Origin of the sequence: Bradyrhizobium sp. TM102, from assembly GCF_009176685.1 — a bacterium.
GTDB classification, from domain to species: Bacteria; Pseudomonadota; Alphaproteobacteria; order Rhizobiales; family Xanthobacteraceae; genus Bradyrhizobium; species Bradyrhizobium ottawaense.
In genome coordinates, this window is sequence record NZ_AP021855.1 from 847,202 (window position 1) to 904,505 (window position 57,304).

The 57,304-nt window shown below is 65.0% G+C and carries 53 protein-coding genes (2 of these 53 cut by a window edge); 13 read left to right on the plus strand and 40 right to left on the minus strand.

Features of this window, described 5'->3' with window-relative positions; translation table 11 throughout:
* Positions 1-492, plus strand: partial view of a DUF2336 domain-containing protein gene (locus GDN70_RS04005; protein WP_038949440.1) — the 3' end only. The gene continues 591 nt to the left of window position 1, outside the view; 492 of the gene's 1,083 nt are visible here — the last part of the coding sequence; its start codon lies beyond the left edge, outside the window; it ends in the stop codon at positions 490-492.
* Here GDN70_RS04005 and trmB read toward each other — a convergent pair.
* The 16 genes from trmB to murJ all read right to left on the minus strand — a co-directional run bounded on the left by trmB (position 489) and on the right by murJ (position 15,628).
* The gene (gene trmB, locus GDN70_RS04010) at positions 489-1,199 is read right to left on the minus strand and encodes a tRNA (guanosine(46)-N7)-methyltransferase TrmB (RefSeq protein WP_152102179.1); all 711 of its coding nucleotides are present in this window, start codon (positions 1,197-1,199) and stop codon (positions 489-491) included. The two genes, GDN70_RS04005 and trmB, sit on opposite strands and share 4 nt — an antisense overlap.
* The gene (locus GDN70_RS04015; protein ID WP_038949437.1) at positions 1,196-2,353 is read right to left on the minus strand and encodes a M20 family metallopeptidase; all 1,158 of its coding nucleotides are present in this window, start codon (positions 2,351-2,353) and stop codon (positions 1,196-1,198) included. The genes trmB and GDN70_RS04015 overlap by 4 nt, the downstream gene beginning before the upstream one ends.
* 85 nt (positions 2,354-2,438) lie before the next feature.
* Positions 2,439-2,852, minus strand: coding sequence for a helix-turn-helix domain-containing protein (locus tag GDN70_RS04020; protein WP_028139513.1), 414 nt, complete (start codon positions 2,850-2,852; stop codon positions 2,439-2,441).
* Between the two features lie 221 nt (positions 2,853-3,073).
* The gene (gene lnt, locus GDN70_RS04025) at positions 3,074-4,687 is read right to left on the minus strand and encodes an apolipoprotein N-acyltransferase (protein ID WP_038970625.1); all 1,614 of its coding nucleotides are present in this window, start codon (positions 4,685-4,687) and stop codon (positions 3,074-3,076) included.
* Positions 4,684-5,802: a hemolysin family protein gene (locus tag GDN70_RS04030; protein WP_038970628.1), complete on the minus strand. Its 1,119-nt coding sequence runs from the start codon at positions 5,800-5,802 to the stop codon at positions 4,684-4,686. Before GDN70_RS04030 ends, lnt begins: the two co-directional genes overlap by 4 nt.
* A gap of 1 nt (position 5,803) precedes the next feature.
* Complete coding sequence (gene ybeY / locus GDN70_RS04035; RefSeq protein ID WP_028139516.1) at positions 5,804-6,313, minus strand: rRNA maturation RNase YbeY; 510 nt, start codon at positions 6,311-6,313, stop codon at positions 5,804-5,806.
* Between the two features lie 60 nt (positions 6,314-6,373).
* Positions 6,374-7,372, minus strand: coding sequence for a PhoH family protein (locus GDN70_RS04040; protein ID WP_028139517.1), 999 nt, complete (start codon positions 7,370-7,372; stop codon positions 6,374-6,376).
* A gap of 64 nt (positions 7,373-7,436) precedes the next feature.
* Positions 7,437-8,831, minus strand: coding sequence for a tRNA (N6-isopentenyl adenosine(37)-C2)-methylthiotransferase MiaB (gene miaB / locus GDN70_RS04045; RefSeq protein WP_152102180.1), 1,395 nt, complete (start codon positions 8,829-8,831; stop codon positions 7,437-7,439).
* A 183-nt stretch (positions 8,832-9,014) separates the two neighbouring features.
* The gene (locus tag GDN70_RS04050) at positions 9,015-9,695 is read right to left on the minus strand and encodes an HAD family hydrolase (protein WP_095425328.1); all 681 of its coding nucleotides are present in this window, start codon (positions 9,693-9,695) and stop codon (positions 9,015-9,017) included.
* Positions 9,696-9,699: 4 nt separating this feature from the next.
* Positions 9,700-10,155, minus strand: coding sequence for a Fur family transcriptional regulator (locus GDN70_RS04055; protein ID WP_018319430.1), 456 nt, complete (start codon positions 10,153-10,155; stop codon positions 9,700-9,702).
* Positions 10,156-10,193: 38 nt separating this feature from the next.
* On the minus strand, positions 10,194-10,679 hold the full coding sequence (gene rimI, locus GDN70_RS04060) for a ribosomal protein S18-alanine N-acetyltransferase (protein WP_028139520.1): 486 nt from the start codon (positions 10,677-10,679) through the stop codon (positions 10,194-10,196).
* A complete protein-coding gene (tsaB, locus tag GDN70_RS04065) occupies positions 10,676-11,371 on the minus strand; it encodes a tRNA (adenosine(37)-N6)-threonylcarbamoyltransferase complex dimerization subunit type 1 TsaB (protein WP_028139521.1) in 696 nt (231 codons plus the stop codon). The genes rimI and tsaB overlap by 4 nt, the downstream gene beginning before the upstream one ends.
* 154 nt (positions 11,372-11,525) lie before the next feature.
* Positions 11,526-12,095: a NifU family protein gene (locus GDN70_RS04070; RefSeq protein ID WP_028139522.1), complete on the minus strand. Its 570-nt coding sequence runs from the start codon at positions 12,093-12,095 to the stop codon at positions 11,526-11,528.
* 269 nt (positions 12,096-12,364) lie between these two features.
* Positions 12,365-12,859: a universal stress protein gene (locus GDN70_RS04075; RefSeq protein WP_028139523.1), complete on the minus strand. Its 495-nt coding sequence runs from the start codon at positions 12,857-12,859 to the stop codon at positions 12,365-12,367.
* A 92-nt stretch (positions 12,860-12,951) separates the two neighbouring features.
* Complete coding sequence (gene trpS, locus GDN70_RS04080; RefSeq protein ID WP_018319435.1) at positions 12,952-14,004, minus strand: tryptophan--tRNA ligase; 1,053 nt, start codon at positions 14,002-14,004, stop codon at positions 12,952-12,954.
* Between the two features lie 91 nt (positions 14,005-14,095).
* Positions 14,096-15,628: a murein biosynthesis integral membrane protein MurJ gene (murJ, locus tag GDN70_RS04085; RefSeq protein ID WP_152103663.1), complete on the minus strand. Its 1,533-nt coding sequence runs from the start codon at positions 15,626-15,628 to the stop codon at positions 14,096-14,098.
* A gap of 126 nt (positions 15,629-15,754) precedes the next feature.
* On the opposite strand from murJ, the gene GDN70_RS04090 reads away from it, so the two are divergent.
* Positions 15,755-16,756, plus strand: a complete 1,002-nt coding sequence (locus tag GDN70_RS04090; protein ID WP_028139526.1) for an adenosine kinase — start codon at positions 15,755-15,757, stop codon at positions 16,754-16,756.
* 163 nt (positions 16,757-16,919) lie between these two features.
* On the opposite strand, the gene GDN70_RS04095 is transcribed toward GDN70_RS04090, so the two are convergent.
* Both GDN70_RS04095 and GDN70_RS04100 read right to left on the minus strand, forming a co-directional pair.
* Complete coding sequence (locus GDN70_RS04095) at positions 16,920-18,614, minus strand: AMP-binding protein (protein ID WP_095425335.1); 1,695 nt, start codon at positions 18,612-18,614, stop codon at positions 16,920-16,922.
* A gap of 119 nt (positions 18,615-18,733) precedes the next feature.
* The gene (locus GDN70_RS04100; protein ID WP_028139528.1) at positions 18,734-19,927 is read right to left on the minus strand and encodes a serine hydrolase; all 1,194 of its coding nucleotides are present in this window, start codon (positions 19,925-19,927) and stop codon (positions 18,734-18,736) included.
* Positions 19,928-20,273: 346 nt separating this feature from the next.
* Between GDN70_RS04100 and GDN70_RS04105 the strand changes: the two genes are divergently transcribed.
* Positions 20,274-20,594 carry a hypothetical protein gene (locus tag GDN70_RS04105; RefSeq protein WP_028139529.1) on the plus strand — a complete coding sequence of 107 codons (321 nt, stop codon included), beginning with the start codon at positions 20,274-20,276 and terminating at the stop codon, positions 20,592-20,594.
* Between the two features lie 119 nt (positions 20,595-20,713).
* Positions 20,714-22,207, plus strand: a complete 1,494-nt coding sequence (locus GDN70_RS04110) for an NAD-dependent succinate-semialdehyde dehydrogenase (protein WP_028139530.1) — start codon at positions 20,714-20,716, stop codon at positions 22,205-22,207.
* A 51-nt stretch (positions 22,208-22,258) separates the two neighbouring features.
* On the opposite strand, the gene GDN70_RS35425 is transcribed toward GDN70_RS04110, so the two are convergent.
* The 4 genes from GDN70_RS35425 to GDN70_RS04130 form a co-directional block, all read right to left on the minus strand.
* A complete protein-coding gene (locus GDN70_RS35425) occupies positions 22,259-22,534 on the minus strand; it encodes a hypothetical protein (RefSeq protein WP_080670069.1) in 276 nt (91 codons plus the stop codon).
* A 257-nt stretch (positions 22,535-22,791) separates the two neighbouring features.
* Positions 22,792-23,706 (minus strand): phosphoribosylaminoimidazolesuccinocarboxamide synthase, encoded by a 915-nt coding sequence (locus tag GDN70_RS04120; RefSeq protein WP_028139531.1) that lies wholly within the window; start codon positions 23,704-23,706, stop codon positions 22,792-22,794.
* Positions 23,707-23,783: 77 nt separating this feature from the next.
* Positions 23,784-24,701: a pirin family protein gene (locus GDN70_RS04125; RefSeq protein WP_028139532.1), complete on the minus strand. Its 918-nt coding sequence runs from the start codon at positions 24,699-24,701 to the stop codon at positions 23,784-23,786.
* A gap of 319 nt (positions 24,702-25,020) precedes the next feature.
* Positions 25,021-25,992 (minus strand): IS110 family transposase, encoded by a 972-nt coding sequence (locus GDN70_RS04130; RefSeq protein ID WP_173015748.1) that lies wholly within the window; start codon positions 25,990-25,992, stop codon positions 25,021-25,023.
* A gap of 405 nt (positions 25,993-26,397) precedes the next feature.
* On the opposite strand from GDN70_RS04130, the gene GDN70_RS04135 reads away from it, so the two are divergent.
* Entirely contained in the window at positions 26,398-27,459 is a 1,062-nt protein-coding gene (locus tag GDN70_RS04135) for a helix-turn-helix domain-containing protein (protein ID WP_028139533.1), read from the plus strand.
* 146 nt (positions 27,460-27,605) lie between these two features.
* A complete protein-coding gene (locus GDN70_RS04140; RefSeq protein ID WP_152102182.1) occupies positions 27,606-29,033 on the plus strand; it encodes a serine hydrolase in 1,428 nt (475 codons plus the stop codon).
* 7 nt (positions 29,034-29,040) lie between these two features.
* On the opposite strand, the gene GDN70_RS04145 is transcribed toward GDN70_RS04140, so the two are convergent.
* Positions 29,041-30,408, minus strand: coding sequence for an MmgE/PrpD family protein (locus tag GDN70_RS04145; protein ID WP_152102183.1), 1,368 nt, complete (start codon positions 30,406-30,408; stop codon positions 29,041-29,043).
* Positions 30,409-30,526: 118 nt separating this feature from the next.
* Between GDN70_RS04145 and GDN70_RS04150 the strand changes: the two genes are divergently transcribed.
* Positions 30,527-31,642, plus strand: coding sequence for an aromatic acid exporter family protein (locus tag GDN70_RS04150; protein WP_152102184.1), 1,116 nt, complete (start codon positions 30,527-30,529; stop codon positions 31,640-31,642).
* A gap of 306 nt (positions 31,643-31,948) precedes the next feature.
* Positions 31,949-32,443, plus strand: a complete 495-nt coding sequence (locus GDN70_RS04155) for a septal ring lytic transglycosylase RlpA family protein (RefSeq protein ID WP_018319450.1) — start codon at positions 31,949-31,951, stop codon at positions 32,441-32,443.
* 36 nt (positions 32,444-32,479) lie between these two features.
* Here GDN70_RS04155 and GDN70_RS04160 read toward each other — a convergent pair whose 3' ends face one another.
* The 13 genes from GDN70_RS04160 to rpsT all read right to left on the minus strand — a co-directional run bounded on the left by GDN70_RS04160 (position 32,480) and on the right by rpsT (position 49,459).
* Positions 32,480-32,968, minus strand: a complete 489-nt coding sequence (locus tag GDN70_RS04160; protein ID WP_152102185.1) for a DUF2867 domain-containing protein — start codon at positions 32,966-32,968, stop codon at positions 32,480-32,482.
* Positions 32,965-34,359 carry an MATE family efflux transporter gene (locus GDN70_RS04165; protein WP_152102186.1) on the minus strand — a complete coding sequence of 465 codons (1,395 nt, stop codon included), beginning with the start codon at positions 34,357-34,359 and terminating at the stop codon, positions 32,965-32,967. The genes GDN70_RS04160 and GDN70_RS04165 overlap by 4 nt, the downstream gene beginning before the upstream one ends.
* Before the next feature lie 230 nt (positions 34,360-34,589).
* On the minus strand, positions 34,590-35,885 hold the full coding sequence (murA, locus tag GDN70_RS04170) for a UDP-N-acetylglucosamine 1-carboxyvinyltransferase (protein WP_152102187.1): 1,296 nt from the start codon (positions 35,883-35,885) through the stop codon (positions 34,590-34,592).
* A gap of 140 nt (positions 35,886-36,025) precedes the next feature.
* A complete protein-coding gene (locus GDN70_RS04175; RefSeq protein ID WP_028139541.1) occupies positions 36,026-36,493 on the minus strand; it encodes a hypothetical protein in 468 nt (155 codons plus the stop codon).
* Positions 36,494-36,689: 196 nt separating this feature from the next.
* On the minus strand, positions 36,690-39,125 hold the full coding sequence (gyrB, locus tag GDN70_RS04180; protein WP_028139542.1) for a DNA topoisomerase (ATP-hydrolyzing) subunit B: 2,436 nt from the start codon (positions 39,123-39,125) through the stop codon (positions 36,690-36,692).
* A 283-nt stretch (positions 39,126-39,408) separates the two neighbouring features.
* Entirely contained in the window at positions 39,409-40,110 is a 702-nt protein-coding gene (locus GDN70_RS04185; RefSeq protein WP_244625863.1) for a hypothetical protein, read from the minus strand.
* Positions 40,111-40,182: 72 nt separating this feature from the next.
* The gene (locus tag GDN70_RS04190; protein WP_028139544.1) at positions 40,183-42,339 is read right to left on the minus strand and encodes a hypothetical protein; all 2,157 of its coding nucleotides are present in this window, start codon (positions 42,337-42,339) and stop codon (positions 40,183-40,185) included.
* 157 nt (positions 42,340-42,496) lie between these two features.
* Positions 42,497-43,240 (minus strand): hypothetical protein, encoded by a 744-nt coding sequence (locus GDN70_RS04195; protein WP_152102188.1) that lies wholly within the window; start codon positions 43,238-43,240, stop codon positions 42,497-42,499.
* A 119-nt stretch (positions 43,241-43,359) separates the two neighbouring features.
* On the minus strand, positions 43,360-44,496 hold the full coding sequence (recF, locus tag GDN70_RS04200; protein ID WP_028139546.1) for a DNA replication/repair protein RecF: 1,137 nt from the start codon (positions 44,494-44,496) through the stop codon (positions 43,360-43,362).
* An 88-nt stretch (positions 44,497-44,584) separates the two neighbouring features.
* Positions 44,585-44,950, minus strand: a complete 366-nt coding sequence (locus GDN70_RS04205; protein WP_028139547.1) for an endonuclease domain-containing protein — start codon at positions 44,948-44,950, stop codon at positions 44,585-44,587.
* A gap of 210 nt (positions 44,951-45,160) precedes the next feature.
* Positions 45,161-46,279, minus strand: coding sequence for a DNA polymerase III subunit beta (gene dnaN / locus GDN70_RS04210; protein ID WP_018319464.1), 1,119 nt, complete (start codon positions 46,277-46,279; stop codon positions 45,161-45,163).
* Positions 46,280-46,539: 260 nt separating this feature from the next.
* Positions 46,540-47,949 (minus strand): chromosomal replication initiator protein DnaA, encoded by a 1,410-nt coding sequence (gene dnaA, locus GDN70_RS04215; RefSeq protein ID WP_028139548.1) that lies wholly within the window; start codon positions 47,947-47,949, stop codon positions 46,540-46,542.
* A gap of 1,243 nt (positions 47,950-49,192) precedes the next feature.
* The gene (rpsT, locus tag GDN70_RS04225; RefSeq protein WP_018319466.1) at positions 49,193-49,459 is read right to left on the minus strand and encodes a 30S ribosomal protein S20; all 267 of its coding nucleotides are present in this window, start codon (positions 49,457-49,459) and stop codon (positions 49,193-49,195) included.
* Between the two features lie 378 nt (positions 49,460-49,837).
* On the opposite strand from rpsT, the gene GDN70_RS04230 reads away from it, so the two are divergent.
* The 3 genes from GDN70_RS04230 (at position 49,838) to GDN70_RS04240 (ending at position 51,851) form a co-directional block, all read left to right on the plus strand.
* A complete protein-coding gene (locus tag GDN70_RS04230) occupies positions 49,838-50,155 on the plus strand; it encodes a hypothetical protein (RefSeq protein WP_028139549.1) in 318 nt (105 codons plus the stop codon).
* 151 nt (positions 50,156-50,306) lie between these two features.
* Positions 50,307-50,963 (plus strand): peptide-methionine (S)-S-oxide reductase MsrA, encoded by a 657-nt coding sequence (gene msrA / locus GDN70_RS04235; protein WP_028139550.1) that lies wholly within the window; start codon positions 50,307-50,309, stop codon positions 50,961-50,963.
* A 153-nt stretch (positions 50,964-51,116) separates the two neighbouring features.
* The gene (locus GDN70_RS04240) at positions 51,117-51,851 is read left to right on the plus strand and encodes a polysaccharide biosynthesis/export family protein (RefSeq protein ID WP_028139551.1); all 735 of its coding nucleotides are present in this window, start codon (positions 51,117-51,119) and stop codon (positions 51,849-51,851) included.
* 1 nt (position 51,852) lies between these two features.
* Here the strand turns inward: GDN70_RS04240 and GDN70_RS04245 are convergent, their stop codons facing one another.
* The 4 genes from GDN70_RS04245 to GDN70_RS04260 all read right to left on the minus strand — a co-directional run bounded on the left by GDN70_RS04245 (position 51,853) and on the right by GDN70_RS04260 (position 54,608).
* A complete protein-coding gene (locus tag GDN70_RS04245; protein ID WP_152102189.1) occupies positions 51,853-52,335 on the minus strand; it encodes a hypothetical protein in 483 nt (160 codons plus the stop codon).
* 227 nt (positions 52,336-52,562) lie between these two features.
* Positions 52,563-53,234, minus strand: coding sequence for a dienelactone hydrolase family protein (locus GDN70_RS04250; protein WP_095424957.1), 672 nt, complete (start codon positions 53,232-53,234; stop codon positions 52,563-52,565).
* 245 nt (positions 53,235-53,479) lie between these two features.
* Positions 53,480-53,818 carry a hypothetical protein gene (locus tag GDN70_RS04255; RefSeq protein ID WP_028139554.1) on the minus strand — a complete coding sequence of 113 codons (339 nt, stop codon included), beginning with the start codon at positions 53,816-53,818 and terminating at the stop codon, positions 53,480-53,482.
* A 25-nt stretch (positions 53,819-53,843) separates the two neighbouring features.
* Positions 53,844-54,608: an alpha/beta fold hydrolase gene (locus GDN70_RS04260; RefSeq protein ID WP_095424955.1), complete on the minus strand. Its 765-nt coding sequence runs from the start codon at positions 54,606-54,608 to the stop codon at positions 53,844-53,846.
* A gap of 365 nt (positions 54,609-54,973) precedes the next feature.
* Here GDN70_RS04260 and GDN70_RS04265 point away from each other — a divergent pair, with 365 nt between their 5' ends.
* Positions 54,974-55,465: a (2Fe-2S)-binding protein gene (locus GDN70_RS04265; RefSeq protein ID WP_028139556.1), complete on the plus strand. Its 492-nt coding sequence runs from the start codon at positions 54,974-54,976 to the stop codon at positions 55,463-55,465.
* Positions 55,462-57,304 carry the 5' portion of a molybdopterin cofactor-binding domain-containing protein gene (locus GDN70_RS04270; RefSeq protein ID WP_152102190.1) on the plus strand. Its footprint extends 452 nt past the window's final position, so the window shows 1,843 of its 2,295 coding nt (coding positions 1-1,843); its start codon is at positions 55,462-55,464; the stop codon falls past the right edge of the window. The genes GDN70_RS04265 and GDN70_RS04270 overlap by 4 nt, the downstream gene beginning before the upstream one ends.

Consider the following 57,304-nt stretch of genomic DNA (forward strand, 5'->3'; position numbering starts at 1 on the left):
GGCACGCTCGACGTCATCCGCCGCCGGCTCTCCAGCGTGGTCAATCCCGCGCGCCAGGTCGAGATCAAGCGCGCGATGGTGGCCATCGAGGAGGCCACGCTGCCGCCGGGACCGCGGCGCGATTTCTCCGCGGCCCAGCGCACTGTGCTGGCGTTGCATCGCGAGGGTCATCTCGGCGAGAGCGCGCTGCTCGGCTTCGCCAAGGCGAACAAATACGAGGAATCGATCGCCTCGCTTTCGGCGATGTCCGGCGTCCGCCTCTCGGTCCTCGACCGCCTGATCGCAGGCGACCGCTACGACCCGATCCTCATTCTCGGCCGCGTGCTGAATCTCGGCTGGCCCACGGTGCGCGCGCTCATCCTGCTCTGGTACGGTCCGCACCGCACGCCGGCCGATGCCGATATCGAGGCCGCGCGCGTCAACTTCACGCGCCTGATGCCGACGACCGCCGAGCGCGTCGTCAATTTCTGGCGCAACCGGCAGACGATCTAGAGTCGTCTGAATCGCAAATACGCCGCCTTCCGTCCTTCGCGCGCGGCCTTTCGGCCGTAGCGCGTCATGGTGTAGCCCGCCCACGGCTGTCTGAAGTCGTCGGCGCGTTCGGCAAGCCAGACGAAATCCTGCGAACGCGCAAGATGCGACAGCGTCCAGGCGCAGTAATCGTCGATGTCGCAGACGAAGCGGAATTCGCCGTTCGGCTTCAGCACGCGCGCCATCGCGGCGATGGTCCTGTCCTGGACGAAGCGCCGTTTCCAGTGCCGCCGCTTCGGCCAGGGATCGGGATGGATCAGGTCGATCCGCGACAGCGATGCCTTGGGCAGCCAGGCCAGCAGCTCGGCGGCATCGCCTGCGAACAGGCGGATGTTGCCGATGTTGGCGGCCTCGATCTGCGCGAGGATCTTGGCCATGCCGTTGACATAGGGCTCGCAGCCGATGAAGCCTGTCCTGGCGAAGCTTTGTGCCTCGGCCGTCAGATGCTCGCCGCCGCCGAAGCCGATCTCGAGCCGCACATCGTCGGCGGCGGGATCGAAGATCTCGCTTGCATCCGCCGGCGTCTCACCGTCGATGTCGAGCGCCAGATGCGGCAGCAGTTGACCAATCAGCTCGGCCTGGTGCTGCCTGAGCTTGTGACCCTTGCGGCGCCCGAAGAACGCGCGCTCGCTGTCATCGCGATCGGGGTCTGATTTGCGCTCGCTCATCGCAGCGTCTGGTACAGGCGATGGAGCAGCCGCGCGCGCGGCGCGAGCGAGGAGACATAGAGCTGCTCATAATGAGTGTGCGCGCCCTTGCCGTCGACGCCGAGTCCGTCAAGCGTCGCGGTGTGGGCCGCGGTGAAATTGCCGTCCGAGCCGCCGCCGGTGTGGGTGTCCACCAGCTCGAAGCCGATCTCGCCGGCGAGCGTCTTCGCGTGTTCGTACAGCGAGGCGCCCGCGTTGCTCTTCTCGTAGGGCGGACGATTGAGCTCGCCGGTGACCGTGACGGTGACGCCGTCGGTCTTCGACGTCAGCCCAAGGATCTTGCCGACGAACTCCTCTGCGTCCTTGAGGCTCGGCACGCGCAGATCGACTTCGGCATAGGCCTCTTCCGGCGTGACGTTGGGGCGCGTGCCGCCACGCACCACGCCGACATTGACGCTGACGCCGCGTGTCAGGTCGTTCATCCCTTCCAGAGCGAGGATGACGTTACCGAGCTCGCGCACGGCGCTGCGGCCGTCTTCCGGCCGCGAGCCGGCATGCGCGGGCACGCCCTTGATGAATACCTTGAAGCGTCCGACGCCCTTGCGCCCGGTGACGATCTTGCCGCCATCGCGCGCCGGCTCCGTCACCAGCACGTATTTGGCCTTGCGCCCTTCCGTCTCGATGAGTGCGCGCGAGGTGGGACTGCCGATCTCCTCGTCGGAGGTGAACAAATGCGTGATGCCGAGCGGCGAGCGATCGACTGTGGCACACAGTGCGCGAAACGCGTGATGGGCGATGTAGGCGCCGCCCTTCATGTCGTAGATGCCGGGACCGTACGCGACGTCGCCTTCAACCTTGAACGGCAGGCGCTCGATGAATCCCATGGGATGGACGGTGTCGAGGTGGCTCAGCACCAGGATGCCCGGCCGGTCCTGCCCCCAATTCGAGCGCGCCATGAGATGATCGCCGCAGCCATCGACGCCGGCGACGCGTTCGAGCGTGACAGGCAGATCGCGGTATTGCTCCGCGACCATCGAGATCAGCCTGTTGACTTGTTCGGGCGCTTCCGTCGGCGTCTCGACCTCCACCCAGCGGCGGATGCCATCGAGAATAGTTTGGGTATCGAACCAATTGGAGCTGGCCATGGACGCATCTGTGCCTTTGAATCGCATCATCGAAGCGGACGCGCATCAAAGCGCGGCCACAAATGACGACATAGGCCAGATTTGACGCGGTCTCAAATCGCCATTCTGATGGCGATCAGCGCTTGTCGGGACCTTCGCGAGCCGCAATCTGCTCGACGAGATCGACGATCGAGCGGCGCATCTTCGAATCGGTGATTCGCGTGAACGCCTTGGTCAGGGCAAGTCCTTCCGACGTCGCGAGAAAGTCCGACACATAGGAAGGCGAGGCGCCTTCTGCGAAGCCGTCCGGACCCGGCACGCCGCTCGGGCCGCCCTCGAACAGGAACGACACCGGCACCTGGAGGATTTCGGCGATCTGCTGGATACGGCTCGCGCCGACCCGGTTCGTACCCTTCTCGTATTTCTGGATCTGCTGGAAAGTCAGGCCCAAAGCTTCACCGAGCTTTTCCTGGCTCATGCCCAACATGATGCGGCGCATACGCACGCGACTGCCGACATATTTGTCAACAGGGTTGGGCGCTTTCGACATTTCCTCAGCCCTCCAAACACCACCTTCAGCGCAATCAACTGGAGTGCCTCAGGTGCAAGCATCGTCAAATCAGACCCTCTTATTGGGAAACATTGCGGAGAAATTTAGCAATGCCCACTGTCTTTTGCAGCCGGTGCAGAATGGGGAGCCCATGTGCAGTCTGTCAACCGTGGGACTACGGTTGTCAAAAGCTTCCGGCCGCCTCCGCGGCGACGGTGCGATCAGGCCTTCCGCTTGGTGACACGTCGGCGGACCGCCAGAATCACGGCCAGCGCGACGAGCATGGCAGCCGGCACATCGCCCACCCGCGCATAGACCGTCGGTGATATCGCGGCAGGCAGGCTTGCATCCAAAATGCCTTCGATGCCGAGACCGAGGCTGGCGACGGTGCGGCCCACCGGATCGATCACCGCGGAGATACCGGTATTGGCGGAGCGGACCAGCGGCAATCCGAGCTCGATCGCGCGCATGCGCGACTGCTCGAGATGCTGATAGGGGCCGGTCGAAATGCCGAACCAACCGTCATTGGTGAGGTTCACGATCCAGCCCGGACGTTCGTTGCGTCCAGCCACCTCGCCGGGAAAAATTGCCTCGTAACAGATCAGCGGTAGCGCGGGCGGCGCGCCGGGCACCTGCAGCGCATGCCGCACCGTGCCGGGAATGAAGCCGCCGCGCACACGCGTCAGTTGCTCGAAACCGAGCTTCTCCATCAGTGCCTGGTAGGGAAGAAATTCTCCGAACGGCACCAAATGCAACTTGTCGTACACTGCGAGCACGCTGCCATCGTGATCGATCACGTAGATCGAATTATAGGCACGCGTGATCGGCGTGCCCCGCGGCAGGTCGGGCGCGCGGACCGAACCCGTGATCAGCACCGTGCCCTTGGGCAGTAGATCGGCGATCTGCGCCATCGCATCGGCTTCGCGGGTCAGGAAGAACGGAAAGGCCGATTCCGGCCAGATCAGGATGGTGGCATCGCGCACGCCGGTCGATTGCGGGCCGGAGGCGCGGTCCGACAGCGCCAAATATTTTTTCATCACCTCCGACTTGGCGGCGTAATTGAATTTGGCGTCCTGCTGCAGGTTCGGTTGCATCAGGCGCAGCTTGGCGCCTGAGACCATCGTGGTTGGATGCAGCGACAGGCGGATCGCGCCGAAGATGCTCATGACAACCAGGAGCGCAATTGCGGCCGCCGGCACGCGCCACGCCAGGCGGCGATCGGGCGTGCGGTCGATCAGCGTCGCGGGGCTCGCGAAGATCGCAACCGTCAGGAACGTCATGCCCCACAGGCCGACCAGCGAGGCCGTCTGCGCCAGCGGCAGCGGCTCGGACAGCGCATAGCCGAACGCGTTCCAGGGAAAGCCGGTCAGGAGGTGACCGCGCAGCCATTCGCTGATTGTGAGGCTTGCCGCAAGCGCAAGCACGCGCGTGGCGTTCTTGGTCCAGAGCAGGCGTGCCAGCGCAAAGCCGATGGCCGTGAAGATGGACAGATAAGCAGGCAGGCCGAGCACGGCGAACGGCGTCAGCCAGGCGAATACATCGGCCTCGACGAAGAAGGCGTAGCCGATCCAGTAGAGGCCGGGGACGAAATAGCCGAGCCCGAACCAGTAGCCGGTCAGCGCCGCGGCGGGGACGCCGCCATAGCGTCCGGCGCCGGCGCCGTCGATCAGCCAGACCAGTACCGGGAAGGTGATGAACAGCACCGGGAAGAGGTTGAACGGCGCCAACGCCAGCACCGACAGCGCTCCGCACCCAATGGCAATGACGGCGCGCTTCCATCCCCAGGCGAGGATGATGGCAAGCGCAATCTGTCGAAGTCGCTGGAACGGACTCACTGTTGGCCGGTCCCGTCGCTTGGCGGCGGGGTGGGCGTGTCGTTGGCCGGCGATTGACCGCTGTCCGGCGTAGCCTCGCGGCGCCGGCTCTCGCGCTGAGTGCGCGGCGCGGGACGCTCCTTCCGCGTCGAGATGCGCAGCCGCTTGACGCGGCGCGGATCGGCATCGAGCACCTCGATCTCGTAATTGCCGGGACCCGAGATCACCTCGCCGCGCACCGGCAGGCGCCCGACGAAGCTGACGAGATAGCCGCCGAGCGTCTCCACTTCCTCACCGGCCTCGCCGGTGACGAAATCCCCACCGATCACCGAGCGGACGTCGTCGAGGCTGGCGCGGGCGTCGGCGATGAAGGCATTGTCGGGCAGGCGCACGATCGAGGGCGGCTCGTCGCTGTCGTGCTCGTCGTCGATCTCGCCGACGATCTGCTCGACGATGTCCTCGAGCGAAACCAGCCCGTCGCTGCCGCCATATTCGTCGACCACCAGCGCGAGGTGAATGCGCGTGGCCTGCATCTGCGCGAGCAGGTCGATCGCCCGCATCGACGGCGGCACATAGAGCAGCTTGCGGATGATGCGCGCTTCCTCGAGCGGCAGCGCCAGATCGACGGCGCGGAGGTCGAGCCCGGCTGGCAGCGGCTTCTTGCGCTTGGTCTTGGTGGCTTCCGACACGCGCGCACGCGCGGTCATGAACGCGAGCAGGTCGCGGATATGGACGATGCCGACGGGATCATCGAGCGTCTCGTTGTAGACCACGAGGCGCGAATGGCCGGCGCTCTCGAAGCGGTCCATCAATTCGCCGAGCGGGATGTCGCGCTTCACCGCGATGACGTCGGCGCGATGGACCATGACGTCGGCGATGCGGCGCTCGTGCAGACCGAGGATGTTGCGCAGCATGGTGCGCTCGACCGCCGAGAAGCCGGTGTCGTCGGGCGTCGTCGCGTCGAGCACGACCTGGAGGTCGTCGCGCACCGATCCCGCCTTCCAGCCGAACAGCGTGCGGATGGCGCGCAAGAGCCAGCCATCGGCGGTCGGGCGCATCACCTCGCCCTGAGTCACCACGGCCGGCAGATTGGCCGTGTGGCGCGGGTTATCTTGAATCGGGTCGGAGTCCGGCATCTCAGTGTGTCCCTGCGCGGTCTGCATAGGGATCGGGAATTCCAAGGTGAGCCAGGATCTGCGTCTCCAGGGCCTCCATCTCCTCGGCGTCGCCGTCGTTCTCGTGGTCGTAGCCGATCAGATGCAGGAAGCCGTGCACGGCGAGATGGCTCAAATGGTGGTCGAACGGCTTGTGTTCCTCGTCCGCCTCGCGCCGCATGGTCTCGTAGGCGATCGCGATATCGCCGAGCATGCGCGGCGCATCGCCCGGCTTCCATTCGCCCTCCGGCTGGAGCGCGGGAAACGACAGCACGTTGGTCGGCTTGTCGATGCCGCGCCAGTTGCTGTTGAGGGTGCGGATGCCGGCATCATCGGTCAGCATCACCGCCACTTCCGCCTCGGCGACGTCTTCGTCGACACTCTCAGCGGCGGCCGCAACCGCGCGCTGGATCACGGCTTCGGAATCGGGCTCGCGCTGCCAGCAATCGGCGACGACGAGGACCTCGGTCATGGGAAGGTTGGGATGGGACATTGTGTTGTCTGGGACGAGAGGGCGCCGTGTCCGCGCCCTCTGGGTCCGGCTGTTGCCTCGTCAGGATTTGCCGGCGGCCGGCCGCTGCGGCGAGCCTTCGTAGGCGGCGACGATCCGCGCCACGAGTTCGTGGCGGATCACGTCCTCGGCTTTGAAATGAACCTGGGCGATGCCCTCGACGCCGCCCAGGAGGCGGGTCGCTTCGGCCAGGCCCGAGGTCTGGCCGTTCGGCAGGTCGATCTGCGAGGGATCGCCGGTCACGATCATGCGGCTGTTCTCGCCGAGGCGCGTCAAAAACATCTTCATCTGCATCGACGTGGTGTTCTGCGCCTCGTCCAGGATGATGGCGGCGTTGGTGAGGGTGCGGCCGCGCATGAAGGCGAGCGGTGCGATCTCGATCTCGCCGGTCTGGAGCGCGCGCTCGACGATGCGCGCATCCATGAGATCGTAGAGGGCGTCGTAGATCGGGCGAAGATAAGGATCGACCTTCTCGCGGAGATCGCCGGGCAGGAAGCCGAGCCGCTCGCCGGCTTCCACCGCCGGACGCGACAGGATGATCTTGTCGACCTCCTTGCGCTCGAACAGTTGCGCGGCATGCGCGACCGCGAGCCAGGTCTTGCCGGTGCCGGCCGGGCCGATGCCGAACACCAGCTCGTGGCGCTTCAGCGCCCGGATATAGGAGTCCTGCGCGGCGGTGCGTGCGCGCACCGGACGCTTGCGCAGATTGATGCTGTCGAAGGTGGCCGATTTGGCCGATTTGGCGTCGAACTCGAACAGTGAGCCCTGGGCGATGACCGCGCGAATCGCGCCCTCAACCTCGCCCTGGTCGAGATCCTGCCCCTTCACGGCCTGCGCGTAGAGCATCTCCAGCACGCGGCGTGCGGCGTCGCAGCCGTCGCGCGTGCCGCCGATCGTGATGTGGTTGCCCTTGGAATCGACGACGACGCCGAGCCGCCGCTCGATCTGCGCCAGATGCTGGCCGTAGGGGCCGACCAGCGCGGAAGCGGCGCGGTTGTCGTCGAAGTCGATGACGACCTGGGTCTCGGGCGGAACTTGCATGTCGCGGTCAAATTTGCGGCTGGGAGCGAGAGAAGACGAATCCGATGCGCTTTTTGGCAAGGGTTCAGGCTCCGATGGCTGGCGATAAAGCGGGCTCGCGCGCCCCACGCGGCGTCACGAGCTCACCGAGAAAGCTGTAGCGTTCGAGGCTGTCGATCCTGACAGGCAGGATTTGTCCGATGATGTCGGGCGAGGCCATCACGTGGGCGGGCTGCAGGAATGCGGTGCGGCCGACGATCTGGCCGTCCCTCCGGGCCGGACGCTCGAACAGCACGTCGACCGTTGAGCCAATCGCAGCCTTGTTGAAGGCCGATTGCTGGCTGTCGATCAGTTCCTGGAGCCGCTCCAATCGCTGGTCCATCTCGGCGGGGGACACCGTCTCCTGCATGTCCGCGGCCGGCGTTCCCGGCCGGGCGGAGTATTTGAACGAATAAGCCGCAGCGTAGCCGATTTGCGTGACAAGCGCGAGGGTGGCGAGAAAATCTTGCTCGCCCTCGCCGGGGAAGCCCACGATAAAATCTGATGAAAAAGCAATGTCTTGGCGCGCGGCGCGGAAACGGTTGATGACCCGCCGGTAATCATCGGCGGTATGTTTCCGGTTCATGGCGGCCAGAATGCGGTCCGAGCCCGACTGCACCGGCAGGTGCACGAACGGCATCAGGGCACCGAGATCGCGATGGGCTGCAATCAGGCTGTCGTCGACGTCGCGCGGGTGGCTGGTCGAATAGCGCAGCCGCGCGATGCCGGGAATTGTCGCCAGATGCTCGAGCAGCCTGCCGAGCGGCCAGGTTTTTCCGTCCGGTCCGTCGCCATGATAGGCGTTGACGTTCTGTCCGATCAGCGTCAGCTCGCGCACGCCGTTGTCGGCAAGCCGCTTCACGTCGTCGACGATCTTGGCGACAGGGCGCGAGACTTCCGAACCGCGCGTATAGGGTACGACGCAGAAGGTGCAGAACTTGTCGCAGCCTTCCTGCACCGTGACGAAAGCGGAAATGCCGCGCGCGCGGATCGCGTCGGGCTTGGGCTGAGCCAGGAAGCCGAACTTGTCCTGGGCGGGAAACTCGGTCTCGATCGCGCGGCCTTCATTGCCGGCGCGCTTCAGCAGCTCCGGCAGGTGATGATAGCTCTGCGGTCCCACCACGACGTCCACGACAGGCGCTCGGCGCACGATCTCCTCGCCCTCGGCCTGCGCGACGCAGCCCGCGACCGCGATTTGCATCGCGCGGCCCGCGCGCGCGGCCTCGTCCTTGGCGACACGCAATCGGCCCAGCTCGGAGTAGACCTTTTCGGAGGCCTTCTCGCGGATGTGGCAGGTGTTGAGGATGACGAGATCGGCGTCTTCAGCGCTGGCCGTCTCCACGAATCCTTCCGGAGCCAGCGTGTCCACCATGCGCTGCGCATCGTAGACGTTCATCTGGCAGCCATATGATTTGATGTGCAGCTTGCGCGGCGGCGTCATGGAACCCGGAATTGTGGTGGAGAACGGCCCTCAGATATAGGTTGGAGGGACGAAAATCCAGCGAATGGAGCCTCCTGGGCCGTCATTCCGGGGTGCGATGCAGTCGTGCCCCGGAATCCGGAGGTTTTGGGCGAGATTCCGGCTTCACGCGCTCTGCACGTGCCCTGGAATGACGGTCAAAGGCTACCTCACGGGGCGGGCCGGTTCGATCCGTCGGACCAGCTCCGGCAATTGCCGCATATCATCGAATGTCGATCCGGCGCCGGCGGCGCGCAGCCTTTCGGCGTGACCCGGCGGGCAGTGGCTGCCGCCGTGAAAGCCCAGCACGGTCATCCCGGCTGCGGACGCGCCTGTTACCCCGGGGACGCTGTCCTCGATCACGAGGCAGCGTTCCGGCGGGACTTTCATCTGCTTGGCCGCGAACAGAAACAGATCGGGCGCGGGCTTGCCGCGTGCGACCTGGCTCGCTGAGAAGATGTGCGGAGCGAGCAGGTCGTAGAGGCCGGCACAGGTCAGGCCGTGAGTGATCTTCTCCGGCGTGCCGCTCGATGCGACGCATTTGGGCAGATCGATTGCGCCGATCGCCGCAGCCACATGGGTGATCGGCTGCAGATCGCTGGCGTAGAATTGCAGCGTGGCCGCACTGATCTGCTGCTCCAGATCACCCGGGAGGCTGCGGCCGATTTCCTGTTCGACCATCCGCCGCGCGTCTTTCTCGGACACGCCGAGGAAGCGGACCAGCACCTGCTCCGAGGTGATCGGATAGCCGTGCCTCGTCAGCACATCCGCATGCGCGCGACAGGAGATCACCTCGCTGTCCACGAGCACACCGTCGCAGTCGAAGATGATGAGGTCTATCGGCACTAAATCAAGACGTCGGCTTGTCGTCGTCGAGCGGGACGCAATAGAGCTCGAGCCGGTGGTCGACCAGCCGATAGCCGAGCTTGCGGGCGATCTCCGCCTGCAGCTTCTCGATCTCCTCGGAGGTGAACTCGATCACCTTGCCGTCGCGCAGATTGATGAGGTGATCGTGATGGCTGTCACGCATCTGCTCGTAGCGCGCGCGGCCCTCGCGGAAATCATGGCGCTCGATGATGCCGGCATCCTCGAACAGCTTGACGGTGCGATACACGGTCGAGATCGAGATCTTGTCGTCGACGGCAACGCAGCGCCGGTACAGTTCCTCGACATCGGGATGATCGATCGCCTCCGCGAGCACGCGGGCGATGACACGGCGCTGCTCGGTCATGCGCATGCCGGTGGCGGCACAGCGCGCTTCGATGCCGGACGCCTTGGATGCGGAAGAAGGTTTCAGTGCGGTCATAGTTTGTCTGCCTGGCGGGGCGCTTTCTGCCACCAATGTTACGACAAGTCACGTCGCATCAGAAGGGCGTTCAATTGTTCCCCGTTCGGCTGCTTATAGTAGCGTTCGCGGCGCCCGACCACCATGAATCCGGCACCGTCGTAGAGCCGCCGCGCCGGCTGGTTATTTTCCTCAACTTCGAGAAATATTGTGCGCACGCCGCGCCCCGCGAGATGGCCGAGATGGGTCATCAGCAGCGTGCGGGAGAGGCCGCGGCCGCGATAGGCCCCGTCCACCGCGATCGAGAGGATTTCCGCTTCATCCGCCCCGATCCGCGATACCGCGAATCCGACGGTCCTGCGGCCGAGGCGCAGCCGATGCACGAGCGTGTTGCGCTCGCTGACCATGCTCTCGAATTCGCCCTCGCCCCAGCCGCGCGCGAAGGAGGCGCCGTGAAGCTGCGCCAGTTGCGCAGCGTCACGCACGGATGCGGGCTCGACGGCGGCGGTGCCGCCGCGCCACCATTCCGACAGCCATCTCATCATGGGGTCGGGACTTGTGCTGCAAATGGCGGCTGTGCCGCCGGCTTGGCGTCGGGCGCCTTCAGATAGAACGGCCGCGCCGGATTCGTCGCCGGATCGGCGGCGGCGCCTAGCCATGCGACCCAGCCGATATCGGGCGCGGGCTGCGCATCGACCGCAACCGGCTGCGGGACATCCTTCGGCCAGCGCTCGGCGAGGATATTGGCGGCATTGCCGACCAGATGCGGCGCGCCGAATTGCGAGGCTGCGATCGCCTCGTCGACGGGAGCGACGCTCGGCCGCACCAGCTGGCTGCCGTCGCCGGCGACGATCTGGAAATAGACATGGTCGTGCCGCGCGTCGATTGCGGAGATCACGGGTGCCGATTTGCTCTGGCCGACGATGGCGGCGGCATAGGCCGACAAGGTGGTCAGGCCGATCGCCGGCCGCTCAGCCGCAAGCGCAAGGCCGCGCGCCGCCGAAATGCCGACGCGCAGGCCGGTGAAGCTTCCGGGGCCGACGGTGACCGCGATGCGGTCGAGCGAGGTGAAGGCGAGATTGGCCGATTGCATGACGCGCGCGATCATCGGCATCAGGGCCTCGGCGTGGCCGCGCTTCATGAGAAGCTGCTCCTGCGCAACGAGCTCGGCCGTTTCGGTGTCGAGTACGGCGACGGAGCAGGCGTCGAGCGCGGTATCGATGGCGAGGATCAGCATGGTGTGATCATAGCATTGGCAATCGGATGATGCCTAAGGTTCTAGCCGTCGCGGCTGGGCTTGACCGGCCATCCACGACTTTGCGGCTCCAAAAACGTGGATGCCCGGGACAAGCCCGGGCATGACGGAGTGAAATCAGCTCAGGCCGTGCAATTTACATCGGCCGGACTTCGACCACGTCAGGCACGAAGTGCTTGAGCAGGTTCTGGATGCCGTGCTGGAGCGTCGCGGTCGATGACGGGCAGCCGGAGCAGGCGCCCTTCATGTTGAGATAGACGATGCCGTCCTTGAAGCCGCGGAAGGTGATGTCGCCGCCGTCATTGGCGACGGCCGGCCGCACGCGGGTCTCGATCAGGTCCTTGATCATGTCGACCGTCTCGGCATCGGCCTCGTCGAAGAACTCGTCCTCGTCATCGAGATCGGCATCGTCTTGCGCCGCGCCGTCGGCGAGCAGTGGCGCGCCGGACATGTAGTGCTCCATGATGGCGCCGAGGATCGCGGGCTTGAGCTGCTGCCATTCACCGTTCGCCTTGGTCACGGTGATGAAGTCGGATCCGTAGAACACGCCGGTGACGCCGGGCACCTCGAACAGCTTTTCGGCCAGCGGCGAGCGGGTGGCGGCTTCGCGGCTCGCGAATTCCATCGGGCTGCCGTCGACCACGACGCGGCCCGGAATGAACTTCAGCGTGGCGGGATTGGGGGTGGCTTCGGTTTGAATGAACATGGTTTTCTCCAGACGTCGCCGGTTCAAGGCCGGCGCGTGCTCTCTCCACTAGCAGATGGCGACGGAGAACGCACGATCAAGGGGAGAAGAGGGCGTTTCGTTGTTATATCAGCAGGTTAGGGTGCTCGCTCCTCCCTCTCCCCGCTTGCGGGGAGAGGGTCGGGGTGAGGGGGCGTCTCCCTGGCAGCGAGAATTGGATTCGTGGAGACTCCCCTCACCCGGCGCTTCGCGCCGACCTCTCCCCGCAAGCGGGGCGAGGTGAAGGCGACCTACGACAGTGAATCCACGCTTTGGTCGCTCAGCGCGCCGGAAATGATGGTCACGGGAATCGGGAAGGTTCCGACCGCGTGGGCCAGCAGCGCAACCAGGGGACCCGGCCCCTCCGCACCGGGATTGGCGGCGAGCACCAGCATGCCGATGTCGGGGTCTTCGTCGATCACGGCGAGCAGCTGCTCCATCGGCACACCCTCGCGGATCACCCGCTCCGGGGTGATCGCGGCGATGCCATTGGCGCGGCCGGCGGCACGGTCGAGCGCGGCCTCCGCCGCTTCCTGCGCCTCCGCGCGCATGATGTCGGCGACCCCCAGCCATTCCTGGCTCTGCTGTTCGGGTTCGATGATGCGCAGCATCACCACACCGCCGCCGGCACGGATCGCCCAGCGGCTGGCATAGTAGACCGCGCGATCCCATTCGGCGGTGTCGTCGACGACGACGAGGCATTTGGGCTTGTGACCCGGCTCGAAGCAAAGTCGCTTGCTGGTCATGCATGTCCCGGCATGTGCACGGCCGGCATGCTGCCACACTCCCGCAAGGTTGGGGAGAGGAGATGCGGTCGGCGCGCTGACGCCGACCGTCTCTATCGCCGGCGGATGAAGCCGACGATGTCCTTGGAGAGCTTCATCGTCTCGTCGGCGATCGCCCGGGCCCGGTCGGAACCTTCGTTCAGGATCGAATCGATATGGCCGGGGTCGGCGACGAGGCGCTTCATCTCGCCGGCGATCGGCGCCAGCTTGGTGACGCACAGCTCCGCCAGCGCGTTCTTGAAGCTGGAGAACTGGCCCCCGCCGAACTCGCGCAGCACGTCCGCCTTGGGCCGGCCGGACAGCGCGGCGAAGATGCCGACGAGGTTATCGGCCTCGGGACGGGCTTCCAGGCCCTTCTCCTCTGACGGCAGCGGCTCCGGATCGGTCTTCGCCTTGCGGATCTTCTGCGCGATGGTGTCGGCATCGTCAGTCAAATTGATGCGCGAATTGTCCGACGCATCGGATTTCGACATCTTCTTGGTGCCGTCGCGCAAGCTCATCACCCGCGTCGCCGGGCCCGTGATCAGGGGTTCCGGCAGCGGGAAGAACAGGCCGTCATTGGCGCCGAGGTTGCGGATCGAGTCACCAAAGTCGTTGTTGAACTTCTGCGCGATGTCACGCGAGAGCTCGAGATGCTGCTTCTGGTCCTCGCCGACCGGCACATGGGTGGCGCGGTAAAGCAGGATGTCGGCGGCCATCAGCACGGGATAGTCGAACAGACCCACCGAGGCGTTCTCGCGGTCCTTGCCGGCCTTCTCCTTGAACTGGGTCATGCGGCCGAGCCAGCCCATGCGCGCGACGCAGTTGAAGATCCAGGCGAGCTCGGCATGGCCGGAGACCTGGCTCTGGTTGAACACGATGTGCTTCTTGGGATCGATGCCGCTCGCGATGAACGCGGCAGTCACCTCGCGGGTGTTGCGCGCGAGCTCGGCCGGTCCGCCCCAGACGTCCACGCCTTGCGTGATCGCGTGCATGTCGACGACGCAATAGATGCAGTTGTGGGTTTCCTGCATCTTCACGAAGTTGACGATGGCGCCGAGGTAATTGCCGAGATGCAGATTGCCCGTCGGCTGGACGCCCGAAAAGACCCGTTCAACGAATGGCATGGTAAGCCTTCCCATAGGTATTCGGCCGTCGTTTCCAACAGCGGCGCTGCCCCGTCAAGAGCAATTCGATGATCTCGCGCACCGGGCCGGGCTAGGCGGGTCGCTTCAAGGCGGCTACCGCCTCGCGCCAGGAAGCGGCGCCGAGGATTTGCAGCAGCAAGCCGTAAACGGCGATCCCGGCCGCGATCTGCACGCTCAGCACGACGAATTTGATGAAGCCGTGCGCCTCGGCGGGCACGAGGCCGGTGGTCAGCCAGAGCAGGGCGCCCATCGCGGCTGCGGCAAGCACGATCCGCGGCAGCCGTTTTCGCGCGGCAGAATCGACCGAGAAGCCGAATTCGCTGGTGCCTTTCCGAAGCAGCGAGAGCGCACTGCTCCAGGCGCCGGCCGCGATGCTCGCCGCGATCCCGCTTGCGCCAAAGAGATGGCCGAGCATCACGGCGAGCACGACCGACACTACAAAGCCTTTGGCCGTCGCCAGCAGCGGTGTCATCGTGTCGTTGCGGGCATAGAAGGCCGGCGACAGCGCCTTGATCAGCACGTGCGCGGGCAGGCCAAGCGCCAGCCACGTCAAGGCATGCGCTGTCGCCGCGCTGTCGCCGGCACCGAAGGCGCCATGCTCGAACAACAGCCGCACGATCGGCTCGGCCAGCACGATCAGGCCGAGCGTGGCGGGGAGCGCCAGCCCGGTCGCAAGCTCGAGCGCGCGCGATTGCGCATGCGCCACCGCATCACGGTCGCCGTCACTCACCGCGCGCGTCAGCTCCGGCACCAGCACGGTGCCCATGGCGACGCCGACGATGCCGAGCGGCAGCTCGATCAGGCGATTTGCGAAATAGAGCCAGGACACCGCGGACGGCGTCGCGGATGCGATGATCGCGCCGGCCACCATCAGCCATTGCGGTCCCGAGCTTGCGATCATGCCGGGGATCGCCTTGGCGAAGAAGCTGCGCATCTCCTTGTCGAAACTGACGCGCAGAGGCGTGGCGAGGCGCGCACTTCGCTGCGACAGCAGCATCAGGAGTTGCAGCAGGCCGGCGATGCCGACCGTGGCCGCCAGCAGCCACGCGGCGAAGCCGGCGTCAGCGTGCCAGACAAGCAGCAAAGCGGTCGCAGCGATCAGCGCGATGTTGAACAGCAGCGGCGAGAATGCCGTGAGCGCAAAGCGCCCTTGCGCATTCAGCAGCCCCATCAGCACGGTGACGGGCCCGGCGAAGGCGAGATAAGGCAGCATCAGCCGCGCGTTCTGGACGGCGAGATCGAGCGTGCCGGTACCGAGAAAACCGGGCGCGATGACCGTCATGATCAGCGGCATCAACAGGGCAATCGCGAGCGAGATCGCGATCAGGGCCGCACTGACCGTGCCCAGGACGCGCCCCGCGAACGCTGCCGCAGCGTCCGCGCCATCGCGGTCACGGATGCGCAGCCAGGCCGGGACCAGCGCCGCGTTCAGCGCGCCCTCGCTGAGCAGCCTGCGCACCACATTGACCAGCTGGAAGGCGGCCAGGAATGCGTCCGCCACGGCGCCCGTGCCGAGCAGCGCCGCGATCAGGGAATCGCGGGCAAAGCCCAGCAGCCGCGAGGCCAGTGTTCCCGTCGAGACGGTCAGGAAGGAGCGGATCATCGAGGCCGTTATAATACCGTTGCTTGCCCGCGCAGGCCCGGTCGTGATAGGCCGCGAGCCAGATTTCAGGCCGACAGGAAGCGGATTTTCGCAGGGATCGCAATCCGCCAAACAGGATCAAGGTGAATGGCTGACGTGAAATATGACGTTCTCGGCATCGGCAACGCGTTGTTCGACGTGCTGGTCAGGACTGACGAGGCCTTTTTGGCCAAGCACGGCATGACCAAGGGCAGCATGTCCCTGATCGACGAGGCACGGGCGGCCGCCATCTACAAGGACATGGGGCCGGCCACGGAAGTCTCGGGCGGCTCGGCCGCCAACACCATTGTCGGCATCGGCAGCTTAGGGGCACGTGCGGCCTATGTCGGCAAGGTCAAGGACGACCAGATCGGCAAGCTCTACGTCCACGATATCCGCTCAGCCGGCGTCGCCTTCAACACGCCGGCCGCGCAGGACGGCCCCGCCACCGGCTGCTCCTACATCCTGGTCACGGATGATGGCGAGCGCACCATGAACACCTATCTCGGTGCCGCGCAGGATCTTTCGCCCGCCGACATCGACCCGGCCGAGATCGCCGCCGCCGGCATCGTCTATCTCGAAGGCTATCTCTGGGATCCCAAGAATGCCAAGGACGCCTTCGTCAAGGCGGCCAAGATCGCCCATGATGCCAAGCGCAAGGTGGCGCTGACGCTGTCGGATTCCTTCTGCGTCGACCGCTATCGCGACGAGTTTCTCTCGCTCATGCGCAACGGCACGGTCGACATCGTCTTCGCCAACGAGTCCGAGCTGCATTCGCTCTACATGACCTCGGATTTCGACACAGCGCTGAAGCAGCTGCGCAACGACGTCAATCTCGGCGTGGTCACCCGCAGCGAGAAGGGCTGCGTGGTGGTGACACCGACCGACGCTGTCGCAGCTCCGGCCTCACCGGTCACGAAACTGGTGGACACCACCGGCGCCGGCGATCTCTTTGCGGCGGGCTTCCTCTACGGCCTTTCGCGTAACCTCGCGCACAAGCAGTGCGGCGAGCTCGGTGCGCTCGCGGCCGCCGAAGTGATCCAGCACATCGGCGCGCGTCCGCTTGTGTCGCTAAAGGAGCTGGCCCAGCAGCGCGGGCTGACGGTTTAGAAAAGTCGCGCACCAGCCTCGCTGTCATCGCCCGGGTCGATGTTTAGACCGGGCGATCCAGTATTCCAGAGGCGTTTGTGATTGAATCGAGAAGCTGCAGTGTACTGGATTCCCCGCTTTCGCGGGGAATGACAACCGTCCTGCGGAAGGGGTACTCAGTCTCTCACGCCGTCTTCGCCGCCTTCAATCCCAGCCGTTGCTCCACCGCATCCCGCATTACGAATTTCTGGATCTTGCCCGTCACGGTCATCGGAAACTCGTCGACGAATTCCACGTAGCGCGGGATCTTGTTGTGGGCGATCTGGCCGTCGCAGAAGGCACGGACCTCCTCGGCCGTCAGCGTTTCGCCCGGCCTGACGCGAATCCAGGCGCAGAGCTCCTCGCCGTAGCGGGTGTCGGCGACGCCGAAGATCTGCACGTCCTGGATCTTGGGGTGACGGTACAGAAACTCCTCGATCTCGCGCGGGTAGAGGTTCTCGCCGCCGCGGATCACCAGATCCTTGATGCGGCCGACGATGTTGCAATAACCGGCGGCGTCGATGGTGGCGAGGTCGCCGGTGTGCATCCAGCCATTGGCGTCGAGCACGTCGGACGTCTTTTCCTTCTCCTCCCAATAGCCCAGCATGACGCTGTAGCCGCGGGTGCAGAGCTCGCCGCGTTCGCCCCGCTTGACGATCCTGCCTTCGAGATCGACGACCTTCACCTCGACATGCGGGTGAATGCGGCCGACGGTGGAGACGCGGCGCTCGAGCGGATCGTCGGTCGCGCTCTGGAAGCTCACTGGGCTGGTCTCGGTCATGCCATAGGCGATGGTGACCTCGCGCATGTTCATCTCGGTGTTGACGCGCTTCATCACCTCGATCGGGCAGGGCGCGCCCGCCATGATGCCGGTGCGCAGTGATTTCAAATTGAAATTCTTGAACTCGGAATGATCGAGCTCCGCGATGAACATGGTCGGCACGCCATATAGCGCGGTGCATTTCTCCTGCTCGACCGCACGCAGCGTCGCGAGCGGATCAAAACCCTCGCCCGGGTAGACCATGGTGGTGCCGAGCGTGACCGAGGCAAGGTTGCCCATGACCATGCCGAAGCAATGATAGAGCGGCACCGGAATGCAGATGCGGTCCGCTTCCGTCAGGCGCATCGCGCGTCCCGTGAAATAGCCGTTGTTGAGGATGTTGTGGTGGGTCAGCGTGACGCCCTTTGGCGATCCCGTGGTGCCGCTGGTGAACTGGATGTTGACGGGGTCGTCGAACTGAAGCGCAGCACCGAGCGCGGCAAGTTGCTCGCGATGCTCCGCCCGGCCCATGCGCGCGACCTCCTCGAACGCGACAGTGCCTGAGGCCGCCGGGCCGCCGATCTGGATCACCATCCGCAAGGCTGGCAGTCGCGCCGCCTGCAGCTGTCCGGGCCTCGCGCCCGCCAGCTCCGGTAGCAGCGTGTTGAGCATCTCCATGTAATTGCTGGTCTTGAAGGCGGTGGCGGTGACGATCGCCGCGCAGCCGACCTTCTTCAGCGCGAATTCGAGCTCGCTGAGCCGGTAGGCCGGATTGATCGTCACCAGGACCAGGCCGGCTTTGGCGGCGGCGAACTGGGTCAGCGTCCATTCCGGCCGGTTCAGCGACCAGATGCCGATCCGCTCCCCGCGTTCGAGCCCGAGCGCGAGAAGGCCGGCGGCGAGCGCATCGACCTGCTCGGCGAATTCTTTCCAGGTCCATCTGACACCGTGGCTGGGCGAGACCAACGCCTCGCGATCGCCCCAGCGCCGCACCGCGTGGTCGAGGCTGCGGCCAATGGTGTCGCCGAGCAGCGGCGTGTCCGAGATGCCGCAAACGTAGCTGTCCGCTTTGTCCGCCAGATCGCTCGCCAAGTTCGTCTCCTCGAAGTTGATGCCTCGTGCCTGAAGCCGATGGCCTTGGGCACGAGGTTATCGATTGCGGCGAAGGCGCGCGACGCCGCGCACCTCATACTAAGTGGCTAGGCCGCCTTCTGCCCGCTCCCCGCATCGAGCCCGGCATAGATGCCACGCTCGAAGCCCGCGAACGCCTCCAGGCACTTGGCGTCGACGAACGGCAACACCTGCATCAGGATGACGCCGGAAACATCGCGTGCCGGGTCGATCCAGAAATAGGTGTTGGCAAGACCGGCCCAGGCGAGGCTGCCGGCGCTGCGGCCTTCCGGCGTCTTGGCGGTGTTGATCAGGAAGGAGAGCCCCCACTTCTTCACGATGTCGGGGAAGAGATCGACGTCGTTGGTGTACATGGGCGCCACTGTCGTCATCTTGCCAATCGTGAGATCGCCGATGTGGTTCTGGCCCATCAGCGCGACCGTCTCGGGCTTCAGCACCTGGTTGCCGTTGCCGCGGCCCTTGTTGAGGATCATCCGGGTGAACTTGATGTAATCGCCGGCCGTGCTGTAGAGGCCGCCGCCGCCCATGTGGAATTCCGGATTCTGTTCGATCTCGAACGGAATCGGCGCCAGCGATCCATCCTCGCCGCGTGCGTGCGTGGCGACCAGGCGCTGGCGCATGTCGTCGGTGATCTTGAAGGCGGTGTCGTTCATGCCGAGCGGTGTGAACATGTGATCGCGCAAGTAAGCATCGAGACGCTTGCCGCTCACGGCTTCCACCGCCTTGCCGACGAAGTCGATGTTGATGCCATATTCCCAGCGCGTGCCGGGATCGGACATGATCGGCGTCTTCAGCGCAACGTTCTGGCAGGAGAAGATGTTCGGCGTTCCGGTCTTCTCCAGATATTGCGCGCAATCGCCGTTCCAAACGTTGTAGGCAAACCCGGCAGTGTGGGTCATGAGATGGCGCAGCGTGATCGCGCCCTTCGCCGGTCGCAGTTTTGGTTCGCCATTGGCATCAAAACCTTCGAGCACTTGCGGCGCGGCGAGATCGGGCAACACTTCACCGATCGGCGCATCCAGCGACAGCTTGCCCTGCTCGACCAGCTGCATCGCGCCCGCCGACGTCACCGCCTTCGTCATCGAGGCGATCCAGAACACGCTGTCCGCTGTCATCGCGTCGGGCTTGGACAGGTCGCGCTTGCCGAACGCGCCCTGATACAGCACGTCGTTACCGCTGGCGGCGATGGCGACGACCCCGGGAATCTCCTGGGCGTCGCTCTTCTGACGCAGAATCTCGTCGATCTCAGCTTTGCTTTGCATGGCGTTTCCTCGAGTTTGATTATTGTTGGCAGTGATCGATTGTCCTCCCGCAGGCTCCGCGCGGCAAGCGCGTCCAGATGCCTGCGGCGGTCGCGATGTCGTGACTTGACGGTCCGTGCCACACACAGGACGACAGGCGGGCCGAACGGCAACACTCCGTCACAATCTGCGGTGGATGGCCGCATCTCGCCGTGACCGTGAATGGGCGCTGGCGATATGATTCCTGTGTTTGAAGCACTTGAAACATTTTGTGCGTTGCGGCGTTCAGCACTCGGCCGATCGGCGGCCGACGTTAAGACTTGATGCAAATTGGGCGGTCGCCAAGCGGCCGCGAGGGGGACCTCAGATGATTTCGACCTGGAGCGAATGGAAGCGCTATCCCCGTCCCGGACGGGGCGAGAACCTGGAGGCGCCGATTTCGCCAGGGATCTATGAGGTGCGCATCGCCGGGACCGGCGCGCTCTATTCCTTCGGTGCGGTCGACAATTTGGCGCAGGCGCTGGCGCTGCTGCGGGTGGGCTCCAAGAACTGGTTCGGCCGCCGCAACCCGTCCGACGTTCCCGATCTCGAATACCGTACCTGCGCAACCTCGTCGAAGGCCGACGCCAAGGCCGCGGCCGAACGTATGATCGGCCGCCGCGAGACCTATATGAGCGGCGCGGCCTAAGGCCGCTGCCGGTTTAGCTCCCATCAGATGTGCGTTGTGGGACGGTGCATTGCGCGCTGCTTGTCCCTATATTCCGGCCGATCCGATCGTCCCGAAATGATCGTTCGAGGAGTAACGCCATGACCCCGCCCGCTGCCGCACGCGCCACGCAAGCCACCGCCACCCTGCGCGACCGGTTGAAAGACCCCTCGCTCCTGAAGGAGGCCTGCTACATCGACGGCGCCTGGGTCGGAACGCCGGTCTTTGCCGTCAACAATCCCGCGACCGGCGTCGAGCTTGCAAAAGTGCCGCAGCTCGGTGCGGACGAGACGACCAAGGCGGTCGAGGCCGCTCAGCGTGCGTTTCCGGCCTGGGCCAAGCACACCGCCAAGCAGCGCTCCAACATCCTGCGCAAATGGTTCGAGCTGATCATCGCCAACCGCGAGGATCTCGCGCTGATCCTGACCTCCGAGCAGGGCAAGCCGCTTTCGGAGGCGCTCGGCGAGGTCGATATCGGTGCGGCCTATATCGAGTTCTTCGCGGAGGAAGCTCGCCGCGTCTACGGCGAGACCATTCCGACGCAGCGGCCCGATGCGCGGCTGCTGGCGATCAAGCAGCCGATCGGTGTCTGCGGCGCGATCACGCCGTGGAATTTCCCGAACTCCATGATTACCCGCAAGGTGTCCCCGGCGCTCGCCGCCGGCTGTACCGTGGTGCTCAAGCCCGCCAATGAAACGCCGCTGTCGGCGCTGGCGCTGGCCGTGCTCGCAGAGAAGGCCGGCATCCCCAAGGGCGTGCTCAACATCATCACCGGTGATGCGCCGCCGATCGGCAAGGTGCTGTGCGAGCATCCGGCCGTGCGCTTCGTCGGCTTTACCGGCTCGACGGCGGTCGGCAAGATCCTCTACCAGCAGGCCTCCGTCGGCGTGAAGCGACTTGGTCTTGAGCTCGGCGGCAACGCGCCCTTCGTCGTGTTCGACGACGCCGATATCGACGCCGCGGTCGAAGGCGCCATCGTCTCGAAATATCGCAACATGGGCCAGACCTGCGTCTGTGCCAACCGGCTCTACGCCCAGGACAAGATCTACGACGAGTTCGTGCAGAAGCTGTCGAAGAAGGTCGCCGCGATGAAGATCGGCGACGGCACCGAGAGCGGCGTCACGCAGGGGCCGCTGATCAACCTTAAGGCCGTCGACAAGGTCGAACGGCACATCGCGGATGCGGTGAAGCGCGGCGCCAAGGTCGTCACCGGTGGCAAGCGCAGCGAGCTCGGGCGCTCGTTCTTCGAGCCGACCGTGCTGGCCGACGTCAAGCCGGACTCGCTGGTGTCGCAGGAAGAAACCTTCGGGCCGCTCGCGCCGGTGATCCGCTTCAAGGACGAAGCCGATGTGATCGCGATGTGCAACGCCTCGCCGTTCGGCTTGGCGTCGTATTTCTACTCCCGCGATCTCGGCCGCGTCTGGCGCGTGGCCGAAGCGCTGGAGTCCGGCATGGTCGGCGTCAACACCGGCCTCATCACCACCGAAGTCGCGCCGTTCGGCGGCGTCAAGGAAAGCGGCCTCGGCCGTGAAGGCTCGCGTCACGGCATGGAAGAATATGTCGAGATCAAATACGTGATGATGGCGGGGGTCTGACCGGCAATCGAGGGGCCCGCGCCGGCGATTGGAATCGCCGGCGCGAATGCATCAGCGGCAGACGTAGGCGCCGTTCACATAGACGCGGACGCATGCTGCGCCGGCAGCTGCCGCACCCACAGCCGCTCCCCCTACGACCGCGCGTCGCGTGGTTCGACGTGCGACGCCGGCAACGCTCGCGGGAGTTGCCGGCCGACCGACCCTGGCTTCGGCGCTTGAAACGCCGAACACGGTGCCGGCGTCGTTTGACCATTGGGTCGAGCCAAAAATTCCGCAGCCCAGAACGGCTGCAAAAAGTAGCGTTCGCCTGATGCCGACCAGCCTCATGGCAACCTCCCTCGTTGTTGTATCAAGCCGAGGTGATCAGCTTCCTTTTATCGTTGGCTCCCGGTTTGATCTGGATCAATGGAGTCGAGATCGCAGCCCAGATGGAGCCAAAGCGCCGCCCTAATGACGAGCTCCACTCAAATCCGAGTTTCTCTGCTCGTCGGACGGTTCCGGATCTGCGCTACGCTTGTCCGGGACGACAGCGAAGTGTGAATGACGGCCGCCGTAGGAGGCAGGGCGTGCGGCAGCAACCGCGCCTAGATCTTCAGCTCCGTCCCCGTCACGCGACGATACGCTTCGAGATACCGCTTGCTGGTCGCGTCCACCACGCTTGCCGGCAGCGGCGGTGGCGGGGCGTCGCCGTTCCAGCGGCCGGCACGGCGCTCGACGTCGAGATAGTCGCGCAAGGGCTGCTTGTCGAAGCTCGCCTGCGGCTGGCCGGGCTTGTAGGCATCGACCGCCCAGAAGCGCGAGGAATCCGGCGTCATCACCTCGTCGATCAGGATGATGCGGCCGTCCTTGTCCTGGCCGAACTCGAACTTGGTGTCGGCGATGATGATGCCCTGCTCGCGCGCCAGCTCCTCGCCGAGCGTGTAGATCGCACGCGTCATGCTTTCCAGCGTGTAGGCGACCTCGTCGCCGACGACCTCGCGCATCTTCGCAATCGTGATATTCTCGTCATGGCCGGTCTCGGCCTTGGTCGCCGGGCTGAAGATCGAAGGCTCGAGCTTCTCGCTCTCGACGAGGCCGGCCTTCAGCTTCTCGCCCGCGAGCGTGCCGCTGGCGGCGTACTCCTTCCAGGCCGAGCCCGAGATATAGCCGCGGATCACGCACTCGATCGGGAATACGGTGGTGCGCTTGCACAGCATGGCGCGGCCAAGGATCTCGGCGCGGTGCGGTTTCAGCGCCGGCACGGCCGCGATGATCTCGTCGGTATCGGCGCTGATCATGTGATGCGGCACCACGCCTTCCAGCTTGCCGAACCAGAACGCGCTGATTTGCGTCAGCACCGCGCCCTTCATCGGGATGGTCTCGCCCATCACCACGTCGAAGGCGCTGATGCGGTCGGTGGTGACGAGCAGCAGGCGCTCGTCGTCGACGGCGTAGATATCGCGCACCTTGCCGCGTCCGATCTTGGTCAGGGGCAGGTCGCTGGAGAGCATGGTGGTCATCGCAAAGCTTTCGCAGACTTGGCTTTCAGGCGGGACATCCGGCCGCACTGGACAGCGCGGCCGGCAACTGGATTAGCCTATTCCGGCAGCGGAATGAACTCATGTTCCTGCGGAACTGCTGCGAAACGGCCGGTTTTCCAGTCCTGCTTGGCCTGCTCGATCCGCTCCTTGCTGGAGGAGACGAAATTCCACCAGATGTGGCGGGGCCCCTCCAGCGCATCGCCGCCGAGAAACATCATCCGCGTGGCCTTGAGCGCCTTCACGGTGATGCGGTCGCCGGGCCGGAAGATCAGCAGCCGCGGCCCCTCATAGCGCTCGTTCGCGATCTCGACCTCGCCGTCGACGACATAGATCGCGCGCTCCTCGTGATCGGGATCGAGCGGCACGCTGGCGCCCGCAACGGCCGTGACCTCGGTGTAGAACCAGGGTGACACCATCGACACCGGCGAGGCGATGCCGAATGACGAGCCCGCGATCACCCGTGCGGTGAAGTCGCGCTCGGAGATCATCGGCAAATCGCCGGCGCCATAGTGCTGGAACGACGGCGCGATCTCCTCCGATCCGGCCGGCAGCGCGATCCAGCTTTGCAGGCCCAGCATCTTCTGGCCCGCGGCGCGCTGCGCATCCGGCGTGCGCTCGGAATGGGCGATGCCGCGGCCGGCCGTCATCAGGTTCATCGCGCCGGGCGCGATCTCCTGGACGTTGCCCTCGCTGTCGCGATGCATGATCGAGCCGTCGAAGAGATAGGTGACGGTGGCAAGCCCGATATGCGGATGCGGCCGCACGTCCATGCCCTTGCCGGAGACGAACTGCACCGGGCCGAAATGGTCGAAGAAGATGAAGGGCCCGACCATCTGCCGCTTGCCATGCGGCAGCGCGCGCCGCACCTCGAAGCCGTCGCCGAGGTCGCGGGTGCGCGGCACGATGACGAGGTCGAGCGCATCGCAGGACATGGGATCGCCGAGCACGGGATCGTTGGAGGGTTGCCAGCTCATGAGTAGGCTCCTTTTGGCTTTCTTGGTCGCGACGGTAGCAGAATTCCGCATCGCCGTCGCGACAAAGGCGGGCCCGACGCCACAGGTGTGATAGCGCCGTACTCCGCGGTCGGCGATGACAGGCCGTAGCAACCATTAAAGCACGCCCGATTTCCGCGAGCATGACGCCGTGCTTGCGGCCGTCAAGGCGTGGCCTGGCGGCAGTCGACGTGAGGTGAGACGAGCGCGACGGCCATCCTTGACGGCCGCGGCGCGCGGCGTCGTCTTGACGGCAGGTCGGGACGAAGAAACGGTCGCCTGATCGAACAAAGAAACGAGATCAGGTGACGGACACACTCGCGGTTCTGGGCGGTTCGGCGACCCACGGTGTTCCGCGGGCGACGACGGCGTTGATGATGACGATCAGCTTCCTGGCACAGGCGACCAGCGCGCGCTTGTGGCCCTTGCCGGCGGCGATCAGCCGGCTGTACAGGGCCATGAGCTGCGGATTCCAGCGGAAGGATGCCGGAAGAGCTGCGGTGTAGAGCGCCTGACGCAAGCGCTGGCGTCCGCCGTCAATCCTGCGGGCGCCGACATGCTTGCCGCTGTCGTCATCGTACGGCGCAAGCCCGGTGAGGGCTGCGGCTTGCTCGCGGGTGATCTGACCGATCTCGGGCATCCTGATCAAGATGGCAACCGCGGTCGGCAAGCCGCTGCCGCCAACGCTGTAGATCAGATCGAGCCGTGCGGCGAGATCGCGATGCTTGCGGATCGCTGCCACCAGGGCCTTGAACTCGGCTCGTCTGTGCTTGGCCAACAGAGCGATCTGCTCCTTCCAGAACTTCTGGACACGTTCGTCAGGGCAGCTCTCCAGCCGATTCTTGAGCTTTGCGATGTCCTCCTTGATCTGGTCGATCATCGTCAGATGCACGGCAAAAGGCTGCAGCCGGGGGTCTGGAGCGGGATGGATCTTCTTGACCGCGGCGGTGCAGGCCGCAATCAATGCGGCATCCATTTTGTCGTTCTTGGCCCGTTGCAAATGGAACGTGGCATAGGCGCGGACCTGGATCGGCTGAAACACGATGACGACAAACCGCTGGCGTCGCAGTTCGACGACCGCCGCCTGCTCGTAACCACCGCTTGCCTCGATCCCAACCCGCTTGACCTTGTGGCGCTTCAGCCACTCCACCAGCTCCTGGTGGCCTTCCGCCGTGTTCTTGACCTGCAGCTCCTCCGAACTGCCATCGAGCGCCACGTCGAGCTTATCTTTGCTGGTATCGATTCCAGCACAGATCGTGTTACGTTTGGCCATCTTCCTCGACCCTCCCTTGTGATGCGAACCTGAAGTTCGTTCAACCATGCGGGTCCCGATGAAGTGCCGACCGCGATCTTGCTACAAAACGCAGCCCTCAAGGCTTCGGTGGGCATCGATCCGATCGATCGGCGGCCCAGCTCGGGCGGCCACCCGGGCTGGGCCATTCCTCACGGAACCAGGCCATTCTAATCCGGCGCGCTAATACAAGGGTGGGCAAAGGAGCAAAGCGCCGTGCCCACCGGCTTTCTCCGATCGAGAAGAAGTGGTGGGCACGCTTCGCTTTGCTCACCCTACGATCCGTGAAGCCGGGCGATGACGGTTGTGAACGCGGATGGTCCTTGAAAAAACGGACGCAACGAACGATGTTCGTCCGACTTCAACTGCGACCGATCGCATCACCTGATGAGCCTTGCCGCCATCGACCTCGCCTTTCGCGCCGCCAGCGTCGCTCTGCTACTGATGCTGGTGGCGTCGCTGCTACACGACTTTCGCAACGTGCTGGCAGCCCGCCTCGGTGCCGCCTTCGCGCTCAGCTCGGCCGCGCATGCGGTGAGCTATTCGGTGGATGTCACGTCGCGGGTCCCGCTCTGGCATGCACCGCTGATCGCGTTGTCGACTGGCACCATCGTAGTGTTCTGGCTGTTCACGCGCTCCCTGTTCGACGACGAGTTTCACCTCCGCTGGTGGCACGGATGGGTCTGGGCGCTGGTGACGGCCTTCAGCTTCGCAGGCTGCGTCTGGATTGCGCCCAGCGGCCATGTGCGCTTCTCGGTGACGGTGGTCAATCTGATCGTGCTCGGCTTCATCGCCCTTGCGGTCGGGCAGATGATCGCCTCCTGGCCGGCTGACCTGGTCGAGCGCCGCCGCAGCGCTCGTGTCTTCGTCGTCTGTGCAACCGCGCTCTATGGCGGGCTGAACGCGGTGCTCCAGATCGCCGTCGTCGGCCACCACGTCGGCGATGTCGCCGAAACCGTCAATGCCGGCGCGCTCGCCTGCACCGTCGCGGCGATCGTCTATGCCATGATGCGCATCGATGGGGCGGATCTGTTTCCGGCCGCGGTGGCGCCCGCCCCGCCGGTTGTTTTCAGTCAGCCTGCGGCCGATGAATCCGCCGATCAAAAACTCATCGACGCCCTGATGCGACTGATGGCGGGCGAGCGGATCTATCGTCAGGAGAATATCACCATCGGCGTGCTGGCGGGCCGGCTGAAAATTCCGGAATACCGGCTGCGCCGGCTGATCAACCAGCGGCTCGGTTATCGCAACTTCAATGTGTTCCTGAACAATCACCGGATCGAGGAGGCCAAGGCTGCGCTCGCCGATGCCACCCAGGCCGAGGTTCCCGTCATCACCATCGCGATGGACGCCGGCTTCCAGTCGCTGGGTCCGTTCAACCGCGCCTTCAAGGCCGTGACTGGGGTGACGCCGACGGAATATCGGCGGCTGAAGGTGAATGCGGCCTAGATTTTCAGACCTTTGAAATCACGTAAGAATTCCGAAATCGACTAGCCTCGGTCACTTTCGACGAGGTCGTTTTCCAAATCCGGCGAGCGCGTATCGCCTGCATCCGGCCTGCTCTCCCGCACTCGTCCCAAAGCCGGAGAAAGCCCGTGACTCGCCGCCGCAAGATCATTCTCCTCACCACCACCATCGCCTGTGCCGGCCTCGCGCTCGGCGCCGCACGCGCCCGCGACGTGCCGAAGGTTGCGACCGGCTTTATCGCTCACACGCTCTGCTCGGAGACCTTCGTCTCCGGCCTCGATCTCATGCGCGACCTCGCCGAGACCACCGACGCGATGCCGGGCGCGGGTCTGCTCACCTGGGCGATGGATCTTCGGGTCGATCGCACGCGCAAGGATGTCACGGTGTCCCTGTTCGGAATCGGCCGCAGCCATGCCGTCTATCGCGAGGGACTTGGTTGCACGCTCGAGCACGGGCAGGGGATCGCCGATGTCGCGTTGCCGCCTGACGACCAGCAGCCCGCGCTGCTCCCCGAGATCGCCGGCCCGGGGATCGTGCCGCCGCAGAGCGAGGGCCTGGCAGCTGCGCTCGACCGCGCCTTTGCCGAGCCCACGCAGCCGCCTTATCGCCGCACCCGCGCGATCGTTGTCATGAAGGCCGGCCGCATCATCGCCGAGCGCTATGCCGACGGCATCGGGCCGGACACGCAACTGCTCGGTTTCTCCATGACGAAGTCGGTGATGTCAGCGCTGACAGGCATTCTGGTGCGCCAGGGCAAGTTGAAGCTCGGCGGCCCCGCGCCCATCGCCGCCTGGCAAAATCTGGATGATCCGCGTCATCCCATCACCGTCGATCAATTGCTGCGTCACACCGCGGGCATTGCGCTCGGAAGCTCGCTGGAGGCCTCGCTCGGCTCCGCGCTGGAACCGGTCAACACCATGAAATACGCCGAAGACGATATGGCCAGCTTTGCCGAGCGCGCGCCGCTTGCAACCGCGCCGGGCACGGCGTGGAATTATCACGACGGCAACTTCCTCATCCTCGCGCATCTGCTGCGTGATGCCGCCGGCGGCAAGCCCGCCGATGCGCTCCGCTTCGCACGCCGCGAATTGTTCGCGCCACTCGGCATGGTCAACGTCACGCTTCAGCTCGACGCGTCAGGCACGATCGAGGGATCCGGCGAAATGCTGGCCTCCGCGCGCGACTGGGCGCGCTTCGGCCAGCTCTATCTCAACGACGGCATAGCCGGCGGCAAGCGTATCCTGCCCGAGGGCTGGGTGAATTACTCCGCGTCAGCCACGCCGCATGCCTGGGTCGGCATCGGCGCCGGCTTCTGGACCAACCAGGGCGACAGCATTGGTGCAAAGTTTCGCATCACACACGGCTGGCCGCGCGATGCCTTCTTCGCCAAGGGCACGATCGGGCAGTACGCGATCATGATCCCGTCGGAGAAGTTGGTGATCGTGCGGCTCGGTCGCTCGCCGAACGGGCCGCTGGGGGCGGATGGCGTGTTCGATCTCGTGGGTGATGTGATTGCGGCAACCCGCGAGAAGGGGAAGCTGGCGGGGACGAACTAGGCGGCTGTTATCGCCCCAGCTCCGTCGCCTTGGCCACACGGTCGAAACGCTCCAGCGTCATGATCGCATCAGCGAATTTTTCCGCGCGCGCGTTGAGCACGGGGCGCGCGAGCGTCAGGAATTTCTGCTGCATCGCCTGCGCGTCGGGGAACGAATTCGGCTCGCCGGACGGATCCGCATAGAGCCGCTCATGCACGCCATCGTCCGTCGTGATGCTGACGCGGGCGCCGAACGGATGGGTGCGGCCGATCTCGAGCCGGTCGTCCTGCACCACGTCGAACTTGTCGGCGAGCGCGTCGATGGCGGCGTCGCCAAGGCGGCCATAATCGTCCCAGCCGAACGAGCCCTGGTCGAGCGCGAGTGCGCCGGTGAAGAACATCGAGAACTGGCCGCCGACGATCGAGGTCGGATGACGCTTGGTGGCGGCATCGCCGGTCAGTGTGATGCCGTTGCGATGCAGGCCGATCTCGACGCGCTTGACCTGGTCGGGCGTCAGATTGTGCTCGCGACGCATCGCGATCAGCGCGTCGATCGCGGCATGGGTGTAGCGGCAGCTCGGATACGGTTTGACGCCGATCTTCATGGTCTCGTAGGTCTTGCCGAGCTCGGCGACCGCCTTGTCCGGATGCGCATCGTCGGTGTAGCCGGCGAGCAGGCCGTGCTTGCCCTCGACCGATTCGGTCGCGCCGACGAAATCGTTGCGCGCCAGCGTCGCGGCGATCACGCCATTCATCGCGGCGGCGCCGACCTGGTAGCGCTTGTTCCAGGCGCCGTTGACCAGGAATTGCAGCGAGCCGGCGGCCTGGCTGCCGGAGACACCGAAGGCGGCGATGAGCTGCTGCTCGGAGAGGCCGAACAGTTTTCCGGCCGCCGCGGCCGCACCATAGGTGCCGGCGGTCGCGGTCGGGTGGAAGCCGCGCGCATAATGCGAGGTCGGATCGAGCGCGTTGCCGAGCCGGCAGCAGACCTCATAACCCGCGACGATCGCGGTCAGCACGTCGCGGCCCGAAGCGCCGACCATCTCGCCTATGGCGAAGGCGGCCGGAACGACCGGCGCGCTCGGATGCAGCGAGGAATCGGCGTGGGTGTCGTCGAAATCGAGGGAATGGCCGAGCGCGCCGTTGAGCAGCGCCGCGATCGCGGGCGTCCAGGTCTTGGAGTCGCCGAACACGGTGGATTCGCCCTTGGCGTCGAGCGCCAGCGCCTCCAGCATTTTCAGCATCGACGGGGTCGATTCCGCCTCGCGCCTGGCCCGGATCGCGCTGCCGAGGAAGTCCAGCGTCAGCACCTTGGCGCGATCCAGCACCTCGGCCGGAATATCCTGGTATTCCAGGTTGAAGACGTAGGCGGCGAGCGTTGCGGTTTCGTGGGCCATCGTGTTTCCTCGTTTTGGCGCGCAAGTTAGGCGGGCTGATTTGGCCTTTCAAGCGGCCTTGGGGCCGCGGGCATCAGCCATGCTTTTGCTTGGCCTGAGAAGATTGGGACGTCTGACGATGGCATTCGCAGGACAGGTGTGGGAGCGGATCAGGTCGCGGCGGACGCAACTGGGATTGGCGATCAGGGTCACGGTCGCCGCGACCGCGGCCTATGCGCTCGCCACCGCGCTGCATCTGCTATTGCCGCTCTGGGCGGTGCTGACCTCACTGATCGTGACCCAGATGAGCGTCGGCCGCTCGCTGAAGGCGACGCGCGACTACATGCTCGGCACCATCGGCGGTGCCATCTATGGCGGCGCCATCGCGATCCTGATTCCTTATTCCAGCGAAGCGGGCCTGCTGGGGCTCCTGGTGCTGTCGGTCGCGCCGCTCGCCTTTATCGCCGCGATCAATCCGAGCCTCAGCGCCGCCACCGTGACCGCCGTGATCGTGCTCCTGGTTCCGACCATGCATCATTCCGATCCCATGACGTCGGCGATCGACCGTGTCAGCGAGGTCGCGGTCGGCGCCATCACGGGATTGCTGGTCTCGTTCCTGGTGCTGCCCTCGCGCGCGGTACGGCAGATCCGTGCCAGCGCCGCGATCCTGCTCGAGCTGATCGCCGATGCCTTCACCGAGCTGCTCGCGGGCCTCACCCGCGGCCGCGACAACGACGCGCTGCACCGGATCCAGGACGGGATCGGCACCGCGATGGTTGGTCTCAATGCCATCGGCACTGAAGCCGAGCGCGAGCGCGCGGCGCGGCTGTCGAGCGGTCCGGACACCGGGCCGCTGCTGCGAACGGTCCTGCGATTGCGTCATGACGTCGTGATGATTGGCCGCGCCACCGTGGTGCCGTTGCCGATCGAGGTGCAGACGCGGCTCGCAGCACCCCTGACGGAAGTCTCGACCGTGATCGCGCGCTTCCTGCGGTCGGCCGCAGCGGCCTTGCGCGAAGGAGCCGGCGCGCCGCCGATCCATCCGGTCCACGTCGCGCTTCAGCACTACGCCGAAGCGGTTGCCGCCGTGCGCCACGACGGCCTGATCCGCGGCCATGCCGGCGACACTGCCGAGCGCTTCTTCGCACTCGGTTTCTCACTTGAGCAGATGCATCAGAATCTGTGCGACCTCGACCGCGTCGTCGGCGAATGGTCGGAGGTCTCGGACGACAGGACCGCGCGCGTTGCGGAGTGAGTTCGGCGTGTCCTCGTAAACGTCGGCTTTCGACAGCAATGCGCACGTCGCGCGGCTTGGCTGATCGGCTGCCTGAGACGCTGCACGCGCCAGGTTCCATCGGGTCATGCTGCTGACGCAATCTCTGTCTTAGTCAGCGTGAAGCTAAAACACTACGTGAGGACCACTCCGGTTCCCACGACGGTTCCGTAGCCAGGGGTTGGCTCGAGTCCGCAAAACGATTGGCGCAAGTTCATGAACGCTTCTGCGTTCGCTTGACCACGTTTGCGGTTCTGGAACCGGACAATCTAAAAAATCACAGGACTCATGATGCTATTCCGCTCGAGCGCCGCAATTTGCGGCGCCCTGGTTGCGCTCGCCTTCTCTGTTGCCGTTGCTCGAAGTGAAACACGTGGGGATCACTCAAGTGACGTCGTCGATGCCGCCTCCGGCGATGCGATCGTTGGCGCGGCGTCCACGTACAATCCGTTCAAGCCCGGCAAGGAGGAGGGCGGTCCGAAGACAGCCACCGGCGAGCGTTATGATCCCTCTGCCTGGACGGCTGCCATCAAGACGAGCTTGCGTCGCAAATTCGGCGGGGTTCAATTTGGCGCGAGGCCGAAATATGCCCTCGTCGAAGCCGTGGGCAAGAAGGTCATCGTCAAGATAAATGACGTGGGGCCACTGAGACCTGGCCGCATCATTGACCTCAATGAGCGGACGATGCGCCATTTCGATCCAAGCATGGACCTTGGGGTCATTCCCGATGTGAGAGTTAGTCCGCTTGCAGGGGACAATTGGACCCCGGGGCCGGTGGGCTGAACGCGGGCGGTGTTCGTCAATGTCGGCCCGGACGGTTCATCGCGCCGGCTCCATGATCCCTGTCATCATGCTGCGAACCACGAGCTTGTGGAAGGGCATGATGAGCGTGAGGTAGGTCCGGCCAAGCAGATTGTGTGTCCGCACCAGCGTGGTCGATGTGACCTGTCGGCCCGCAGCGTCGCCGGCTACGTTGACGACGATGCGGAAGTCGAGATGATAATCGTCGAAACCCGCGACCAGCCGCTCCGGCGTTTCGTCGACCACCGGAAAGAGGCCGATCAATCCGTGCGGCGCCGGTGCGCCTTCGCCCGACGTCTTCAGCCCGAACGGCGTCACAAGAATGTTGCGCAGGCGCAGCAGCACGTCGATCCAGCGCGGCCCGTGCAGCACCATCCGGGTGCAGGCCTCGCGGGCATTCACCGTCGCTGCGCCGATCTCGACGCGAAACGCGTCGACGAATTGCGCGCCTGCCAGCAGCGTGTTGGCATCGACATCAGGCGTGACTTCGCGGACGGCCCCGTTCATCCCGCCAGTCTGCGCGTCAGCATCCGGAAGCGCAAGATCAAGAGCCCGGCATAGACGAATGTCCCGAGGGAAAATCCGACCCAGACACCGACCGCGCCGAGCCCCGCGTTGAAGGCCAGCACCCAGGCGATGGGAAAGGCGATGCCCCAATAGCCGATTGCCGCGAACAGCAGTGTCATTCTCGTATCGTTGATGCCGCGTAGCGCGCCACCCATGATGGTCTGCAGACCATCGGCGATGAAGAAGGTGGCGCCGACCAGCAGCAGCGTCGCGGTCAGCTCGATGGTGGCCGCGCTCGCCTCACCGCTGCCGAAGAACAGCCGGCCCAACTGGTAGCGGCCGAGGATGATGGCGATCGTCAGGGCGGAGACCAACGCCATGCCGAGCAAGGCGGCGACGAGCCCGGCGCGCTTCACCGCCGCCGGCTCGCCGCGGCCGAAGGCGTGGCCGACCCGCACGGTGGCCGCCATGCCGATGCCGAGCGGCACCATGAACAGCACGGCGGTGATCTGCAGCGCGATCTGATGCGCGGCAATCGCGGCGGTCGAGATCAACCCCATCAGCAGCGCTGCCGAGGAGAACAGGCCATATTCCAGCAGCAGCGAAAACGAGATCGGTGCGCCGATCGCGATCAGCTGACGCATCAGCGGCCAATCGATCCGCCACAGGCGGGCAAGCGGGCGGTAGTCCGAAAACGGCTTGCGCAGCCCTGCGATCGCGAGCACGGCGACGAACGTGCCGAGGTTGACGATCGTGGTCGCAAGTCCGGCGCCGAACAGGCCGAGCTCCGGCAGGCCGAACAGGCCGTGGATCAGCGCATAGACCAGCGCGGCATTGACCGGGATTGCCGCGAGCGTGATCCAGAGCGGCGGCTGCGGCCGGTTCACCGCGCTCATCATGCTGCGCAACGCGATGAAGCCGAGCGCCGGCGCGATGCCCCAGGCCAGGCCGTTGAGATAGCGCTGGGCCAGCGCGGCCGACTGCGGCGCCTGTCCGAGCGCGAGCAGGATCCGCTCGCCATAGAGCGGCGAGGCCATCATCGGCAGCGAGATCAGCAGCGCGACCCACAGGCCGACGCGCAAGGAGCGGCGGATCAGCCTGACATCTCCGGCGCCAAACGCCTGCGCCGCCAGCGGCGACACCGCAGCCATCAATCCGAGCCCGAAGGTGAAGCTAACGAAATAGACGGTGTGCGCCAGCGCCGCCGCGGCCACCGCATCCTCGCCAAGCCGCCCGATCAGCGCGAGATCGGTCGTGATCATCGCGATCTGCCCGAGCTGCGTCAGCATCATCGGCACGGCCAGCCGCAGCGTCTCGACGAACTCTTCGGCGAGATGGTTCTGCGGCACGCCGGCTTGCGGCTGCGAATGATGTTGGACGGTGTCGAGCATGGCGGCTCATTAGCACGGCCGCGCGACGAAAACATGGCCCGTGAGCGAGATGAGTGAGGGGCTCTATCCGCTAGCTCGGAATCGTAGGGTGGGCAAAGGCGCATTAGCGCCGTGCCCACGACCTATCAAATATTGCAACGGAAGCCGTGGGCACGCTTCGCTTTGCCCACCCTACGATACTGGGCGCTTCGCATCACCTTCTGCCACAAGGCAGAAGGAAGAAAGCAACCTCAGCCCCTCCGCTCCGGCACGCGCGTGATCTTTGCGCCCAGCGCGTTCAGCCGTTCCTCGATGCGCTCGTAGCCGCGCTCGATCTGGTCGGCGTTGTTGATGGTGGAGGTGCCCTGGGCGCACACGGCGGCCAGCAGCATCGCCATGCCGGCGCGGATGTCGGGTGAGGTCATGGTCGCGCCGTGCAGGCGGCTGGGCCCTGCGATGATGGCGCGGTGCGGGTCGCACAGCACGATGCGCGCGCCCATCGCGATCAGCTTGTCGACGAAGAACATCCTGGATTCGAACATCTTCTCGAACATCAGGATCACGCCCTCGCATTGCGTGGCGGTGACGATCGCGATCGACATCAGGTCGGCCGGAAAGGCCGGCCAGGGCTGGTCCTCCAGCTTCGGCACGTGGCCGCCGAAATCGTCCTGGATCTTCAGTGTCTGGTTCGACGGCACGATCAGGTCGTCGCCCTCGACCCGGCAGACGATGCCGAGCCGCTCGAAACCCATGCGGATCGAGCGCAGATGCTCGACGCCGGCGCGCGTGATGCGAAGCGGCGAGCGCGTCACGGCGGCAAGCCCGATCAGCGAGCCGACCTCGATATGGTCGGGCTGGATCCGATAGGTCGCTTCTCCCAGCGTTGCCGGCCCATGAATGATCATGGTGTTGGTGCCGATGCCCTCGATCTTCGCGCCAAGCGCGACCAGGAAATTGGCGAGGTCCTGCACATGGGGCTCGGAGGCCGCGTTGCGCAAATGGGTGACGCCGTCGGCGGCGACCGCCGCCACCAGCGCGTTCTCCGTCGCGGTGACGCTCGGCTCGTCCAGGAACACGTCCGCGCCGGCAAGCTTGGGCGCGCGGAATTCGAGCCGGTCGGTCGCGGTGACCTTGGCGCCCAACTGCTCCAGCGCCAGCACATGGGTGTCCAGCCGGCGGCGGCCGATGACGTCGCCGCCGGGCGGCGGCAGCATCACCTCGCCGCAGCGCGCGAGCAGGGGGCCGGCGAGCAGGATCGAGGCGCGGATGCGCACGCAGAGCTCAGGGTCGAGATCGGCGGCGCGGATGCTCTTGGCATGGATGTGAAGCGTGTTGCGCCCGGTCCATTCCGCCGCCGCGCCGACCGAGCGGATCAGTTCGACCAGCGTCTCGGTGTCGCGGATCCGCGGCACGTTCTCCAGCGTCACCGGATGCTCGGTGAGCAGGGCGGCGGCGATGATCGGCAGCGCTGAATTCTTGTTGCCGGATGGCTCGATCGAGCCCGAGAGCCGGTGACCGCCCTCGACGATATATTGGATGGGCGCCACGTCGGTTTTCTCCGTCCTGTTGCGTTGGGGCGGGCTGCTTCGGGAGCGGAAACTACCGAGAATTGAGCAGGGTAGCAATTCTGCACTTGTCGCGGCGGAAGGCCGCGCGTTGGCCTGAATGGGCCCGCCGTATCCGGCGTTTAGAACAAGCCGATGATATTGGCCACCACATAAAGGATGACGATCAGCATCAGCACGCCCATCGCCAGGAAGGAGATTTCGACGGCAATGGCGCCGGCCCCAAGTGCGGCCGCGACGCCTGCCAGGAGCCTCTCTTCGCGAAACACGAGGGCGAGGACCGAGAGCAGGATGGCAAGCAGACCGAGTGAGATCGCCGCGATCGAGGACGCCTCCCTCAATTGGCTCCCGGTCGACTTCTCCCGCGGCGGGGCCTGGTACTCGACGCCCTTGACGCGCGCGATCAGGCGATCCTTCAGGCGATGGCCGGTGTCGACAATCACCTTGTCCGCCGGCGGTGGCGGGTAAATCGCAGGTATGACCCAATGCGGCAATACGGCCGCGATCAGCGCCAGCACGCCGATGATGCTGCCGATCACCCCGAGGCGGCGGGAGGGGAGGGCGGAACTGGTTGTTGCAGAGGCGGTCATGGCACGACACTTCCCGGCCGGAACCGGCCAACGGGATCATGCCACTTCGTCGCGACGGCGGGTGGTGAGGTTCAGGGTGCTGGGATTAGTCTAGCCGTCATGCCCGGGCTTGTCCGGGGCATCCACGTTCTTTGGCGGGGTAAGACGTGGATGGCCGGGACAAGCCCGGCCACGACGCTGTGGAAGCAGCGAGCCCTCAGATGTCGATCGTCGCGCTCAGCGAATGTTCCTGGATGAAGTCGCGGCGCGGCTCGACCACGTCGCCCATCAGCTTGGTGAAGATGTCGTCGGCCTCGTCGACCTCCTTGACCTTCACCTGCAGTAGCGAGCGCACGTCGGTGTCGAGCGTCGTCTCCCAGAGCTGCTCCGGGTTCATCTCGCCGAGACCTTTGTAGCGCTGCAGTGAGATGCCCTTGCGGCCGGCCTCGGTCACCGCCTCGAACAGGTCGACCGGGCCATGGACCATGTGCTCGGTATCCTTGCGCCGCAGCTTGCCGGAGCGGGCGTAGACGTCCTGTAGCTTCGTTGTGTACTCGTCGAGCTTGCGGGCTTCGGCCGACCCCAGGAACGCATCGTCGATCACAGCGGCTTCCTTGACGCCGCGCACGGTGCGCTCGAACTGGAAGCCCTGGCCTTCCACATATTGCCCGATCCAGCCGCGCTCGACCTCTTCGGCCTGATTGTCCAGCCGGCTCGCGATGTATTGTGCGGCGGCCGCAGCGTTCTCGGGATTGCCGTAGATCGACTTGTTCAGCACGCCGGTGATGGCGGCCTGCTCGATCACCTTGCGGTTATAGCGGCTGTGCAGATTGCGCAGGATGCTGCGGACCACGCGGGCGTCGTCGACCAGCGCGCGCAGATCGCGGCCGGACCGGTCGCCGCCGGTGCCGGGGATGTACACGCAGTCGTCGAGGCCGGCGTCGATCAGATAGTCCTCCAGCGCCCTCTCGTCCTTCAGATACTGCTCGGACTTGCCGCGTGAGACCTTATAGAGCGGCGGCTGGGCGATATAGAGATAGCCGCCGTCGATGATGTCGCGCATCTGCCGGTAGAAGAAGGTCAGCAGCAGCGTGCGGATGTGGGCGCCGTCGACGTCGGCGTCCGTCATCACGATGATCTTGTGATAGCGCAGCTTCTCGATCGAGAACTCGTCGCTGATGCCGGTGCCGAGCGCGGTGATCAGCGTGCCGATCTGTTCCGACGACAGCATCTTGTCGGGGCGTACGCGTTCGACGTTGAGGATCTTGCCGCGCAGCGGCAGCACCGCCTGGAATTCGCGGTTGCGGCCCTGCTTGGCGCTGCCGCCTGCCGAGTCACCCTCGACGATGAAGAGTTCGGATTTGGCCGGATCCTTCTCCTGGCAGTCGGCGAGCTTGCCGGGCAGCGAGGAGACCGAGAGCGGGCTCTTGCGCGTCAATTCGCGCGCCTTTCGCGCAGCCTCACGCGCGGCGGCGGCCTGGATCACCTTGCCGACGATCATCTTGGCTTCGCTCGGATGCTCCTCGAACCAGGCCTGGAGCGCCTCGTTGAGCACGTTCTCGACCACGGGGCGCACTTCCGAGGACACCAGCTTGTCCTTGGTCTGCGACGAAAATTTCGGATCGGGCACCTTCACCGACAGCACGGCGGTGAGGCCTTCGCGGCAATCGTCGCCGGTCAGCGCGATCTTTTCCTTTTTCGCATTGGCCTCGGCATAGCCGTTGACCTGGCGCGTCAGCGCGCCGCGGAAGCCGGCGAGATGGGTGCCGCCGTCCCGCTGCGGGATGTTGTTGGTGAAGCACAGCACGTTCTCGTGGTAGCTGTCGTTCCACCACAAGGCCGCCTCGACGCCAATGCCGTTGGCTTCCGCGCGCACCATGATCGGCGCAGGCACGATCGCCTTCTTGTTGCGGTCGAGATATTTGACGAATTCCTCGACGCCGCCGGAATAGTGCATCTCCTCGCGCTTCTCCACTGCGTGACGCATGTCGGAGAGGGCGATGTTGACGCCGGAATTGAGAAAGGCGAGCTCGCGCAGCCGATGCTCGAGCGTGGCGAAATCATATTCGATGTTCTTGAAGGTCTCGCCCGAAGCGAGGAACGTCACTTCGGTGCCGCGTTTGCCCGGCGCGTCGCCGACCACCACCAGCGGTGCGACGGCATCGCCATGGGCGAACTCGATGTAGTGCTCCTTGTTGTCGCGCCAGATTCGCAAGCCAAGCTTGCTCGACAGCGCGTTGACGACGGAGACGCCGACGCCGTGCAGGCCGCCGGAGACCTTGTAGGAGTTCTGGTCGAACTTTCCGCCGGCGTGCAGCTGGGTCATGATGACCTCGGCCGCCGAGATTCCTTCGCCCTTGTGGATGTCGACGGGAATGCCGCGGCCGTCGTCGCGCACGGTGACGGAATTGTCGGCATTGAGCACGACGTCGACGCGCGTGGCGTGGCCCGCCAGCGCTTCGTCGATCGCGTTGTCGACGACTTCGTAGACCATGTGGTGCAGGCCCGAGCCGTCGTCGGTGTCGCCGATATACATGCCCGGGCGCTTGCGAACGGCATCGAGACCCTTGAGCACGCGGATCGATTCCGCGCCGTAATCGCTCGGATTGGAGGGCTCGTTTTCGGCAGGTGTCTGCCGAGCAGGTTCTGTCATGAGAGGCCTTCGAGATGTCGCCCGAATCAGCCGCGCAAAAGGCGCTGATTTGCGAGCTATTTGTGCCATGAAAGAGAGATTGCGCCTAGCGCAAAGTATCTTCCGGCAACCCTTTGACTAAATGGGGTTTTTGGGCCGGTTTTCAAGGTGTTCGAAGGCCGATTCTGGGGCTCGCGAAAAGCCCGATTCGAGACCCCCTTTTTAGCCTTCAAAGGCGTGGATTTTGCGGGGTCGCAGCGACCTGTTCCGACGTGCTGTGGCGCCCGGGAACAGGTCTGTGGGGTCAGTAGATCTGATCCGGCTTCCTGTCGTCGTCACCCAACTGGAGGGACCAGGTCTCGCCTGCGGCCACGGTGATGGTATCGGTGCGCAACGTATGGCCCGACACGACCAGCTGGTAGGAATACGTGCCGGGCGGCAGATCCAGCGTTTGTGGGTGATTTTCGCCGCCCGCGATCTTGATGGTCTGATCGTTGATCGCGAGCGAAGCCACGCCGGGCGCAAGATAGCCGAAGATCAGCCGCGCTCGTCCTGGCATCGGCAGGAAATTGGCCTTGGCCACGGCCTCCGTATTCCGCTGCACCAGCTCGACAATGGTCTCGTCCTTCGCACGGCCAAGTTTCAATGTTGCCGGGCCCTTCGGGGAGACGAAGGCGAGCTTAGCGTGATCGGCGGCAACCACAGTGCCGTCAGGCTTTTCCTCCCAGCCGCGCTTTGCGAGCTCCGTGCGGTAGAAGGCGAGCACAGCAGTGAGCGGGGCCTGCACATGGGCTTCGAGTCCGACCCGCAGCGGGATTTCGATGCCGGTCGCATGGGTGGTGTTGGAGCTGGAGGAGCTGTGTTGCTTCGGCACTGGCATGTCGGCGTCGGGATCCGCCGGCGTGAGTGCAGCCGAAGTGTGCGGTGATAGATGCGGTATCCATCCGCCGGCATTTGCGGCGATCAGGCCGCCCGCGAGGAGGGCGAGACCGCACAGCGGCAGCAACCAGCGTGCCGGACCTCTCATCACAGGCTTTATTGTCGTCATGTTCGTTCCCGGCATCAGGGGCCCGGTAGATCAGTACATCTGCAGCGGCAGCACGTCGCCGCTCGGCCCCACCAGGAGGCCCCAGGCGTCGCCGGCGGCGACGGTGAGGGTCTCGGTGTGGGCCGGGCGCCCGGGCATGCGCAGGGCGTACTGGTAGGTGCCCGGCAGCAGGTCGAGCATCGGGCCTTTCGGCGATTGCGGACCGCCGGCGCCGGCCGCGATCTTCACCGTCTGCTTGTTGATTGTCAGCGAGGCTTCCTTCGTCCCGATATTGCCGAGCATCAGCCTGGCCTGGCCGGGCTTCGGCATGATGTCGGCCTTCACAGCGGCATCCGGATTCTTCTGCGCCAGGCTGACCGTGGTCTCGCCTTTGGCGCGGCCGAGCTTGAGCACGGCCGGGCCTTGCGGCGAGGTGAAGTCGATCTGTGCGCGTTCGGCGGACACGGTCGCGCCGTCGGCCTTTTCCTGCCAGCCGAGCTTGGAAAGCTCGGCCCGGTAGAAGGCCAGGACATCGCCGAGCGGGGCCGCGATGCTGGCTGCCAGCTCGCGGCGGAACGGCATCTCGCTCCCCGGCATTTTGGTGGTGGCGAGCGAGGTCGACGACCGCTGCGTCGGCACGGGGAGCTGGGATTCAGGGTCGGGCTTGAGCGGCTCGGAGGATTTGGCCTGCACTTCGGCGGCGGCCGTCGGCTTCGCGGCGGCCATCACCAGCCCCGATCCGTCGGCGCGGACATTCACCTTCGGGCCCATCTGCATCACGGTCATCGAGATCGACTTGCCGCTCTTGGAGAATTCCATCATCGCCATGTTGGGCTGGTTGATGACGGAGGGTTGCTCCTTCCAGCCGGCGGGCTTGAGTGACGCGCGATAGAACGCGGTGAGCGCCTTGACGCTCGAGGTGGAGGAGAATTCGAGATGGCCGTCATTGCCTTCGAACTTCACGCCCTCGGCGGTCTCGGGCAGCGGCACCGGCGTCTTGCTGTCGGCGAGCGCATTCAGCGGCGTATCCGACAGGGCGGCCGCCTGCGTCTTGCGCCTGGCCTCATCGGCGGCAATGAGCTGCTGAGCCGCCCCCAAAGCATCGCCGAGGAACCTTGCGTCCGCCTCCTTCTTCGCCTTGGCGCGGGCCGCAAGTGCGGAGTCCCTCACCTGCGCGGTCAGACTGATCATCGTGAAATCATATTTGCGGCCGAGCCGCAGCACGCCGGTTTCCTCCGCCGATGAGACATTGATCGCGATCTCGTCGCCGGGCGCGAGCGGCGCGTTGCCGTCTTCCCGCCAGCCGCGCGCGGCGAGCTCGCGGTGATAGAAGGCGAGCACGGCGGGCAGCTCGGCCATCGCGGCGGCCGACATCTCGCGCTTGTTGGAGCTCGCGCTGCCAAGACCCCTTGCAGATTTGGTTAGCTTCGGCCGCGGCAGGCCGGCCATGTCATCGTCGGCCTCGAGCTCCTGGGGCAGCGCGAACGGCGCCACCCGGATGTCGACATTGGTGCGGCCGTCGTCGCGTCGTGTCAGGGTCAGCATCACTGGCTTCTGGTAGATGTGCGTCGCGTCGCGATCGGGGTGATCGTAAAAGACGCGCACGCCGTTCGGGACGGTCCCGTCAAGATCGGCGTTCGGCCAGCGCGAGGACGTTTCAGGCGTGAGCTTGCGCCAGCCGATCGCCGCCATTTCCTTCGCAAAGAACTCCGAGGTCGCATCGAACGCGCCGGGCGCGATGCAGCCGAGATAGGGTCGGGTCTCGTCGAACGCGAGATCGGTCGCGCCGTCCGGGAACGGCACGTTCGCATAGATCCGGTTCGGCGTGTAGAACACGGCGGATTGGTCGGAGCGCCCGCGCGCCTGTGTGAAGGAGACGCGCAGCCCCAGCCGACCCTTCTTGAAGGTCAGCGCGGCACTCTTCTCGTCCAGCGGATACACATAGGGCACCCAGCCGTCGGCCCTCAGCAGCTTCTTCGTGGCGTCCGACGTGGCGGCAAGCGCGGTCGGCACAGTGTAGATGACGCGATAGGTGTCGGGGTGCGAAGTATCCTCCACCGCGCCGTCCAGCCGCGGCAGCGTATGGACGTCGACGAAGCTTTCGTCTGCCGCGTCCGCGGGATACGACGTGCTCGCCATCGCGAGAACGCCGCAGGCAAGCAGCAGCCATCTTGCCGGGACTTGCGCCCCAAGCGGGATCATCGGCATCGTCAAACTCCTGGGTGTTGCGCGGGCCGTCGCCCTGCGCATGGGCAGACTGCGACACCTCGGCGCGCGGCCTCAGACGAGAAGTCGCGATGGGAACCGGAGAGGTTCAACGGACGGCGTACGAGCGGCGTCACGGGCCTGATCAGGCAGGCATGGCTCAATACAGCTGGAGCGGCGGCCAGGCGTCGCCGTCGCGCCCGATCGTGAGCTCCCAGGTATCGCCGGCGGTAAGGGTGAGGACGTTCGTGGTGGCTGAATGGTCCGGTACGGTCAGTTCGTAGGAATACTTGCCGGGCGCCAGATCCAGCGACACGGCATTGGCGCCGGCGGCGCGTTTGACGGTTCGTGCGTTGATCGTGAGCGCCGCGTCCCTCCCGCTGATATTGCTGAACACCAGCTTGGCCTGGCCGGGTTCGGGCATGATATTGGCCCGGGTCGCCGCATCGGCGTTCTTCTGCACGAGATGGATCGAGGTGCTGCTGTCCTTGCGGGCGAGCCGGAGTGCGGCCGGCCCCAGCGGGGAGGCGAAAGCGAGCTGGGCGTGATCGGTTGCGATCACCGCGCCATCGGGCTGTTCCTGCCAGCCGAGCTTTCCGAGCTCCGTGCGATAGAAGCTGAGGACGTCGCCGAGTTCTGCGGGCACGGTGGTTTCGAGCCTGGTGCGGAGCGGGGCTTCGACGCCGGGCATCACCGTGGTGTGGGTGCCTCGATAGAGGTAGCGGGTCGGCGCGGGCAGCCGCGCATCGGGATCCGGCGCGAGCGCGACTGAGAACAGTGGCGACAAATTCGATACCCAGGCGCCGGCGCTTGCCGCGAGCAGGCAGCTCGCGAACAGAGCGAGGCCGCACGCAAGAAGTTGCCATCGCGCAAGAGCTCTTGCCCCGTGCCTTACCGTCGTCATGCCTACGCTCCAAGCATCGCGCGTGTGGGAAATACCGCGCGATTGCACAACGGCGACACCGTCGGCGCCGCTTCAGACAGCTAGTCGCTGATGGAACAGAGCGGGTTCAACCCGGAGGCCTAGCGTCGCGACGAGACCTGTCCGCTCTCGACGTCGAAGACTTCGCCTCCAGCGCCGATCTCGGCGAAGGCGGCCGGATCCGCGCCGGTCAGCCACACCTGCGCGCCGAGTTTGCGCAGCTCGTCGAACAGCGCGGCGCGGCGGTTCGGATCGAGATGGGCGACGACCTCATCGAGCAGCAGCAGCGGCACGATGCCGGTCATCTCGGCGACCAGACTCGCATGCGCCAGCACCAGACCGATCAGCAGCGCCTTCTGCTCGCCCGTGGACGCATCGCGCGCCGGCATGCTTTTCGGCGCGTAGATCACCTGGAGATCGGTGAGATGCGGGCCGTCGGTGGTGCGGCCGGCGATGGCATCGCGCGGCCGGTTGTCGCGCAGGATCTGGCGGTAGCGGTCCTCGACCGACGTCGCCGTCTCGGTCAGCAGCGCGTTCTCCATCCAGCCGTCGAGCGCGATCTGCGCCGAGGGAAAGGCGGAGGCCTGCGCGCGCGCATTCAGCATGCCGGTGAGCCTTGCCGCGGTCTGGCCGCGCGTTGCCGCGACCGCGACCGCAAGCTCCGCGGTTTCGCGCTCGATCGCGTCGCACCAATGGTCGTCGTAATTGCGGGTTTCGAGCAGGCGGTTGCGCGAGCGCAGCGACCGTTCCAGCGCGTTGATGCGGCTGGAATGCTCGTTGTCGATCGCCAGCACCAGGCGGTCGAAGAAGCGCCGCCGTTCCGAGCCTGCGCCCATGAACAGCCCGTCCATCGCCGGCGTCAGCCACACCATGCGGATATGGTCGCCGAAGGCCGTCGCGGACCCAACCGGCTCTCGGTCGATGCGGCAGCGCCGGCTTACGGCGGCGTCAGAGCGCGGTGCATCAATGCCAGTGCCGAGCGTGGCCAGCCCCAGCGCGCCCTCGACCTGCGCGGAGACGGCCCAGGATCCGTCGCCCTGGTTGTCGGCGACGTCTTCCAGCGTCGCCCGCCGCAAGCCCCGGCCCGGCGACAGAAACGAGATCGCCTCGATGCAATTGGTCTTGCCCGCCCCGTTCGGCCCGACCAGCGCCACCATGTCAGCCGCCGTCTCGAGCCCCGCCGCCCGATAATTGCGAAAATGCGTCAGCGTCAGGCGATGAATGCGGGAGGGGGTCATCAGTTATTCGTTCTGGCGCGATTCTTCCCCTCTCCCCTTGTGGGAGAGGGTGGCGCCTCACGCAGTGAGGCGACGGGTGAGGGGTATCTTACCGCCCGGCAAGCTTTGCAAGGATATCCTCCAATACAGAAGCGGGCTGCTGTAGCACGTCGTTGTTCCAGTAGCGCAATGTCCAAAACCCTTCGGCAGCAAGCGTCGCCTCACGCGTCGCGTCTCGCTGCGATTCCGAGTGTTGGCTTCCGTCGATCTCGATCACGAGGCGCTTCTCGAAGCAGACGAAATCGAGAATGTAGTTTTTGAACGGTACCTGTCGGCGAAACTTGAAAGTGGAGAGCCGACGATCCCTCAGCAAGCGCCACATTGCGGTTTCAGCATCGGTTGGTTCGTGCCGCATGTTCTTCGCGAATTGGCGGAGACGCTTGGCGACTGGCCGATGGGATGGCTCCTGCGGCACGAACCCCTCACCCGACTGAGTGTGTATCCGCCAGCGGAGATGCCCTCTCCCACAAGGGGAGAGGGCACAACAATGTGCGTCGCGCTTGTGGCGACAGGGAAGGCTGTAGCTTCACCCTCTCCCCTTGTGGGAGAGGGTGGCTTCGCGCAGCGAAGCCGGGCGAGGGGTTGTCTCCGCGTACAAGGTATCCCGAGAGGAGGAGCACGTCCCTCACACCCGCATCGGCATCAGCACATACAGCGCGCTCTTGTCGTCGCGGTCTTGCACCAGGGTGGGCGAGCCCGGATCGGCAAGCCTGAGCGTTGCGACGTCGCCTTCGATCTGGGCTGCGATGTCGAGCAAATAGCGGGAGTTGAAGCCGATATCGAGGGCGTCGGAGGCGTATTCGACCTCGAGCTCTTCGGTCGCGCTGCCGGAATCCGGATTGGTCACCGACAGCACCAGCTTGCCCGGCGACAGCGACAGCTTCACCGCCCGGCCGCGCTCGCTGGAGATCGTCGAGACGCGGTCGACCGCGTTCTCAAAGTCCTTCTTGTCGACGACGAGCTCCTTGTCGTTGCCCTGCGGGATGACGCGGCCGTAGTCGGGGAAGGTGCCGTCGATCAGTTTCGAGGTCAGCACGACGTTCCCGATCGTAAAGCGGATTTTTGCCTGCGACAGCTCGATCGTCATCTCGGCGTCGGTATCCTCGATCAGGCGCTGCACCTCGCCGACGGTCTTGCGCGGCACGATCACGCCGGGCATGCCCTCGGCGCCCTTCGGCTGCACCAAATCGAGCTGGGCGAGGCGGTGGCCATCGGTGGCGACGCCGCGTAAGGTGGCGGCCTTGGGCGTGCCGGCGGCATGCAGGTAGATGCCGTTGAGATAATAGCGGGTCTCCTCGGTGGAGATCGCGAACTGGGTGCGGTCGATCAGCCGCTTGACGTCCTTGGCGGCGAGCGAGAAGGAGTGCGACATGTCGCCGGCGGCCAGATCCGGGAAATCATTCTCCGGCAGGGTCTGCAGCGTGAAGCGCGAGCGGCCGGCGCGGATCGCCAGCACCGCGCGGTCGCCGTCGGCTTCCAGCACGATCTGCGAGCCGTCGGGCAGCTTGCGCACGATGTCGTAGAACATGTGCGCTGGCACGGTGGTGGAGCCCGCGGTCGCGGTTTCCGCCGGCAGCGTCTCCGTCACCTCGAGATCGAGGTCGGTTGCCTTCAGCGACAATTTGGCGTTTTCGGCCCGGACCAGCACGTTGCCGAGGATCGGAATCGTGTTGCGGCGCTCGACCACGCGGTGGACGTGGCCCAGTGACTTCAGGAGTTGCGCGCGTTCGACCGTAACCTTCATTGCACTACTCGCCCGATCCCCAAAATGAAGACGCCGGGCGGTCGAAAAGCCCCGCCGCGGCACCGATGACCCCGGCAGGTCAGGGCCATCCAACCGATATGACCAAAGCCGCCAGGGTCGCGCAAGGTGGCTCGGATGGCCCCCGGATTCAAGGGATCGGGGGCCAGTTCCGCACGATTCCCACGATTTACCGCCCAAATGAAAACCGCCGCCCAGGCATGGCCGGGGCGGCGGGAGAATGGCAGGAGTGCCTTAGGCGTTTATTCCTGAAGCTGGCGCTTCAGCGACTCCACTTCCTCGGACAGCGCGGTGTCCTTGGAGACCAGGGCCTCGATCTTGCGCACGGCGTGCAGCACCGTGGTGTGGTCGCGCCCGCCGAAGCGGCGGCCGATCTCGGGGAGCGAGCGCAGGGTCAGCGTCTTGGCGAGATACATCGCCACCTGGCGCGGGCGCACCACGTTGGCGGTGCGGCGCGAGGAGAGCAGGTCGGAGCGGCTGACATTATACTGCCGCGCCACCACGCGCTGGATGTCCTCGATCTTGATCCGCTTGGGCTCCTGCGGCCGGACCAGGTCGCGCACCTCGTGCTCCGCCATCTCCAGCGTCACCGGCCGGTTGTTGAGCTTCGAGTGCGCCAGCAGGCGGTTGATCGCGCCTTCGAGGTCGCGGCCGTTATGGGTGATGGTGCGCGCCAGATAATGCAGCACCTCCTCCGGTACCTCGAAGGTCGCATGATGGGCGCGGGCCGCGGCGACGCGCGACTTGAGGATGCCGTGACGCAGCTCTTCGCCGAGCGAGCCCATCTCGACCACGAGGCCGCCGGCGAGCCGCGAGCGGACGCGGTCATCGAGGCTTTCGAGATCGGACGGCGGCCGGTCGGCGGCGATCACGACCTGGCGGCCGGCATCGATCAGCGCGTTCAGCGTGTGACAGAACTCGGCCTGGGTCGACTTGCCCTGCAGGAACTGCAGATCGTCGATCACCAGCACGTCGATGCCGCGTAGCGCTTCCTTGAAGGCCAGCGCCGTCTGCGTCTTCAGCGCGGCGACGAAGCCGTACATGAATTTCTCTGCCGTCAGGTACAGCACCTTGCGCTCGTTACCGGAATTGCCGGCCCAGGTCACCGCCTGGAGCAGATGCGTCTTGCCGAGGCCGACGCCGGCATGGATGTAGAGCGGGTTGAACATCACGGGGTCGCCGCGGCGACCTTCGGCGACCTGACGCGCGGCTGCATGCGCCAGCGTGTTGGAACGGCCGACGACGAAGCTCGCGAAAGTCAGGCGCGGATCGAGCGGCGAGCCGCCGAGCGCATCGTGATTGGCCGACACCGGCGCGGTCGCGGTCGAGCGCAGCTCCGGTGTGGGCGTGCGTCGCGTCTCGACCGGCGCGGGGGCTTCCTTCGGCTGTATCACCGGGCGCACGGCCGAACGCACCGTGAGGTCGATGCGATGCACTTCCGGCATCTCGGCCTGCCAGCACGACAACACGCGCTCGGCATAATGAGCCTGAATCCAGCTCTTCAGGAACCGGGTCGGCACCGAGAGGCGCACGCTCTCGTCCTGCACGCCTTCCAGATCCATGCGCGCAAACCAGCTCGTGTAAACGTCTTCGCCGACGGTCGAGCGCAGCCGACCCTTCACGCGTGACCAGCGATCCTGTTCCATTGTCATCGTCAAAAAACTTCTCTTGAGAGATAAGGTTGCGTGGTGAGCGCCATGCAGGGGTTCCCTGGTCATGGCGCGACCTCAAGCGAGTCCATCGTCAGGCATAGCTCGACCGTTCGGCGCAAACGCCGCGGGTCAGATCAGCGATGTCGGAGATGGAGAGTTCGCGAGGTCAGCGCGTACTCGACGCGCCCTCGCACGTGGGAGGCTGAACGCTGGACGGATCGGAGACGGCATCGTTGAACGATGGAACTTGTGTCAATACCGCGTTGAATCCGTAGGCCATGATACCTCCCCGTCCTGCCGTGATCGCTCACGACAAGGTCCTGCTTCTGAAGACACCCGCGACGAAAAATCGCTGATGCCCTGCCCGTCTGCACTGTTCGTCCGCTCGGCTTCGCCATCGCTCGTGTCGGGGTAACTTTGCGATGTCCGTGCGTCTCGCGCGATCGGGATACGCAAGATCCCGCTTGGAGACATTCAGACAAAGAGATACCATTCCCATATTGCTATGGGTTTTTGATCCGACATTCGCTTTTTGAAGCGTCGCCTACGTGCACACCGCCGCCGATTTGCACGCTCGCCCCGTTTCCTAAACCGCGCTGGTCTGAAGATCGTGGGCGCCGCTGACGACTTAAGGAATACACTATGCGGAAAGACTCGCAACGAAATTGATTCACACTTGAGGCGTCAAAAAACTTGACCTCGGTTAACGCCGCGCGGGAGTTGTTCACAGGCTCGGAAGCAAGTTTTTGGATTCGTGCACAGAATCGAGAATGCCGGGCATCATGTGACAATTCTCCGTCACTGCTAAAAAAATTTTTACAAATTCGTCACGCGCCGGACGTGTCGGCGAATTTTCCAAATGCTTGCGGTCGCTATGTCGATAAGTGATTAGCGAGACATCGCTTTTTGAGTCTCGTTTCACAGGGTAACTCCATAGCCACGCGCGTTCCGGTGAATCTACGGTGTGCAGAACTCCTGCGTGCGCGAATTCATCTTAGCCCCGCAGCACAGGGGTTTTTGCAACGCGGTGAAAGTTTCCACTGTTGCAAAACATCGGCAGGTAGAACTACGGAACGAAGAATAGCGCAGGCGGTGCAAACCTTCCGATCGAAGATCGACTGTGGCGTGACCGGTTGAGTGAATATGACTGGCAACAAAAAAGCCCGGCGCGATGCCGGGCTGTTTGACGCGTGCGATGTTCGATCGGATCGGCCGACCGATTGGTTCGCCGTTACCTGGCTCGTTACTTGGCGAGCTTGGCGATCTGCGCGGTGAGGCGCGAGACTTTGCGGCTGGCGTTGTTCTTGTGAATGATGTTGCGCTGGGCGGCGCGCATCAAGGCGGGCTCGGCATTCGCCAGCGCCTTCACGGCAGCGGCGCGGTCGCCGGTCGCGATGGCTTCTTCGACGTTACGCACGGCACCGCGCATCTGGGTGCGGCGCGACTTGTTGACGGCGGTGCGGCGGGCGATCTTGCGCGTCGCTTTCTTGGCGGAAGTGGTATTGGCCATGGTCTCAATATCCTTTGCGGGTACCGGTCGCGTCTTGGTCGGGTAGCGCCGGCTTGCTTGACCGCGGAATCGACGCTCGGATTTAGGGTGTTCGGTTGCTGGGCTGTCCCCGGAACATGAGGCCGCAAAGAGCTCTAAGCCCAGGGAGCCTGCAACTGCTCAAAGAACAGCGGCGGCAGGATTGCGCCCGCCGCCAGTTGGCGCCCTTATAGAGAGGGTCTTCGGCACCGTCAACGCTTTCCAGGCTGGAAAAGCGGCCCCCGGGGCGCTCCAGGGGCGTCGTAACGCCCTGAAGAGGTTGAATTTCTGCCGTCTCCCGGCTATTGGCTGGCGGCGTTTTGTCGGCTCCTCCGATCGGACGACCATATAAGGTGAGGCATGATCCGCGGTTTTTTCCGACTGATTGGGCTGTTGCTGCTCGCTGGCGGGTTCATCTTCATGGTCTATGACGGCGCCCGCTGGGTGGCCGACCAGACCCTCAAATTCACCCGGTTCGGCCAGTTCTGGAACGACATCAATCAGGCCAGCCAATCGGCATTCCGCACCTGGGTCGAGGCCAAGGCGCCCTGGCTCTGGACCTCGGTGATCCGCCTGCTGCTGGATCAGCCGGTGTTCGCCGTCCTCGGCATTCTCGGCATCCTGCTGATGATCCTGTTCCGGCCGCGGAAACCGCTGATCGGCTATTCCCGGGATTGATCCTCAATTCCCGGGATTGAGCGCTCGCGAGGCGTTCGGCGTAACAAGGCCGCTCTCGCCAGCGTAGATCCCTATATTCCCACCTGATCGCGAGCACGCCGCCTGAGCATCTGGCTCGGGCGACGGACGGCTCGTCTGCGGAGATCCAATCATGCTGTTCATGCGCAAGACCACCGCATTGCCGAGCGCAACTGAAGCGCTGCCTGGCCGTGCGCAAGCCATTCCGACCGCGACCACCCATTTCGTCAACGGCAGCAAGCTCAAGCCGCCTTATCCCGCTGGCCTCGAGCAGGCCGTGTTCGGGCTCGGCTGCTTCTGGGGCGCCGAGCGCAAGTTCTGGCAGCTCGGCGATGGCATCTACACCACCGCCGTCGGCTATGCCGGCGGCCATACGCCGAACCCGACCTATGAAGAGACCTGCTCGGGACGAACCGGTCACACCGAAGTGGTGCTGGTCGTGTTCGATCCGAACAAGCTGTCTTACGAGAAGCTCCTGCAGACGTTCTGGGAGAGCCACAACCCGACGCAGGGCATGCGTCAGGGCAACGATGTCGGCACGCAATATCGTAGCGCGATCTACACCTATTCCGATGCGCAGAAGAAGGCGGCCGACGAGTCGAAGGCGCTCTATCAGAAGGCGCTTGCTGCAAAAGGCCTCGGTGCCATCACCACCGAAATCGCGCCATCAGGCGAATTCTATTTCGCTGAGGACTACCATCAGCAATATCTGGCGAAGAATCCCGCCGGCTATTGCGGCTTAGGGGGCACCGGCGTGTCCTGCCCGATCGGCGTCGGCGTGAGCGCGTAGGTCCCACCAGAAGTTCGTCATGCCCGGGACAAGCCCGGGCATGACGGAGTGTGCGGCAGCTATCGCGCCCGCAAAGCACCCCGCCCCGCTCAACGCTTTATTAACCATAACCGGTGCATCACTTAAGCCGTCTCGTTTCGAGGGATTGGTCCGGTGCCGGTTGCACGCGCGTTTCGATGGTCGATCTTGGCAGCGTCCCTGGCAGCGTCCGCCGCGCTGACCCTTGGCGGCTGCATGCAGACCGCCGGCCCCGTCGCGGTGATGCAGCCGCGCGCCGATCTCGATTCCATGGCCTATGGCCAGCCCTACAGTGCGCCGCAGCCGGTTGTCGTCGCTGATGGCGGCGGCGCCATCGGCGCGCTGCGTAATTCCTTTGCCTCTTCGCCCGCACCGATGCCGGTCGGCTACGCCGCGCCGATGCGCTATGACGCTTCCTACCATCTCGACGCCGGCGACAAGCTCCGCGTCGTGGTCTACGGCCAGGAAGGTCTCACCAACAGCTATGCCATCGACGCCGGCGGATCCATCACCATGCCGCTGATCGGTGCAGTGCCGGCCCGCGGCCGCACCACGGCGGGCCTTGCCGGCGAGATCGCCGCGCGCCTGCGCAACGGTTACATCCGCGAGCCCTCGGTCGCGGTCGAGATCGAGGCCTATCGCCCGTTCTTCATTCTCGGCGAAGTCACGGCGCCCGGCCAATATCCTTACGTGCCGAACATGACGGTCGAGAGTGCGGTCGCAATCGCCGGCGGTTTCTCGCCCCGCGCCAAGCGCGACGTGGTCACCATCACGCACACCGAGAACGGCGGCTCCATGCGCGCCGTGGTGCCGCTCGGCACCCCCTTGAACCCCGGCGACACCGTGTTCGTCGGCGAGCGCTGGTTCTAGCTCACCGCCTGAAATCCAGCCGCCCGTCAGGAAAACATCCATCGATCCTGTTAGCGTCGATGACGCGTCCGACCCATGGCCGTGTGATCGCCGGCGTGGTCAGGTTGACATATTTTCCGACCAGCCGATCCGCGCCCTCGCGTGCGGCCTCGATCAGCCCGTGCCGGCGGCCATTGTCCCAGTCGAAGCGCAGATAGATACGGCTGCCCGTGATGCGCACTTCCGCGCGCCCTTGTTTCCACGTCTCCGCCGTGTCGCCGGCGATGGTCGGATCGGCGCCGCCGTTCCAGCGGCTCGCCCAGATGCCTCCGAGCGGATCGGATGGCGCTGCGATCGCTGCCCACGCCGGCGCATTGCCGTCCGCGGCACCGCCAGGCAGCGTGGCCGTCGCGGCATAAGCCATCACTTCGTAATCATCGGGTGAGGGGACATCCATGGTTCCGAACGGATTGCGGATGACGAGGTGCGTGATGGCTTGCGGCATGGCGATCTCCCGGCGTGAGTTGGCTCGATTGGCCAGCTCTATCGCCGGGCGGCAGGATGCAGCCACCCGATTCCTGCTTTGAGATGGCGCAACTCTCTCCTCTTGTCATTCCGGGGCGCGCGATAGCGCGAGCCCGGAATCCATCGCGCCACCATCGCTGACGCCCGATGGATTCCGGGTTCGACGCTGACGCGTCGCCCCGGAATGACAGACGAAAGAGACGCGCCCTATTTCAAATGCTTCGCGAAAAAGTCCATGCTGCGCGGCCAGGCGATGTCGGCGCTGGCCTTGTCGTAGCTCGCGCGCTCGTCGCAATGGAAGCCGTGCTGGGCGCCCGGATAGACGAACACCTCCACGTCCGGCCGCTTCGACTTGATGGTCTCGACGTCGGTCAGGGGGATGCCCGCATCCTTCTCGCCGAAATGCAGTTGCGTCGGCGCCTTCGGCGTCTCGTCTGCGAAGCGCACGACCGCGCCGCCGTAATAGCCGATCGCAGCCTTCAGTCCCGACAGCCGCGTCGCCGCGACAAAGGCGATGCTGCCCCCCAGGCAAAAGCCGATGATGCCCACCGGACCCACGCTCTTCACCGCATCGATCGCGGCCTGGGTGTCGCGCAGCATCGCCGCCCAATCGGGGCTGGCGACGAACTTGCGGGCTTCGGCGATCTCATCGGGCGAATAGCCCGACTGGAAGCCCGGCGTGGTGCGGTCGAAGATCGACGGCGCGATCGCCACATAGCCTTCCCCGGCGAGGCGGTCGCAGACCGAGCGGATGTGGTGATTGACGCCAAAGATCTCCTGGATCACCACCACCGCGCCCTTCGGCGTACCACCGGGATCGGCGCGATAGGCGCCAAACTGGAAATTGTCGGAGGCCGTCAGCTTGATGTCGTGTCCCACGCGGGTTGTCCTTCTTGGTTGGTCGTCGATAGGGAAATTCGCTCGTTCCACAATCTCGTCATGCCCGGGCATAGCCGTCTGAAGGACGGCGTCGCTTCGCTCGCCTATGTCCCGGGCATCCACGTTCTTGGTGCCGCACGGAAGATCTTGGATGGTCGGGACAAGCCCGGCCATGACGAAGCCGAAACTTCAGCGTAAAGCTCCGCTCATCATGCGCCGTGGTCCGAGGCCGTGAGCGGCAACACCTACTCCCACATCCAGTTCTCGCCGTAATCCTCCTTCCACCCTGCCAGCCGTCCATGACGGAATTGCAGGAACAGGCGGTGGCGGTAGGGGATCAAGCCGCTGCCGCCGATGTTGCGCAGCGCGAGATAGATCTCGTTGCCGGGCCGGCCCCGCACATATTGCAGCGGCTGCCCGAGGGCGCGGGCGGTTTGCTCGGCATCCATGCCGAAGGCGAGCGGCGTATTGTTCGACAAGGTCGTGACGAAGGGCTGGCGCGGCGGCACAGTGCCGAAGGGTTCGGCGTGCGCTGCCGACAACAGGGCCGCTGTTGCGCCCGCCGCGAAGATCGCTCGCATCATGGTCTAGCGTCCCTGATTGTCCGGCCTATGCCGGCAAGTTCTTCAGGAAAGGCTCGACCGCGTCAACAAAAGCCTTGGGTTGATCGATGTTGACGGCGTGGCCGGCCGCGGGGATCACGACCTTTTGTGCGCCGGGGATTTTTGCCGCCATGTAATCGGACGCGGCGAGGAACGGCGTGTCGTCGGCGCCGACCACGATCAGGCAGGGCACCCTGATGTCGGGCAGCAGCTCGATCACGCGCGCATCCCGCTGGGTCAGCATGCCGCGCGCGGCGAGCGCCAATCCCCTGGCGTTGCGGTGGCTCGCGGTGGCGCGCTCGCGCGTCGCCGATTTCAGCATGTCGAGACCTTCGCGATCGAGCTTGTCGGCGGTGCCGAGTGCCCGCGCGTTCCAGGCATCGCGGGCGTCGTCCTTCTTGAAGCCGGGCCCCGTGTCGATGATCAGCAGCGCACGGGCGGCTTGCGGATAGGTGCGATAGAACGCGAGCGACATGTAGCCGCCGAGCGAGAGACCACCGATGATCGCGCGCTCAGCGCCGACAGCGTTGAGGACCGCCGCCATGTCGCCGACCGTCAGAGTTTCACTATAGGCGTTGGGATCATCGGGATAATCGGACTGGCCGTGGCCGCGCATGTCCCACAGCACGAGCATGTGGTCCCTCGCGAGCGCATCGACCTGCCCATGCCACATCGCCGACGTCGAGGAATAGCCGTGGGTGAGCAGCAGCGGCGGACCGTCGCCGTGAACTTCGTAGTAGATATTGACGCCGTCGCGATCGATCCTTGGCATTGCTTCCGCCCCTTTCTTTTTGTTCTAGCCGCAATCTCAGTGTTTCACTCTCCCCCTCCAGGGGAGGGTAAGGTTCGCGGTTGGCTGCATTCTACTTCGCCAAGTTACCTGGAAGAAACTGCCTGAAAGCGATGGCACGCATGTCTGACGCACGCGCTGTTGTGTCCAGTGGCTGCGTCGGCGCCGTTGGCGCGGCGCACAACGAGCGAGTGCAGAGGCGGTTTTTTCGACTCGTTCCAAATTGCATTTGCCACGGCACGCGAACCCGATCATTCTCGCCGCCAAGGCTGACGCCAGCCCGGTGGGCGTCCGCTATTCAAGTTGCCGCCGTAAGCGGCTTCATGCACCGGCAGGGGAAGACGCCTATGCCAACACTCACCATCAACGGGCGGAGTATGTCCGTGGATGCGGCGAACGACACGCCGCTCCTCTGGGCGATCCGCGAGCAATTGCAGATGACCGGCACCAAGTTCGGCTGCGGTGCCGGGCTGTGCGGGGCCTGCACCGTGCACGTCAACGGCGAAGCCGTGCGCTCGTGCCAGACCATGGTCGGCGACGTCGCCGGCAAGAAGATCACCACCATCGAAGGCCTTTCCGCCAAGGGCGATCATCCCTTGCAGAAGGCGTGGGTCGCCGAGCAGGTGCCGCAATGCGGGTACTGCCAGTCCGGGCAGATCATGCAGGCAGCTTCGCTGCTGTCGAAGAATCCCAATCCGACCAAGGAAGAAGTCGTGGCGCATATGGACGGCAACCTCTGCCGCTGCATGACCTATTCGCGGATCCAGAAGGCGATCATGCGAGCCGCATCCGAGATGCGCACCGCGTCCGCCTCCGGCAACGAACGGAGGCCCACATGAATAAGCACGTCAAGAACGTCACCCCCGCGACGACCGATCTCAGCCGCCGCTCCTTCCTTGTCGGCACCGCCGCAAGCGGCCTCGTGCTCGGCTATGCCGGCGTGCCCGGCATCGATTCCGCGTCGGCTGCGGCTCCCGCCAATTTCGAGCCGAGCGTCTGGTATGCGATCTCGCCGGATGGTCTCGTCACCGTGACCTGCGGCAAGGCCGACATGGGCCAGCACATCGCCTCCACCATGGCGCAGATCGTCTGCGAGGAGTTGGGCGCGAAATGGAGCGACATGCGCGTCGCGCTCGCCTCCAACGATCCGAAGTTCAACGATCCCGTGCTCGGCGCACAGATCACCGGCGGCAGCTGGTCGACCATGATGAACTTCGAGGCGATGAGCCGGGCGGGTGCGGCCGGTCGCATTGCGTTGACGGAGGCCGCCGCTGCAGCCATGGGGCTGCCGCCCTACTTCAAGGACCAGCTGGTGGTGCGCGATTCCATCGTCTCGCATCCGAAGTCGAAGAAGCAGATGTCGTTTGCCGACATCGTCAAGAGCGGCAAGGCGACCAAGACCTTCACGCCGGACGAGCTGAAGGCGATCAAGCTGAAGACGCCGGACCAATACACCATGATCGGCGTGTCGGTGCCGCAGCTCGACATCCCCTCCAAGACCAATGGCACCGCCAAGTACGGCATCGACGTGATGCTGCCGGGCATGGCCTACGGCAAGGTGGTGACCCCGCCGGTACGCTTCGGCGCGACGGTGAAGTCGGTCGACGACAGCGATGCCAAGAAGGTGCCCGGCTTCATGAAAGCCGTCATCCTCGACGACAAGACCGGAACCACCTCCGGCTGGGTCGTCGCGGTGGCGAGCACCTACGCCAACGCGCGCAAGGCGGCGGATGCGCTGAAGATCGCCTATGACGGCGGTCCGAACGCAAAACTGTCGAGCCAGTCGCTGCTGGACGAGGCCAAGCGGCTTCAGGGCCTGGAGGATTCCGGCCAGTTCTTCGTCAAGGACGGCGATCCGAACGCGGCCTTCGGTTCGGCGGCCAAGGTGGTGGAGGCGGAGTACACCACCAGCATCAACATCCATGCGCCGCTGGAGCCGATGAACGCCACTGCGGAGTTCAAGGGCGACATCCTGCACATCTATTCCGGCAACCAGTTCGCGACACGCTCCGGCGCGATCGCTGCGGGTGCGGCCGGGATCGATCCGAAATTCGTCGTGATGCATCAGCATTGGCTGGGCGGCGGCTTTGGCCGCAGGCTCGATGCCGACATGATGATTCCGGCGGTGCAGGCGGCGAAGGCGGTCGGCAAGCCGGTCAAGGTGATCTACTCGCGCGAGAACGACATGACGATGGATTTCTCGCGTCCGCTCACCTATCAAAAGGTCAAGGCCGGCGTGGACGGCGACGGCAAGCTCGTCGCGCTCAGCCACGACGTGGTCTCGGCCTGGCCGACCGCGCGCTGGGGAATCCCCGATTTCCTGACGCCCTCGGTCGACAAGAAGGGTCCGCTCGACAGCTTCACGGTGAACGGCGCCGACTTCTTCTACACCGTGCCCAACCATTATGTGCGCGCGATCAAGAACGAGCTCGCGCACAACGCCACGCCGTCCGGCCAGCTCCGTTCGGTGGCGCCGGGCTGGACCTTCTGGGCGGTCGAAAGCATGATCGACGAGATCGCGGCGGCCACGGGCAAGGATCCCGCGCAGTTCCGCATCTCGCTGCTCGACGGCGCCGGCAAGAACGACGGCGGCGCGCAGCGGCTGCGCAACACACTGCTCGCCGCGATGGGACTGTCGGGCTACGGCACCAGGCCATTGCCGAAAGGCGAGGGCATGG

Bases quoted from the DNA above. Each gene is read 5' to 3' on its own strand.
- trmB (WP_152102179.1), bottom strand. From the start codon at position 1,199: ATGAGCGAGCGCAAATCAGACCCCGATCGCGATGACAGCGAGCGCGCG.
- GDN70_RS04015 (WP_038949437.1), bottom strand. From the start codon at position 2,353: ATGATGCGATTCAAAGGCACAGATGCGTCCATGGCCAGCTCCAATTGG.
- GDN70_RS04020 (WP_028139513.1), bottom strand. From the start codon at position 2,852: ATGTCGAAAGCGCCCAACCCTGTTGACAAATATGTCGGCAGTCGCGTG.
- GDN70_RS04030 (WP_038970628.1), bottom strand. From the start codon at position 5,802: ATGCCGGACTCCGACCCGATTCAAGATAACCCGCGCCACACGGCCAAT.
- ybeY (WP_028139516.1), bottom strand. From the start codon at position 6,313: ATGTCCCATCCCAACCTTCCCATGACCGAGGTCCTCGTCGTCGCCGAT.
- GDN70_RS04040 (WP_028139517.1), bottom strand. From the start codon at position 7,372: ATGCAAGTTCCGCCCGAGACCCAGGTCGTCATCGACTTCGACGACAAC.
- miaB (WP_152102180.1), bottom strand. From the start codon at position 8,831: ATGACGCCGCCGCGCAAGCTGCACATCAAATCATATGGCTGCCAGATG.
- GDN70_RS04055 (WP_018319430.1), bottom strand. From the start codon at position 10,155: ATGACCGCACTGAAACCTTCTTCCGCATCCAAGGCGTCCGGCATCGAA.
- rimI (WP_028139520.1), bottom strand. From the start codon at position 10,679: ATGATGAGATGGCTGTCGGAATGGTGGCGCGGCGGCACCGCCGCCGTC.
- tsaB (WP_028139521.1), bottom strand. From the start codon at position 11,371: ATGCTGATCCTCGCCATCGATACCGCGCTCGACGCCTGCTCCGTCGCC.
- GDN70_RS04070 (WP_028139522.1), bottom strand. From the start codon at position 12,095: ATGTTCATTCAAACCGAAGCCACCCCCAATCCCGCCACGCTGAAGTTC.
- GDN70_RS04075 (WP_028139523.1), bottom strand. From the start codon at position 12,859: ATGACCAGCAAGCGACTTTGCTTCGAGCCGGGTCACAAGCCCAAATGC.
- trpS (WP_018319435.1), bottom strand. From the start codon at position 14,004: ATGCCATTCGTTGAACGGGTCTTTTCGGGCGTCCAGCCGACGGGCAAT.
- murJ (WP_152103663.1), bottom strand. From the start codon at position 15,628: ATGATCCGCTCCTTCCTGACCGTCTCGACGGGAACACTGGCCTCGCGG.
- GDN70_RS04090 (WP_028139526.1), top strand. From the start codon at position 15,755: ATGGCTGACGTGAAATATGACGTTCTCGGCATCGGCAACGCGTTGTTC.
- GDN70_RS04100 (WP_028139528.1), bottom strand. From the start codon at position 19,927: ATGCAAAGCAAAGCTGAGATCGACGAGATTCTGCGTCAGAAGAGCGAC.
- GDN70_RS04105 (WP_028139529.1), top strand. From the start codon at position 20,274: ATGATTTCGACCTGGAGCGAATGGAAGCGCTATCCCCGTCCCGGACGG.
- GDN70_RS04110 (WP_028139530.1), top strand. From the start codon at position 20,714: ATGACCCCGCCCGCTGCCGCACGCGCCACGCAAGCCACCGCCACCCTG.
- GDN70_RS35425 (WP_080670069.1), bottom strand. From the start codon at position 22,534: ATGAGGCTGGTCGGCATCAGGCGAACGCTACTTTTTGCAGCCGTTCTG.
- GDN70_RS04120 (WP_028139531.1), bottom strand. From the start codon at position 23,706: ATGACCACCATGCTCTCCAGCGACCTGCCCCTGACCAAGATCGGACGC.
- GDN70_RS04125 (WP_028139532.1), bottom strand. From the start codon at position 24,701: ATGAGCTGGCAACCCTCCAACGATCCCGTGCTCGGCGATCCCATGTCC.
- GDN70_RS04130 (WP_173015748.1), bottom strand. From the start codon at position 25,992: ATGGCCAAACGTAACACGATCTGTGCTGGAATCGATACCAGCAAAGAT.
- GDN70_RS04135 (WP_028139533.1), top strand. From the start codon at position 26,398: ATGAGCCTTGCCGCCATCGACCTCGCCTTTCGCGCCGCCAGCGTCGCT.
- GDN70_RS04145 (WP_152102183.1), bottom strand. From the start codon at position 30,408: ATGGCCCACGAAACCGCAACGCTCGCCGCCTACGTCTTCAACCTGGAA.
- GDN70_RS04150 (WP_152102184.1), top strand. From the start codon at position 30,527: ATGGCATTCGCAGGACAGGTGTGGGAGCGGATCAGGTCGCGGCGGACG.
- GDN70_RS04155 (WP_018319450.1), top strand. From the start codon at position 31,949: ATGATGCTATTCCGCTCGAGCGCCGCAATTTGCGGCGCCCTGGTTGCG.
- GDN70_RS04160 (WP_152102185.1), bottom strand. From the start codon at position 32,968: ATGAACGGGGCCGTCCGCGAAGTCACGCCTGATGTCGATGCCAACACG.
- GDN70_RS04165 (WP_152102186.1), bottom strand. From the start codon at position 34,359: ATGCTCGACACCGTCCAACATCATTCGCAGCCGCAAGCCGGCGTGCCG.
- GDN70_RS04175 (WP_028139541.1), bottom strand. From the start codon at position 36,493: ATGACCGCCTCTGCAACAACCAGTTCCGCCCTCCCCTCCCGCCGCCTC.
- gyrB (WP_028139542.1), bottom strand. From the start codon at position 39,125: ATGACAGAACCTGCTCGGCAGACACCTGCCGAAAACGAGCCCTCCAAT.
- GDN70_RS04190 (WP_028139544.1), bottom strand. From the start codon at position 42,339: ATGCCGATGATCCCGCTTGGGGCGCAAGTCCCGGCAAGATGGCTGCTG.
- GDN70_RS04195 (WP_152102188.1), bottom strand. From the start codon at position 43,240: ATGACGACGGTAAGGCACGGGGCAAGAGCTCTTGCGCGATGGCAACTT.
- recF (WP_028139546.1), bottom strand. From the start codon at position 44,496: ATGACCCCCTCCCGCATTCATCGCCTGACGCTGACGCATTTTCGCAAT.
- dnaN (WP_018319464.1), bottom strand. From the start codon at position 46,279: ATGAAGGTTACGGTCGAACGCGCGCAACTCCTGAAGTCACTGGGCCAC.
- dnaA (WP_028139548.1), bottom strand. From the start codon at position 47,949: ATGACAATGGAACAGGATCGCTGGTCACGCGTGAAGGGTCGGCTGCGC.
- rpsT (WP_018319466.1), bottom strand. From the start codon at position 49,459: ATGGCCAATACCACTTCCGCCAAGAAAGCGACGCGCAAGATCGCCCGC.
- GDN70_RS04230 (WP_028139549.1), top strand. From the start codon at position 49,838: ATGATCCGCGGTTTTTTCCGACTGATTGGGCTGTTGCTGCTCGCTGGC.
- msrA (WP_028139550.1), top strand. From the start codon at position 50,307: ATGCTGTTCATGCGCAAGACCACCGCATTGCCGAGCGCAACTGAAGCG.
- GDN70_RS04245 (WP_152102189.1), bottom strand. From the start codon at position 52,335: ATGCCGCAAGCCATCACGCACCTCGTCATCCGCAATCCGTTCGGAACC.
- GDN70_RS04255 (WP_028139554.1), bottom strand. From the start codon at position 53,818: ATGATGCGAGCGATCTTCGCGGCGGGCGCAACAGCGGCCCTGTTGTCG.
- GDN70_RS04260 (WP_095424955.1), bottom strand. From the start codon at position 54,608: ATGCCAAGGATCGATCGCGACGGCGTCAATATCTACTACGAAGTTCAC.
- GDN70_RS04265 (WP_028139556.1), top strand. From the start codon at position 54,974: ATGCCAACACTCACCATCAACGGGCGGAGTATGTCCGTGGATGCGGCG.